Annotated in this window: 66 protein-coding genes and 2 pseudogenes (1 of these 68 running past the window's edge); 6 read left to right on the top strand and 62 right to left on the bottom strand. The window is 44.7% G+C overall.

All coding sequences use genetic code 11. The annotated features are described in order from the left end of the window. The 19 genes and pseudogenes from thyX to AC6RGY_RS00250 form a co-directional block, all read right to left on the bottom strand. Positions 1-560, bottom strand: the 5' portion of a protein-coding gene (thyX, locus tag AC6RGY_RS00340; RefSeq protein ID WP_499861392.1) for an FAD-dependent thymidylate synthase. Its footprint begins 109 nt before the window's first position; only the first 560 of its 669 coding nucleotides appear in the window; it begins with the start codon at positions 558-560; its stop codon lies beyond the left edge, outside the window. 76 nt (positions 561-636) lie between these two features. Further along, positions 637-846, bottom strand: a complete 210-nt coding sequence (locus tag AC6RGY_RS00335; RefSeq protein ID WP_499858731.1) for a hypothetical protein — start codon at positions 844-846, stop codon at positions 637-639. Beyond that, positions 847-1,500, bottom strand: coding sequence for a dUTP diphosphatase (dut, locus tag AC6RGY_RS00330; protein ID WP_499858727.1), 654 nt, complete (start codon positions 1,498-1,500; stop codon positions 847-849). Next, positions 1,493-2,281, bottom strand: coding sequence for an N-acetylglucosaminidase (locus AC6RGY_RS00325; RefSeq protein WP_499858725.1), 789 nt, complete (start codon positions 2,279-2,281; stop codon positions 1,493-1,495). Before AC6RGY_RS00325 ends, dut begins: the two co-directional genes overlap by 8 nt. A 27-nt stretch (positions 2,282-2,308) precedes the next feature. After that, positions 2,309-3,265 (bottom strand): annotated as a pseudogene (locus tag AC6RGY_RS00320) (ribonucleoside-triphosphate reductase, adenosylcobalamin-dependent); the annotation flags it as partial. Between the two features lie 55 nt (positions 3,266-3,320). Then, positions 3,321-3,959: a hypothetical protein gene (locus AC6RGY_RS00315; RefSeq protein ID WP_499858724.1), complete on the bottom strand. Its 639-nt coding sequence runs from the start codon at positions 3,957-3,959 to the stop codon at positions 3,321-3,323. A gap of 183 nt (positions 3,960-4,142) precedes the next feature. Beyond that, positions 4,143-5,450, bottom strand: a pseudogene (locus AC6RGY_RS00310) (glycyl radical enzyme family protein); the annotation flags it as partial. A gap of 1 nt (position 5,451) precedes the next feature. After that, the gene (locus AC6RGY_RS00305) at positions 5,452-5,706 is read right to left on the bottom strand and encodes a hypothetical protein (protein ID WP_499858723.1); all 255 of its coding nucleotides are present in this window, start codon (positions 5,704-5,706) and stop codon (positions 5,452-5,454) included. Beyond that, positions 5,706-5,939 carry a hypothetical protein gene (locus tag AC6RGY_RS00300; RefSeq protein ID WP_499858721.1) on the bottom strand — a complete coding sequence of 78 codons (234 nt, stop codon included), beginning with the start codon at positions 5,937-5,939 and terminating at the stop codon, positions 5,706-5,708. Before AC6RGY_RS00300 ends, AC6RGY_RS00305 begins: the two co-directional genes overlap by 1 nt. Then, positions 5,940-6,260, bottom strand: coding sequence for a hypothetical protein (locus AC6RGY_RS00295; protein WP_499858718.1), 321 nt, complete (start codon positions 6,258-6,260; stop codon positions 5,940-5,942). Positions 6,261-6,474: 214 nt separating this feature from the next. Next, positions 6,475-6,972, bottom strand: a complete 498-nt coding sequence (locus tag AC6RGY_RS00290; RefSeq protein WP_499858716.1) for a crossover junction endodeoxyribonuclease RuvC — start codon at positions 6,970-6,972, stop codon at positions 6,475-6,477. After that, positions 6,969-7,904 carry a hypothetical protein gene (locus AC6RGY_RS00285; RefSeq protein WP_499858714.1) on the bottom strand — a complete coding sequence of 312 codons (936 nt, stop codon included), beginning with the start codon at positions 7,902-7,904 and terminating at the stop codon, positions 6,969-6,971. The genes AC6RGY_RS00290 and AC6RGY_RS00285 overlap by 4 nt, the downstream gene beginning before the upstream one ends. Before the next feature lie 101 nt (positions 7,905-8,005). Continuing rightward, on the bottom strand, positions 8,006-8,929 hold the full coding sequence (locus AC6RGY_RS00280) for a DHH family phosphoesterase (protein WP_499858713.1): 924 nt from the start codon (positions 8,927-8,929) through the stop codon (positions 8,006-8,008). Further along, positions 8,889-11,048, bottom strand: a complete 2,160-nt coding sequence (locus AC6RGY_RS00275; RefSeq protein ID WP_499858710.1) for a DNA polymerase — start codon at positions 11,046-11,048, stop codon at positions 8,889-8,891. The genes AC6RGY_RS00280 and AC6RGY_RS00275 overlap by 41 nt, the downstream gene beginning before the upstream one ends. 187 nt (positions 11,049-11,235) lie before the next feature. Next, entirely contained in the window at positions 11,236-11,577 is a 342-nt protein-coding gene (locus AC6RGY_RS00270) for a PDDEXK-like family protein (protein WP_499858706.1), read from the bottom strand. A 35-nt stretch (positions 11,578-11,612) separates the two neighbouring features. After that, on the bottom strand, positions 11,613-11,834 hold the full coding sequence (locus tag AC6RGY_RS00265; RefSeq protein ID WP_499858703.1) for a hypothetical protein: 222 nt from the start codon (positions 11,832-11,834) through the stop codon (positions 11,613-11,615). A gap of 12 nt (positions 11,835-11,846) precedes the next feature. Next, positions 11,847-12,584: a hypothetical protein gene (locus tag AC6RGY_RS00260; RefSeq protein ID WP_499858700.1), complete on the bottom strand. Its 738-nt coding sequence runs from the start codon at positions 12,582-12,584 to the stop codon at positions 11,847-11,849. A 105-nt stretch (positions 12,585-12,689) separates the two neighbouring features. Beyond that, the gene (locus tag AC6RGY_RS00255) at positions 12,690-13,235 is read right to left on the bottom strand and encodes a hypothetical protein (RefSeq protein ID WP_499858696.1); all 546 of its coding nucleotides are present in this window, start codon (positions 13,233-13,235) and stop codon (positions 12,690-12,692) included. A gap of 235 nt (positions 13,236-13,470) precedes the next feature. Beyond that, positions 13,471-14,049 (bottom strand): hypothetical protein, encoded by a 579-nt coding sequence (locus AC6RGY_RS00250; RefSeq protein ID WP_499858693.1) that lies wholly within the window; start codon positions 14,047-14,049, stop codon positions 13,471-13,473. A gap of 254 nt (positions 14,050-14,303) precedes the next feature. Between AC6RGY_RS00250 and AC6RGY_RS00245 the strand changes: the two genes are divergently transcribed. Then, entirely contained in the window at positions 14,304-14,531 is a 228-nt protein-coding gene (locus tag AC6RGY_RS00245; RefSeq protein ID WP_499858690.1) for a helix-turn-helix domain-containing protein, read from the top strand. Positions 14,532-14,565: 34 nt separating this feature from the next. On the opposite strand, the gene AC6RGY_RS00240 is transcribed toward AC6RGY_RS00245, so the two are convergent. The 14 genes from AC6RGY_RS00240 to AC6RGY_RS00175 form a co-directional block, all read right to left on the bottom strand. Next, entirely contained in the window at positions 14,566-15,528 is a 963-nt protein-coding gene (locus tag AC6RGY_RS00240; protein ID WP_499858686.1) for a toprim domain-containing protein, read from the bottom strand. After that, complete coding sequence (locus AC6RGY_RS00235) at positions 15,518-16,885, bottom strand: AAA family ATPase (RefSeq protein ID WP_499858685.1); 1,368 nt, start codon at positions 16,883-16,885, stop codon at positions 15,518-15,520. The genes AC6RGY_RS00240 and AC6RGY_RS00235 overlap by 11 nt, the downstream gene beginning before the upstream one ends. Positions 16,886-16,895: 10 nt before the next feature. Next, the gene (locus tag AC6RGY_RS00230; protein WP_499858683.1) at positions 16,896-17,702 is read right to left on the bottom strand and encodes a P-loop NTPase family protein; all 807 of its coding nucleotides are present in this window, start codon (positions 17,700-17,702) and stop codon (positions 16,896-16,898) included. 19 nt (positions 17,703-17,721) lie between these two features. Beyond that, entirely contained in the window at positions 17,722-18,462 is a 741-nt protein-coding gene (locus tag AC6RGY_RS00225) for a phage antirepressor KilAC domain-containing protein (RefSeq protein ID WP_499858680.1), read from the bottom strand. Between the two features lie 98 nt (positions 18,463-18,560). After that, positions 18,561-18,740: a hypothetical protein gene (locus AC6RGY_RS00220; protein ID WP_499858678.1), complete on the bottom strand. Its 180-nt coding sequence runs from the start codon at positions 18,738-18,740 to the stop codon at positions 18,561-18,563. Between the two features lie 2 nt (positions 18,741-18,742). Next, complete coding sequence (locus AC6RGY_RS00215; RefSeq protein WP_499858675.1) at positions 18,743-18,910, bottom strand: hypothetical protein; 168 nt, start codon at positions 18,908-18,910, stop codon at positions 18,743-18,745. A 176-nt stretch (positions 18,911-19,086) separates the two neighbouring features. Continuing rightward, entirely contained in the window at positions 19,087-19,632 is a 546-nt protein-coding gene (locus AC6RGY_RS00210; protein ID WP_499858673.1) for a hypothetical protein, read from the bottom strand. 204 nt (positions 19,633-19,836) lie between these two features. Further along, positions 19,837-20,214, bottom strand: coding sequence for a helix-turn-helix domain-containing protein (locus AC6RGY_RS00205; protein WP_499858671.1), 378 nt, complete (start codon positions 20,212-20,214; stop codon positions 19,837-19,839). Positions 20,215-20,702: 488 nt separating this feature from the next. Further along, positions 20,703-20,897 (bottom strand): hypothetical protein, encoded by a 195-nt coding sequence (locus AC6RGY_RS00200; protein WP_499858670.1) that lies wholly within the window; start codon positions 20,895-20,897, stop codon positions 20,703-20,705. 157 nt (positions 20,898-21,054) lie between these two features. Then, positions 21,055-21,282: a hypothetical protein gene (locus AC6RGY_RS00195; protein ID WP_499858669.1), complete on the bottom strand. Its 228-nt coding sequence runs from the start codon at positions 21,280-21,282 to the stop codon at positions 21,055-21,057. Beyond that, positions 21,279-21,848, bottom strand: a complete 570-nt coding sequence (locus AC6RGY_RS00190; RefSeq protein WP_499858667.1) for a replication-relaxation family protein — start codon at positions 21,846-21,848, stop codon at positions 21,279-21,281. The genes AC6RGY_RS00195 and AC6RGY_RS00190 overlap by 4 nt, the downstream gene beginning before the upstream one ends. Further along, positions 21,775-23,034, bottom strand: a complete 1,260-nt coding sequence (locus AC6RGY_RS00185) for an FtsK/SpoIIIE domain-containing protein (protein ID WP_499858665.1) — start codon at positions 23,032-23,034, stop codon at positions 21,775-21,777. The genes AC6RGY_RS00190 and AC6RGY_RS00185 overlap by 74 nt, the downstream gene beginning before the upstream one ends. 227 nt (positions 23,035-23,261) lie before the next feature. Then, positions 23,262-23,492: a hypothetical protein gene (locus tag AC6RGY_RS00180; RefSeq protein WP_499858663.1), complete on the bottom strand. Its 231-nt coding sequence runs from the start codon at positions 23,490-23,492 to the stop codon at positions 23,262-23,264. After that, complete coding sequence (locus AC6RGY_RS00175; protein ID WP_499858662.1) at positions 23,489-24,274, bottom strand: ParM/StbA family protein; 786 nt, start codon at positions 24,272-24,274, stop codon at positions 23,489-23,491. Before AC6RGY_RS00175 ends, AC6RGY_RS00180 begins: the two co-directional genes overlap by 4 nt. Before the next feature lie 274 nt (positions 24,275-24,548). Here AC6RGY_RS00175 and AC6RGY_RS00170 point away from each other — a divergent pair, with 274 nt between their 5' ends. Together AC6RGY_RS00170 and AC6RGY_RS00165 are read left to right on the top strand one after the other, a co-directional pair. Then, the gene (locus AC6RGY_RS00170; RefSeq protein WP_499858660.1) at positions 24,549-24,974 is read left to right on the top strand and encodes a hypothetical protein; all 426 of its coding nucleotides are present in this window, start codon (positions 24,549-24,551) and stop codon (positions 24,972-24,974) included. 228 nt (positions 24,975-25,202) lie between these two features. Further along, complete coding sequence (locus AC6RGY_RS00165) at positions 25,203-26,552, top strand: helix-turn-helix domain-containing protein (RefSeq protein ID WP_499858659.1); 1,350 nt, start codon at positions 25,203-25,205, stop codon at positions 26,550-26,552. 155 nt (positions 26,553-26,707) lie between these two features. On the opposite strand, the gene AC6RGY_RS00160 is transcribed toward AC6RGY_RS00165, so the two are convergent. The 21 genes from AC6RGY_RS00160 to terL form a co-directional block, all read right to left on the bottom strand. Further along, entirely contained in the window at positions 26,708-26,926 is a 219-nt protein-coding gene (locus tag AC6RGY_RS00160) for a phage holin (protein ID WP_499858658.1), read from the bottom strand. Position 26,927: 1 nt separating this feature from the next. Further along, positions 26,928-27,860 (bottom strand): peptidoglycan recognition protein family protein, encoded by a 933-nt coding sequence (locus AC6RGY_RS00155; protein ID WP_499858656.1) that lies wholly within the window; start codon positions 27,858-27,860, stop codon positions 26,928-26,930. Further along, positions 27,860-28,267 carry a phage holin family protein gene (locus tag AC6RGY_RS00150; RefSeq protein WP_499858655.1) on the bottom strand — a complete coding sequence of 136 codons (408 nt, stop codon included), beginning with the start codon at positions 28,265-28,267 and terminating at the stop codon, positions 27,860-27,862. Before AC6RGY_RS00150 ends, AC6RGY_RS00155 begins: the two co-directional genes overlap by 1 nt. Positions 28,268-28,271: 4 nt before the next feature. Continuing rightward, positions 28,272-28,829: a DUF4376 domain-containing protein gene (locus AC6RGY_RS00145; protein ID WP_499858654.1), complete on the bottom strand. Its 558-nt coding sequence runs from the start codon at positions 28,827-28,829 to the stop codon at positions 28,272-28,274. Positions 28,830-28,837: 8 nt separating this feature from the next. Continuing rightward, complete coding sequence (locus tag AC6RGY_RS00140; protein WP_499858653.1) at positions 28,838-31,678, bottom strand: phage tail spike protein; 2,841 nt, start codon at positions 31,676-31,678, stop codon at positions 28,838-28,840. Between the two features lie 13 nt (positions 31,679-31,691). Continuing rightward, the gene (locus AC6RGY_RS00135; RefSeq protein ID WP_499858651.1) at positions 31,692-34,943 is read right to left on the bottom strand and encodes a distal tail protein Dit; all 3,252 of its coding nucleotides are present in this window, start codon (positions 34,941-34,943) and stop codon (positions 31,692-31,694) included. A gap of 15 nt (positions 34,944-34,958) precedes the next feature. Continuing rightward, positions 34,959-37,979 (bottom strand): phage tail tape measure protein, encoded by a 3,021-nt coding sequence (locus tag AC6RGY_RS00130; RefSeq protein WP_499858650.1) that lies wholly within the window; start codon positions 37,977-37,979, stop codon positions 34,959-34,961. A 32-nt stretch (positions 37,980-38,011) separates the two neighbouring features. Further along, on the bottom strand, positions 38,012-38,263 hold the full coding sequence (locus AC6RGY_RS00125; RefSeq protein WP_499858648.1) for a hypothetical protein: 252 nt from the start codon (positions 38,261-38,263) through the stop codon (positions 38,012-38,014). Positions 38,264-38,331: 68 nt separating this feature from the next. Continuing rightward, positions 38,332-38,757, bottom strand: coding sequence for a hypothetical protein (locus AC6RGY_RS00120; RefSeq protein ID WP_499858646.1), 426 nt, complete (start codon positions 38,755-38,757; stop codon positions 38,332-38,334). A gap of 59 nt (positions 38,758-38,816) precedes the next feature. Beyond that, on the bottom strand, positions 38,817-39,353 hold the full coding sequence (locus AC6RGY_RS00115) for a hypothetical protein (protein ID WP_499858645.1): 537 nt from the start codon (positions 39,351-39,353) through the stop codon (positions 38,817-38,819). Between the two features lie 6 nt (positions 39,354-39,359). Further along, positions 39,360-39,758 (bottom strand): minor capsid protein, encoded by a 399-nt coding sequence (locus tag AC6RGY_RS00110; protein ID WP_499858643.1) that lies wholly within the window; start codon positions 39,756-39,758, stop codon positions 39,360-39,362. Positions 39,759-39,767: 9 nt separating this feature from the next. Continuing rightward, positions 39,768-40,184 carry a hypothetical protein gene (locus AC6RGY_RS00105; protein ID WP_499858641.1) on the bottom strand — a complete coding sequence of 139 codons (417 nt, stop codon included), beginning with the start codon at positions 40,182-40,184 and terminating at the stop codon, positions 39,768-39,770. Next, entirely contained in the window at positions 40,184-40,504 is a 321-nt protein-coding gene (locus AC6RGY_RS00100; RefSeq protein WP_499858638.1) for a hypothetical protein, read from the bottom strand. Before AC6RGY_RS00100 ends, AC6RGY_RS00105 begins: the two co-directional genes overlap by 1 nt. Next, positions 40,505-40,894: a hypothetical protein gene (locus tag AC6RGY_RS00095; RefSeq protein WP_499858635.1), complete on the bottom strand. Its 390-nt coding sequence runs from the start codon at positions 40,892-40,894 to the stop codon at positions 40,505-40,507. A 13-nt stretch (positions 40,895-40,907) separates the two neighbouring features. Next, positions 40,908-41,264, bottom strand: coding sequence for a hypothetical protein (locus AC6RGY_RS00090; RefSeq protein ID WP_499858631.1), 357 nt, complete (start codon positions 41,262-41,264; stop codon positions 40,908-40,910). A 10-nt stretch (positions 41,265-41,274) separates the two neighbouring features. Beyond that, positions 41,275-42,384 carry an SU10 major capsid protein gene (locus tag AC6RGY_RS00085; protein WP_499858630.1) on the bottom strand — a complete coding sequence of 370 codons (1,110 nt, stop codon included), beginning with the start codon at positions 42,382-42,384 and terminating at the stop codon, positions 41,275-41,277. Between the two features lie 49 nt (positions 42,385-42,433). Next, positions 42,434-43,159 (bottom strand): phage scaffolding protein, encoded by a 726-nt coding sequence (locus AC6RGY_RS00080; RefSeq protein ID WP_499858627.1) that lies wholly within the window; start codon positions 43,157-43,159, stop codon positions 42,434-42,436. A 420-nt stretch (positions 43,160-43,579) separates the two neighbouring features. Then, a complete protein-coding gene (locus tag AC6RGY_RS00075; protein WP_499858624.1) occupies positions 43,580-43,720 on the bottom strand; it encodes a hypothetical protein in 141 nt (46 codons plus the stop codon). A 92-nt stretch (positions 43,721-43,812) separates the two neighbouring features. Then, positions 43,813-44,703 (bottom strand): phage minor capsid protein, encoded by an 891-nt coding sequence (locus AC6RGY_RS00070; RefSeq protein ID WP_499858622.1) that lies wholly within the window; start codon positions 44,701-44,703, stop codon positions 43,813-43,815. Continuing rightward, a complete protein-coding gene (locus AC6RGY_RS00065) occupies positions 44,703-46,256 on the bottom strand; it encodes a phage portal protein (protein ID WP_499858618.1) in 1,554 nt (517 codons plus the stop codon). The genes AC6RGY_RS00070 and AC6RGY_RS00065 overlap by 1 nt, the downstream gene beginning before the upstream one ends. Positions 46,257-46,273: 17 nt before the next feature. Beyond that, a complete protein-coding gene (gene terL / locus AC6RGY_RS00060; protein WP_499858616.1) occupies positions 46,274-48,034 on the bottom strand; it encodes a phage terminase large subunit in 1,761 nt (586 codons plus the stop codon). A gap of 116 nt (positions 48,035-48,150) precedes the next feature. Between terL and AC6RGY_RS00055 the strand changes: the two genes are divergently transcribed. Then, positions 48,151-48,708, top strand: coding sequence for a site-specific integrase (locus AC6RGY_RS00055; protein ID WP_499858613.1), 558 nt, complete (start codon positions 48,151-48,153; stop codon positions 48,706-48,708). 56 nt (positions 48,709-48,764) lie between these two features. Here AC6RGY_RS00055 and AC6RGY_RS00050 read toward each other — a convergent pair whose 3' ends face one another. The 7 genes from AC6RGY_RS00050 to AC6RGY_RS00020 form a co-directional block, all read right to left on the bottom strand. Beyond that, the gene (locus AC6RGY_RS00050; protein ID WP_499858610.1) at positions 48,765-49,220 is read right to left on the bottom strand and encodes an SMI1/KNR4 family protein; all 456 of its coding nucleotides are present in this window, start codon (positions 49,218-49,220) and stop codon (positions 48,765-48,767) included. 19 nt (positions 49,221-49,239) lie between these two features. Next, complete coding sequence (locus AC6RGY_RS00045) at positions 49,240-49,887, bottom strand: HNH endonuclease (protein WP_499858608.1); 648 nt, start codon at positions 49,885-49,887, stop codon at positions 49,240-49,242. A 195-nt stretch (positions 49,888-50,082) separates the two neighbouring features. Beyond that, a complete protein-coding gene (locus AC6RGY_RS00040) occupies positions 50,083-50,478 on the bottom strand; it encodes a hypothetical protein (RefSeq protein ID WP_499858605.1) in 396 nt (131 codons plus the stop codon). Between the two features lie 167 nt (positions 50,479-50,645). Beyond that, positions 50,646-51,695: a hypothetical protein gene (locus AC6RGY_RS00035; protein ID WP_499858601.1), complete on the bottom strand. Its 1,050-nt coding sequence runs from the start codon at positions 51,693-51,695 to the stop codon at positions 50,646-50,648. A 332-nt stretch (positions 51,696-52,027) separates the two neighbouring features. Beyond that, positions 52,028-52,228, bottom strand: a complete 201-nt coding sequence (locus AC6RGY_RS00030) for a hypothetical protein (protein WP_499858598.1) — start codon at positions 52,226-52,228, stop codon at positions 52,028-52,030. A 65-nt stretch (positions 52,229-52,293) separates the two neighbouring features. Beyond that, entirely contained in the window at positions 52,294-52,584 is a 291-nt protein-coding gene (locus AC6RGY_RS00025; protein WP_499858596.1) for a hypothetical protein, read from the bottom strand. A 309-nt stretch (positions 52,585-52,893) separates the two neighbouring features. Continuing rightward, entirely contained in the window at positions 52,894-55,305 is a 2,412-nt protein-coding gene (locus tag AC6RGY_RS00020) for an ATP-dependent helicase (protein ID WP_499858594.1), read from the bottom strand. A gap of 190 nt (positions 55,306-55,495) precedes the next feature. Here AC6RGY_RS00020 and AC6RGY_RS00015 point away from each other — a divergent pair, with 190 nt between their 5' ends. Next, positions 55,496-55,696 carry a hypothetical protein gene (locus AC6RGY_RS00015; protein ID WP_499858591.1) on the top strand — a complete coding sequence of 67 codons (201 nt, stop codon included), beginning with the start codon at positions 55,496-55,498 and terminating at the stop codon, positions 55,694-55,696. 401 nt (positions 55,697-56,097) lie between these two features. Here AC6RGY_RS00015 and AC6RGY_RS00010 read toward each other — a convergent pair whose 3' ends face one another. Beyond that, positions 56,098-56,625 (bottom strand): phBC6A51 family helix-turn-helix protein, encoded by a 528-nt coding sequence (locus AC6RGY_RS00010; protein WP_499858588.1) that lies wholly within the window; start codon positions 56,623-56,625, stop codon positions 56,098-56,100. 463 nt (positions 56,626-57,088) lie between these two features. On the opposite strand from AC6RGY_RS00010, the gene AC6RGY_RS00005 reads away from it, so the two are divergent. Next, positions 57,089-57,301 carry a DUF6980 family protein gene (locus tag AC6RGY_RS00005; protein WP_499858584.1) on the top strand — a complete coding sequence of 71 codons (213 nt, stop codon included), beginning with the start codon at positions 57,089-57,091 and terminating at the stop codon, positions 57,299-57,301. The last annotated feature ends 370 nt before the right edge of the window (positions 57,302-57,671 follow it).

Genomic DNA, 57,671 nt, shown 5'->3' with positions numbered 1-57,671 from the left:
CTCTTCGAATAGAAGTCGAGAATGGCTCGGAGATTCCCGGTCATGACGAGATTCGTTGCTGTGGCGTTTGGGAGAATGAATCTTGCGTCTTCAGCAAGCACACTTGATCTTCGCAATTCATCGTAAACCGCTTGTGAACGTCTCATCGCGTTATGGTAACTCTCTGACTTACTTAATGAAGGAGGCGCGACGTAATCAAATCCGCCACTTCGGTCGTCACTCCCCATCTTCACATACCGTTGACTCTGAACGCTGAATGAGAAGAATCGATGTCTCGTCAATTGCGCCAATGCTGACCGTGATAATCCTTCGATAGCAAACGTATAGCTCAAATGCTCGATCGTGGACGTATGCTTGGAGCGCATGATGTGCCGAATCAAACGGTCAACTTCCACCCCCTTTTCGCCATCTGTAGCTTCATTGTGGAAATACTTTTTCCCCTCTTTCGCAACGATTTCGCTCGGTTTATTCGCGGAATAACAGGTTCTTATCGCAGTCAAAGCGAGTCCTTGTGACTCCTGTACACCTGGACCGACGTATTGTAGCAATTCAAACGCCATCTTTTCGGATACTTTTGTATGGGCGAGTAATTCTACGTTCAACTCAACTTCGCTCAATCTTCGTCCTCCTTTCGTACTATTTGCATTCCTTTCCATCACAGAACTTCACTGGCGGTTTATATTTGATGTGCGGAAAATTCTTGTTTGTCGGATTGGTTTCCGCTAACAATTCGCCATCCATCGACCAATAGCGGTATATCGTATGAACTGGGGAATCCTCAGTGCCCCGTCCTCCTGTTGACTCCGTTACAATGACGCTAATTTGTCGAGCCATTAATACACTCACCTACTCATCCCCCTCTTTGAATTGACTCTCGTACTCTTCAACGCTCGCGCACATGGACAACGACTTAACACCCGTCGATCCGAAACCTCCGCTCCCTCTAGTAGTTTCGCTTAATTCCTCTGTTACTTCGATATTGGCGTGGACGACTGGCGCAATTACGGCTTGCGCAATACGGTCTCCTTTTCGGATTAGATACGTGTTACTGGGACATTCCTTATCAACCATCGCTCCTGAATCAAATGTCAGCAACGTGCGTGCGATAAACGTATTTGGTTCGTTAATAGCAGCTGTATTTTCAAATAACACCTTAACCTCGCCCCTATAGTCGCTATCTATTGTCCCTACTCCGTTTGGTAACCGTAAGGATGATTTACGCGCAACCCCACTTCTCATTCGAATCTGTATTTCGTATCCTTGAGGGATTTCGAATGCCAACCCTAACGGAATCATCTTCGTCTCTCCGGGTTCAATGATGACGGTATCGGTCGCTACCAAATCGAATCCAGCCGATCCTACCGTCGCATATTGCGGAATCACTGCGTCAGGGTGCAACTTTTTCACCTTGACGTTCAGATCGTATCCGTAAGGTACAATCTGTGAAGTCTTGGCGTTGTACCACGTTTTCTTTTCAGTTCGACCAAGATCGTTAAACATTCGCATCCTCCTCTAATATGAGTTGTGATTTGATCGTCGCTTCCGACGCGTAATTCGGTAAGTCCCAACACGCCTCGATATCTCCGAATGTTCTGTAATGACTAGCGATACGGTTAGCCTGCTTTCTTGACCAACCAATGTCCGTAGCATATTGGTGATCGCCTGGACTAACCGGATTCCACTTCATTTTGTACAGTGTGTTCTGTCCGGCGTGGATGTAGAAATACGAGATCCACTTGATTCCGCCGTAAATAGCCTTCGCTACCGAATTCCACCCTTTCTCCTTCGCATACTGCGCTCCCCTTTCGTTTGGGTTCGCGTCAATCGCTCCGATGCCGAACACGTTGTACCACCCTTCGTATCCTTCGACTGTTCCCGTTGCTAACTTGCTTGTTCCGCGTCCCGACTCTAACGAAGAATGGACAGCAAGGTATATCGGATCAACGTTTTGTATCAGCCCACCTGCGAGGAAAATGACGCCCATTCCTTCCAGTACACCCTGACCGGATAGAAAATCGTCTAAATCCGATACAGAAACGTCTGGTACCTGCGCAAGGTTCAGATGTTGAAGAACTTCGTCTCCTTCGAGTGAGTTCGCAGGATTCAACTCCTCGTCGACTTCTTCCGGAGTCGCTTGTCGCCATCCGCCGTCTTTATAGATGATCGGTGGCCATTGTAGGTTTGCTTGTGTGTCGAGTGCCTCCGTATAAGTCATCGGCGAAGTTGTCGCCTGTATTCCATTCAATCTTCCCGAAATAGCCTCGCTAACAAGTAAACTCATTTTCACATCATCCTTTCAAATTTTTTGTTATCTAATCGGACAAATCCCATTTTCACAGCCATCATCACCGATATCGAATTCCTCTCCGCTCTCGTACTTCGTCAACAACGCAGGATCAAACGGCTTCATACTCGACTTCAACTCCTCATACTTCGCTTCGGATATAGACTCGTAAGGTGCTAACTGATACGTCCCTCCGTCATATGAAAGGAACGAAACTGCCGTAAATTCGTCCCATTTGCTCCACACGATATTTTCGACTTCTTCCCATTCGTCACTCCGCACATGGATCGTATTGGAGGAGTTGTGTTCCGTGTAAGCAGACTGAAATTCAAAATAGGTATCGAATTGATCTCGTGCGTATACGTCATCCTTCGTCTTCTTTGCGCCTGATGACACAGGGAAGTCGATTACTAGCGTTCGTGCGTTTTTCATCCGCTCCTCTTCCGTATCTCCTTTCGTTCCGATTTCGGGATTCACCGTCCACCCGAGTTCTCTCGCGACTATCGCTAACGGATCAGTCGCGTTGATTCGAATACGACGGATGTAGTAAGGCGAGTGAGACCAATGTAATCCGGAGGATACGCCTCCAGCGACTTGTGAAAGGGTGCCTTCCGGCTTGACTGTCGTGACGAGAAGTGGCGTAGAGACTCGGAGTTCCTTCGCATATCGGCTCGCTTCTTCTTCCGCAAACACCCTCAAGATCCGTAATTCTTCTTTAGAAATACCTGCATCCTTGACACCCGTTAACGAAGTGCCGAGAAGTCGATCCCTTTGCTGTATTTCGTTCCAATGTGGCAATTCCAGTTCAGCTAGTGTCATTCGAAGTCCTATGCGTACACTTCTTTCTTGCGCTTCAAGGGCGCCGTACAAATCGAACTTTCCGCTTTCATCTACGAATTGCGTAAGGTTCACCGTCGTTAGGTTGCATACCCCATAAGAATCCAAAAGGATTTCAGCACCAGAAATGTTACGGCGGTACCGAGTCCGCACCGCCTCTGCATGTTTCCATACAGCTCAGACTATATCATCAGTCGGCTCAACTGATTTTCATCCATTTATAACCTAGCTCTTCTATAAACTCATTCGGGCATTCCGGCAAAACGGAAAAGAAATCATGCAATAATCGTTTCGGAATTCTCAACCTTCTTCTATTCCAGTCAATCTGTATTTCCAAGCCTATATCCCGCTCAAAACAGTCCCTTAAAAACATAATTTCATCATCAGTATATCGGTCAGTACAAAACTGTACCCGCACAGGATCTCCTCTTAAATGAACAAGATATCCGTCCCCTATATACCAATGCAGTAAAGATGTCCGCGTAAGTTTTAAATCGTTGGGAACCTTCTTATAGTGAGTCCCGTCATCCCTCATTCTGTACCACTTCTCTTCTAACTCAGAGAATGTCGTGTAAAATAGCGTGGTTACGACAGAAGAATAACGCGAGCCTTTGAATCCTCCTTTCCTTGAGAATAAGCGTACAGAGTTCTTTATATTTTGTTGAGTCAACATATCTGAAACTGTTGTTATATAAGTGGGATTCACGTTAGATAAACAAAACTGTGCGCTGTATTTACTCTTGTTTCGGTTAGAGAGATATCCATCGCCTAACATGAACCCTTTAAAATGCTCACTAAACTCCTCCTTGAAATCTATTTCTTTATAAAATTCCCTCATTAGAACCTCCTTTTTATTATTTAAATGAGCCGACTGCCTCCCGTTTCGAGCGCTCTTGCGCCCTACGGCTTTCGCCTAGTCGTTGAACGTTTCCCTTATTCGGGACTTCGCTGCTGATTGCCCTCGACTTTACGTTAGGGGTTCCCAGCAATTAGAGAGGTTTTATATCCGCTATACCACTAACGGATTCAATCCTTCCGCATTTGGTCGTCGTCTCCGTGCCTCTTCGAGATTCACGAACCCAGGCTCGCCTTCCATCTGCATCATTTCGAATATGAGGTTCAGTAGTCCACGCGACGGCTTCTCCTCGAAAGCAATCGAATTATTCGACATCCGACGATGGTGGAGCGGACGGCCGAAGTTGTACGGCTCCTTTCCATTGACATCTGCGTCATAATTCCGCTTTCCTACGTCATCCCACCATCGAGGTTTCGGAATGCTTAGCGATTTCATCAGATGACCAATCTTCTCGTGTTGCTCAAACTGTGTTTCCGTCCATAATCCATTGATCCCATACTTTGCGAACATACTCTCGTAGTCGTCCGAATCAAACAAGTAGATTTCGGCCGTACGACGCACGCCTCCGACAACTACGTTGTTTCCAATTAAATTTCCGATATCTAAAATGTGAACGGGACGGACTCTCGCATAACCTTTGCCAACCTGTTCAAGCGGATTTAAGTGCGGATCAATCTTGTTTTTCAGCACGCGCTCTATGCCTTCAAACATTTCACTTAGTGGCTCGTATCCACTGGCGCTCCCGCCGAAAGTGTTCAATCGCTCTCCTTTTGGGCGCACGCTATTGTACGAGATTTTAACGGTGTGTATATATTCGTACTCCTTCTTCGTCAACAAGTCGAAGTAAATTCGTAACGACTCAACCCAACCCTCCTTTGAGTCTCCGACGTAAATCTTCGCGTATCCGTTATCTAGCGTTTTAAGTTTCGTATACTCAAGGCGCTTGTTCTTTGGTACGGGATTGTAATCGGAATGTAGTAGCTCCGTATTCACACGGATTGGCGCGAGACCTTTCGCCATCTCCTTCGTACACTTGAATCCAACGCCCGTTCCGACTAACAATAGATAGAACAGGTCGCCAAGATCGTCCCAACTAGTGATATTCAGAAAAGAACAATTGAACTGTGCTAACGGATATTTCTCTCCTACACCGGTATCTGCGCCTCCGACCCATAACGTCCGCCCTGACGGAAATTGGCGTAGGTTGAATATCGAATCAAATAGTTCCTCCGCTTCCCTTCGATGCCCCTCATAGTCAACCTCATATCCAATCTTCGTCAAGTGTTTCACAGCAAGCCCTACGTTGTACTCAACTGCCCGTCGCACAGTCTCTTTCCATGTCTCTCGACGTTTCTTCGACTCGATCCAACGTGAATAGGTTCGATAGTATACGAATGTTCCGAGTTCGTTCATATGCGGGGGAAAGTCGGGATATTTCGATATGAATTCGTCAGTCAGTAATTTCTTTTGCAATTTACCACCCTTTCTTTCGGTTATACTGATATTGAGATACAAACTCCTCACCTATCTTGTCTACTTCCTCATCGATGACACGCAGCTCTCGATCTAATTCGAGTAATTGCTCTTGAGATGCGCCAGCGTTTTTCAACCGCAGATAGTCCGCATACCGCGCTTCCCGATAGTCGGCCCATCGATCCAGCCGTCGTTTCAACTCCGCTACCCTTCCAAGCGACATCCATCGTTCTTCTTCTTCGGAAAGTTCACGCATTATCTCGCCTCCTGTCCTTCCGATTGCTCCGCTTTCAATCGTTTATACTCTTTCACGCAATACATGATTGCGGCTACAACCAAAAGTAAAAACTCCACTGAAAGACCGATCGCCCAAAGCCACACGAGTACGTCGCTCTCAAAAATCATCCCTAATATAGCGAACACCAGAACCATAAGTGACGATACTCCGTAAGCGATCCACCAATACAACACCTTTAAACTTGAGAACATTTATTTAGCCTCCCTATCGTAAAACCCGAACACTGACTGAACAGTCCACTTTGTCGCCTTTACATCTTCCTCGCCACAGTATTCGCAATCCATGAAATGTCCGTATTCCGGTTTCTCTTTTGTTTCAAGTGAGCCAAAGCATTCGGTGCAAAACGTCTCCCAACGTACTCCGAGTCCTTTGTAGCCGACATATGCGAGTTCGAGTAGACGCTTCTCAACGTCTTTTGACGGTAAATCTACTTTCTTCGCGACAGCCGTGTGATAAAACTTGATTAGTCGTCGATGCTTCGAGAATTCATTTACGCAATCCTCGACGGTCATTCGCCTTCCTCCTCTCCCTCGTACCCCAGTAATTCCGTGAGAGTATCTAGTGCCGGGGTCAAAGAAAACGATAGTTCATCGAAGTCCTCTACTATCTGATCTAATATCTTACCTTCGCGTTCAGTCAGTTCCCCAAGACTCCCGTCTAACATTTCGTAGTATTTTTTCGATATTTGTTCGATACTCCTCACAGGCGCTCTCATGTATACACGGTTCAGGTTAATCCACTCCTCTCAATCAATTTTTCACGTAGCAACCACGCCAACACAACAGCAACCGCATCACTCTCGTCATCCGTTTTAAACTCCTCTTCCGGAAACCACCCCCTCACAGCCACTTCCACGTCGTCTTTCCCTGCACGACCGTTCCCAGTCACCTCCTTCTTTACGGTACTGTTCGCTAACTCCTCAATCTCCACATTACGTAGCGCATAATCTACGATCCCTGCAACCTTATATCCGCCTGCTGTTGCGTGAACCCTAGCGTTGTGAAACGCCTTCTCTCGGATCACCTTCACGAATGGGCCGTAATCATATCGGATTGCTTCTACATACGACTTGATATGCGCTAGTCGGTCACCATGCGGCAATTTCGGATTCGTTTTAAGATGCCCACAATAGAGAAGCGTAGGCTTGCGGCTCTTCTTCACCTCCAATACCGCGAAGCCTGGGTAGGATATCGAGAGGTCTAATCCGAAATAGCGGTTTCTCATAGTGATTCACTTCGTATCTTCTTTATCTCGTTAAGCGCCCTTTGGCGATCCCACGATACATAGCTCGGATGTCTCGAACTAAGAACGAACTTCACCTCTTTCTCTAGCTCCTCAACCTCAACTTCGGTTAACGACAATGCACATGCCGTTTTGTAATTGTTGAACGTCCATTTTGCCAGGTTTAATCGCGGAGGAGTGTTCATATCGACAGCTTCAAGTATCCCTGCTAACTCGTTAAGCAACTCCTCCTTATCTTTTTTCTTAACGTTGATATGAAATGCTCTAATATCTGGATTCTTTCTATACTCTTCGTCTGTGAGATTCCATCCTTTCTTCGATAGATTTCCATAAAGCAAAATATAATCGTCCAAATCGTACATAATCGCATAGGTAATACATTGCATAATGTGATTCTCGTCTGGACCCCGCATTGAAAACCTCGAAGTCTTCGTGGCTGATGTCTGCTTCGATTTGACTTCTAACCCTACCCGTCGCCCGTCCTTGTGACGAAGGATTCCGTCAGGCTGACCTTTAAAGTTAATCAGGTATCCGCCATGTTCTTCAGAGTATATCTTCTCCGCGAATTTCTCCCACATTGGGTACTGCCGTCCATCGTGTTCAACACGCTCTACCGTAAAAGACGGCTCCTCTCCGACAACCTTTTCGTAATGCTTTTCGATAAATAATAGATCACGCTGAATCATGTCACCGAATATCGTCCCCATCCGTCGCCATCGACCGCGATACGGCGGATCAACAACTTTATCTTTCTTCGCTCCTTTCAGTTTGACGTAAAGCTCACGTCTGCATGAATTTACGGATGACGGCGAGAAGAATTGCTTCGGCCATTTGAGTTTAACTGGATTACGCAATATTTCGTAATTCATAGCGGCAATCTGTCGGTCCAAATCAGAATCCCAAACTTCCGGCATCGAATGCCACGTATCGATCATGTGCAGGAATTCGGACTCTAGTGTAAATCCGCGGTCAGCTGCGATGGATTCACGCAGTGTATCGACTCCTTTTCGACTGGTTAGTTGGATATCGCATCACCTCCAAGAACATATTCGATAAACGAATCTAACGCATCTTGCTGTAATGGACAGCCTGCCGCTTTCACATGGCCCCCGCCACCAAATTGCTTCGCGAATTCGCCTAGGTGGATATCGTCTTTCACTGTACGGAAGCTGACGGCTTTCGGTGCCACTACCATCGCTACAATATCTATGTCATCGTTGGCTTTCGCAATTTCCTCACCGAGGTTCGAGATATAACGATCCGCGAAGACGATTCCAACCGTGTATCCTTCGATAGTGTGGCGACGGACTTCGGTTTTCTTCTTCTCGATGTAGGCGGACTCTTTTTCCGCCTCGAGTTCAAGGAGTAGTTCTTCTGTATCCGTGAATCTAGCTTGAGACACCGTAGCATCCGAAAAACGCTTAACAAATCGATCACGTCCAATGATATAGAGCAGATCGTTTAGTTTCTTGGGGGACTTATTATCTCTGAACTTCGTCACCCATTCCCAAGTATCGTACCTCCGAACCAACTCGCAAAAGGTGGGTAAGAAACTATCGGTATGCCCAAGCGATTGTAGGTACTCATGAAATAAGCTGGTTCCGCTCTCTTTTCCTTTAATGCCCTCAATAATAACTGTCGCCCAATCATATTTGTTAAGCCAAAGTGCTGTCTGGTGATGATCAATTAGCTTTACTTTATCAGCAATGGTTTCTTCAATTAGAAAGGCGGTCTCTTCATTCACGGATATATCGGTGATGAAAACCAAATCGAACTGCTCTGCCTCGCTAAAAATAAACCCTTCGACCTGCTCATTTATTTCATCATAATCACAGTAATCTACCTCAATCGCATCCGATCCAAACACTTGAGCAGCGACTATCGCACATCCCACGCCATCAAGATCCGTATGCGTAAACAGTTTCACTTTCTTCGCCATTAAACCACTCCTTTATCGTTTTTCCTTCGCCCCATCTCCTGCTGATTTCAATATCAGTCTTATTCGGAACTCGCAACTTCACCGTATCCAGAAACACACTTTCGAATTCCTTTACATCCTCCAAGCTAATCGAATCCGGAGCATATACGCCAATCTCGTCATGCACCGTCAACGCCATCTGCCACCCCTTTCGCTTGCACAGTTTATCCAGTTCAATCATCGTCAACTTCGTTTGGATTGCCGCACTCCCTTGAATGATGGCGTTAGTACATTGACGCTCCGCCCGTAACCTCATCCATCGATCACGCGAATTGATTTCCGGTAGTCTCCGCTTCCGGCCTCCCAGCATCTCAACGTATCTATTCCTCCTTGCAAACCGAATGTTTCCGTAAATCCAACGTTTCACTTTCGGATGCTTCCGGTAGAACGTCTCAATGAAATCTTCGGCTTCTGTCTTCGTAATACTAAGTTGTTCCGCAAGTGTTTTCGGAGAGGTTCCATACATAACCGCGAGAATTCCGATCTTCATCATCTTCCGCCATTTCGATCCGTCCCCACATTCTTCAAGCGGTAAGCCGAATGTTTCTGAAGCCGCTGTGCTGTACAAATCCCTTCCTTCGCGGTAAGCGTTGATAAGAATATCTTCATTCGAAAAGTGGGCTAACAAGCGCGGTTCTTGTTGCGAAAAGTCTCCGGATAATAGTACATTTCCTTTCGGTGCTACGAAGAGTTTCCGTGCGTATTTAGGCTGGTTCTGGAGGTTGGGATTGTTAGATGAGAAACGGCCAGTTGCTGCACCATTTTGATTAAAACTGCCGTGCAACTTTCCATTTAATCTCGCCTGATTAGGCAGTTGTTTAACATAAGTCCCGTATAACTTCGTCTTCTTACGATATTCCAGCAGTAGCTTTACTCCGTTGTGATGCTTTTGAAGAAGTTTTAGCGTATCAACATCTGTGGATTTTTTCTTTCTAGGAGGAAGATGATTTCCTAGCTTTAAATCCTCATACAGAACCTTCATTAACTGCTGCGGGCTGTTAAAATTGATATCTCCAAATTCTTTTTTTAACTCCCTCTCTAGCTCGCTAATCTCCGCTTCCAATTGCAATCCAAGTTTTTTTGCGTAGTTCCGGTCAATAACAAATCCCGTTCTCTCCATATCGACCACGATTTCAATCAAGGGATTCTCGACTTTTTCGTAAGTGTTCAGCACCCTCGGCAACTTCTCCATGTGCTTTCGTTGAAACTCGTATAGCCGCCAAGTCAGGTGGGTATCTTTCGCAGCATAGACTAGCGCTATGTCAAGCGGAATCGTACTGAATAACGCTTTTCCGAATAACTCTCCGAATGTATCCGACGGCTCCTCCAAGTATTTTGTCGCGAGGTTTTTAAGAGCGTTTGACGGTTCGTTCTCATTCAACAACTTCATAGCTTCCTGCGTATCCCAAACTAATCCACGCATCCGTACACCATGCCGTAAAAACATGTGCATATCGAATTTCGCATTATGAAGCACCTTTCCTATTCTCTCGTCTTGCAAGATGCCTCGAATCTCCTCTAGCACATACTCTCTCGTCAACTGCTCGCAGTCCTCATGCCCAACCGGAATGTACACGTGGTAATCAGCGTTTGGCAATGTGAACGAGATCCCCACGATTCGATCCGAATACACATTCAAACCTGTTGTCTCGGTGTCCACCGCGATAATTGGTTCATTGTACAAGTCTTTAATTAATTGGTCTAACTGCGTAACTGTCGTAATCAAGTGGTAGTTATCCGGCGTACTCTCGACTAACTCCTGTAATTTACGCTCTCGCCCCCTCTCCTGTAGCCGTTGCCAAATCCGTAATGCCTCCGCCTTGCTGAACTTCTTCAACCACCCGTTCTTATAGAAAATGTCCTCGGAGGAACGGGCAATTTCACCCGCCTCCATAGCCGATTTAACTTCGCGTAGTTTCTCTGTGTCGCGTTCGTTGTTCTTCATTTCGAAGATCCGGCTCCAATCGTCTGCGCTCGGTATCGTCGCGTTTCGTCGTTCCTCCGCCGCCTTGACGCGTTGTTTGCGAGCTTTCTCCTCTTCGTCCTCCTTCATATCGAGACTTAACGTTAATTGCTCCATATTTCGCCTCCCTTCTACGAACGGTGATCAGCTCTCCCTGCCACCGTCCCTAAAATCCAACTCGACGTTAGTAACAGCAATATATTGCCGATCCCCCCTAAAATTCCGTCAACTTCAAACCCTATTGTTATCAATATCGATGCGCATAGAGTCAGGTGAAGGTTCTTGGCTCTACTAAAATGTGATTTCATTTCCCCATCTCCTTCATGTTCGTTTTCAATTTCGACCACTTTGCAATCGTCGTAGGCATCGCCCAGTATTCACTGAATCCGACATTTTCGATCAAGTACACGTCTTCTCCGCATACTCCTATGAAATAGTCAGCGTCTTCTTTCGTATACCTCCCTCCACTTCTTCGCGCCTCGACGACTATCGCTCCATTGCGATCCTCACGAACTCTACATGTCTTGACTTGATACGTATGCCATCGCTTTGTCTGCGGGTGCTTCGCTACGATGTCATATGATTCCGTTGCCAAAGGACCCGCCACTTCGTAGCCGTTCGCGAGAAGTGCCGTCTGTGCTAACAATTCGCTATGCTTGCCTACGTTTGCTGTTTCCGTCGCTATTCGCCTTCCTCCTCTCCTCCCTCGATTGCCATCAACGCTATTTCATCCGCCAATTCACGCACAAACTCACTCAAATGGCAAATGAATGACGATGCTTTTTCAAACCCCTCAGGTCCAAACTTAGGTAGTTCGCTTTCTAAATAGTCACGAGCCTTTTTCTCCATCTCTTCGTCACGTGGGATCTCGACGACATGATCTGGCGTATGGATTTTGAACAAAATATCTCCTCCTTAGAATGGGTAGTTATCGTCGCCGTCGTCTCCTTGACCTTCGTCTTCAATCGGAGTTACTTCGCCTGTCTCGATACCTAACTTACTCACATCAAATCCGAAAGCACGTAAATCCTCTATCTGCTCCTCTTCTTTGCGGACTTTTAAAACTTTCTCGTATAGCAAGTCATCAAACGACTTCCCTTCTGTACTTTCGAAATGTTTGCGCTCTTGTTCGGATAAATCATCATCGTCAATAACTGGCGTCAACGATACCTGCGTAGCCATCTTCGTTCCTTCCTTTGACAGCTCGAACGCAAATGTACTGATCTTCTTCGTGTACTTATCGATAGCGGATATGACTTGCTTGGCTTGGTTTTTAGTGAGATCCACTATGAGTGGTGACCCGTCTTCAAGGTTAATGAATCCAAATAAATATCGCGGTTTCGCTTTCAGTTGGTACGCTTGATCCAGTAGTTCCTTCTTTTTATCTTTGTCATCCTCTTCGTTGGCTTTCGTATACAGGTAATCTACAGCCTTGTCGTAGTAATCAGGCTGTCCTCCAGGTTTTGTACACGGAGTTGTGTAAAACTTCCCGAAAACACCGTGCGCAAAGTATTCGACGAAATCTTCCGTCGATGGAACACGTACCTTGAAACTTGATCCGCTTTTCAATGGACGTAGAACTTTCGATACATCCGCCTTCTCTTCATTCACTGATTCCGCTGCCTCGCGACCCTTCTTCGCAATATACGACAATATATCGTCCTCCTTCGTATTGTTTTCGAGCTTCTACGCTCGCGAAACGGTATCAAACGATGGTTCGCTTGTAATCGCTTCGCCGACGTAGAAGCGTAATGTCGGCTACATAACGGGGATCATACTAGTGGCTATCTGACGATGTTCGTCTTGCCTCGTTTTAAAGTCTTCTTCGACTTGAACAAGGTACTTTTCAATTCCTCGGATATGCGCTTCAACAGCGTTTATTTTCGCTTCCGACTTCGTTTCATATTGCTGAATACGCATATCTGCTATATATAGATCCCACTCCAACCTTTCTCTTTCGAATTTACGTATATCAGCCTTCAGTCTACGAGCATATTTTCTCTGTTCTTTAGAGACCAGTTCCCTTACCTTCTCCTTCATAGTCGCATGGCCTATTAGCTCTTTTCTATACACTGTTTTTACTACGGATGCATCGGGTGTCGTTATGATCGCAAACCGATCACTCGCAAACAACAAGCTGTCTTCACCCTTATCGCCTTTCACTTCGGAAATAAATTTCGCCTTCGTTATTAGATGCCTAATAAATTTTTTCGCGCCTTGCCTAGACAAGTTACGGTTGTATTTGCTTCGCATACGCCATATTGCGTGATCGCTGATTTTAATATTGGCTTCTAATTGAAACACAGACTATCAGCTCCTTTAAAACTTAAGTGGGATTATCTACCCATGAAATTTTTCACAGATTTATTGTGTTGACCTTCGAGATGAATCCCTTTACAATAAGATTAATGAGTAAATAGAGCTAATTTACGTAATTAGCGGTCAATATGCGCCAATGACAGTGTATATTGCGTAAAAATCGATTATAATAATAATGAGGGAACGGAGCGCCAACTCCGCCCCTCTACGTTCCAATCGTCTAAGCTAAGATCGATTGGCAACGTTTTTTCAGTCGATGGACGAATACTTTTTGTGAGGATACTGAGCCGCCTCGGAGCGCCAACTCTTTCGCGGTTTCTGTATCTGACATTCCGTCCAACCAACACTTTATTACAAGACTGTTTTTTCTGAGATCTCCGCGCGCCAACGTGGAGATCTTTTCTTTTATCTCTGCTTCCGTTTCTCTTTCTATGATTCCGCCCTCAACATCCGCCAAAATGTCGGGAGGTTCGTATCCCTTGATTGCTTCGACATTCGTTATCTTCTCTGTATCGATTGAACGGCTGGGATCTCGAAGGTACTTACTTTTTTTCTGATAGATGCGTTTATCAATGAGATACCGTATACTACCTTTCGATTCGTCATATCTCTCGATGGCGCTTTCAACCTCTTTGAAGCACTCCCATCGAAATGCGCTTTCATCCTTGAGATGGTACCAGATGCTTTCTGCGATATCGTTGATCTTTCGCAAAAAATAATCGATCAACTGACGATTCGCCTCTTCGCAACCATCTCTAGCTCGAAGCGCCAACATATTCAGTTTTTCGTTTGTATTCAACATTACCCTCTCCCTTTTCTGTTTCTACAATAGATAGGGGCGAAGCAGTTACGATTTGATAACATTCTTTCGAAAAAAGTTATTATCAGAAAATTTATTTAATCATCTTTGCACAGCTTTCGTATATCTGTTCTTATTGTACAATCTATAGTGACTTATTGTCAATGATGAATCACAAAAAGTCACCTTAGAGTTATATTATGTTATGATAGAATTTCGAAAATGTGATAAACTGTGTAAAAGGAGGGCAGACAATGATAAAAAATAACCTTCCAGTGACTATGGCTAAACTGGGGTACAGAAAAGCAACTGAAATCGCAGATAAATCCGGTCTACACCGAGTAACTATCGGAAAGCTATTAGACGCGGACTCATTCGATGAAGATAGCCGAATCAACTTTGGTACCATCGAAAAACTTTGCAACACGTTCAACATCCAAGTAACCGACATATTTGAATACGTACCAGACGACGAATCCTAGTCGCTATGTACGCCGGACATCCGCTCCGGCGTTTTTATATGCGCAACGATAGCGTTGGTACCGGTTCCGCTCCTTCGATACACCTTCGTAATTCCTCGCCTGCTCCGAGTTCATTCACGTCCTTAATCCCGTCTGGTAATTTAATAACCGACAACTCAACGTATCCGCTCAATCTCGATATAATCTGTTCCTTTAGCTTCGTGCCTGCAAGGTCGTTATCAGTCGCGATAAGTACTGTTTCCAAAGAACTGTTCGCAACTATCTCGACTTGTCGGTCACTGATCTTTGCACCGCCAACTGCGATTCCAACCAACCCCGACTCCATAACCGTCATCGCGTCTATTTCCGCCTCGACAAGTACCGCCACTTTCGCTTCTCTTCTTTTCACGACATCCATTCCGTACATCATATCGCGAATTGGCATTCCTCCGCGTTGATACCAGAACGATTTACTATCCACACGTCTGTATTTCACGTTTCCTAGTTGCCCATCCGACAAGAACCACGGTATAGTCACGGCCTTCCGCTTTCTGTCGTATCCAACGTTCATTTCACGTTGTACCTTCTCCGAAATCCCCCGCTTTTCCAAATACGGATGCCGAAACTTATACGGTTTCAATATCTTCAAATCCAACGATCGTCTCTTCGCTTTCTCTTCGACGAGCAACGGTTTCAACGTCAATTCATCCGGATCATCTTCCTCGCAACCGTCCACGTATTTCTCTCGTAGATACTCCCTCGTCTCCTCTTCCGTTTCCTCACGAAGGAATGCCAGTAAACGAACCAATCCGCCACGCTGGTATTCGTATCCTCCCGAATCACCCCAATACCCCTTTTTCGCACCCGTAGCGGAATCGTCTCGTAGCCAAACGTAAAATGAAGGCCGTCTGTCGTCACAGCGAAACGGACTGCAAGCGCGGAGGCGGTCCTCGCACCATTCCGCATTGCGCCATTCGAATTCAAGAAGTTCCTCCGCTACATCAACGTCAAAATTCAAATTGATCCGCTCCTCCTGGCTCTCCGCCCGACGGAACTTCACAAACGATGCCGTAATTCGGAAGGTAGATCAGCTCGACTTGCGCTCCCTCTCCGCCATTGCGTCCTTTTCCAAGATCTATGATCCCGCGACCATCGAGCGTATCGATTCCGAAGGTGTTTGTCGCGTCCTCGAGAACAGCTTTCGTCTTCTTGATTTCCGCTCTGTTTGGCGCTTTCAGCAGACGATTTCCATCATCATCTTTGTCATTCCGGATCTCTTCGGATTGAGTAATCGCGTGGATAACGGTTTTCGTTCTTCCGGCAAGTTGGCGAAGTTTTTTCGAAGTATTCGCTGCGTCTCCGCCTGCTGTCCTCGTCGTATTTGCCTCGTAGTCGAGGTAGTAAAAAGGATCGATAACTACTACGTCAGCCTCTGTTTCGATTATGTCCACTTCCAATTGGCGTAGGTCTCTTCGAGTGAAATCCTCGTCGTCTGCTGCGCGGATAATTAAGTTCCCTGGAATCATCTCGTGGACTACGGAGAGGAACGTTTCTAAGCCCTGTTCGAATTCTTCCGTCAATGTCGCCATTAACAAAGCGCGGTTATCGAAGCCGCATTCATAGTCCAGTCCATCGATCTTCCTGTTAAAGACTCCTTCACGAGCCGATATCATCGAATATAATCGCGCCATAATCTCGAAACGAGCCATTTCCATTCCCCAAAACAAAACGTTGGCTCCTTGTAACGCTGAATCAACGGCCTCTGTTTTCGTGATTACGGATTTACCTCGCCCGCTTCTTGCGTACCAAGTATACAAATTGCCGGAGAAGTAACCCCCGATCTCCTTATTGATTGTAGGGAATGCAGACTTCCATATCCGCAGAGATTCACCTAGCTTTCTCTTCTTGTACTCCTCCAAAAATGCCGAGGTATCATATTTTACACTGGTTCCGACACTCAATCGAACATTTGTTTTCATTTTAATCTTCTCTGATTCGGAAATCAACCATTCTATAAATTTTTCGCCATCTAATTCTGAGAATTTCTTCACCGCTTCGTCTTGAAGCATTTTTTGAGCAAATTGTTTGGCTGAATGTGACTTGATCTCTCGCACAAGGTATTCGTAGTCATCACCAACATTTGGGTGGTACTCGAAACCCTGGACTTCCTCCGCCACTGTCCGAAAGTCTGGCGCTGTCCCTCGGTTCTTCTCTGCGTAATCTTGGACAAATCGATACGCTTTCTTTTCCGACTCGGTAGCAAGATGGTATTCTTCGACTCCAAACCGAACGAGCGCTTTCGGATCATTCGAGTCAATCACTTTAGAAAACAATTTCATTCCTGCGTTAGGCACATATCCATCCCCTTTCTTCAAGTTAGTCCTCTTACCTTTTTGTAAAATTAGCCAACTCAGTCACCATGCGTTCATGTTTCTTTTTCCGGTAGCTTTCTCCTTCGAACTCAATTGGTAAGCATAAATCCCGAACCCTGTCCATGATTCGTGTATCGTACACTCTCTCCAGCCCTTCAATATTTAGATTAGAGGTATACACAGTCGGCATTCTATTCGCAGATCTGTAGTTGATAAGCTCTTCTACATCTCCCCGAAACGCATCAGTACACCCCCTAACTCCAATATCGTCAATAATAAGGAACGGCACCTTCTTCGCAATGTCAAACCACCCGTAATACCTTCTCGATGCTTCCTTCGCTTGATCCTCGTCAACATGCTTCCTATTAGAGGCACTGTATCTCGACTGCCACTGATTAAAATCGAGAAAGAAAACAGGGCGGTCTAACGGTTTCCGCCCTAGTTTGAGTGAACCGATATAGTGTCTGACGAGGTATTCGTTTGCTATAACGCTGGCTGTTGTTGTCTTTCCGGTTCCAGTCGCAGAACTAAATAGATACAATGACTTGATACGTTCGCCACCCTTTTCAAATTGGCGAGAAAAAGTTCCGATATACTGTTCAATTATTCCGTATACTTTTCGCTGGTTTGGTCGGACTGGAGACGTTTTGATAGTAAAATTACGATAGTCTTTCGGTATATTCGCGTTGGCGATACGTCCTCCACCACCGCTTGCGCCGTGTATCGCTATGAAATGCGGGCATATGCGTGTGCACTCCGCCGTTCCCGCTTTCGTACATACACCGTTTAAAGTGCAGTTGTTTTCGTTAGTCGCTGTCATGGTGTTCCTCCCCTCTCTCTCAATTTTTGATTAACTGCGTTTCCGAAACGACCAAACCCAATCTCTTTACGATGAAATCGACTCCCTTCGGCGTGACATGCGTCGTGGCAACGTTCACCACTTGACCACCCATTTGTATCGAACTTTCCTTCACTGTGAAAAATCCTGCATCAATATATCGCTGATACGGTATATTCCGTCGACTGCCATCCATCAGTATCTTTTCGTCACGCAGCCTTGCAAATAGCTTGTTGGGACCGAATCCAATTGCCTTTGCCACTACACCGACAGTCTGCGAATTTTCACCGTTCATGAAGATGTCGTAGGATTTCGCCTTAGGAAGCATTACTTTGTTTTCGGCTTCTAATTTCTCGCGTAGTTCCATTTCGTCCGCCCAACCACGTAGAGCTTCTATATGAGTCGGCATGTTACTAGCTCCATACTGACCCGTTTTTCGGATTTCCGGCAATACCTCGTGAGTAACCCAACGTTGAAATGGCTTTGCTTCTGATTTATTGCTTCGCATGATTAACATATACAGTCCTGGCTCATTCACCAGAGACATCTCCTGCATTCCACCAAGGGTATAAACTTTTCTTACTCCCTTTTCGTCTTGTGCTAATCTCTTGACTGCGACACTTGAGTTGCTGTGTCCTAGTATGTTACAAGCGTCTTTTGCAACAAACCACGGCTCACCGTCTATTATCAGAGTCCGAACATCATTTCCTTTATAGTCGAATACACGTTGTAGCTGATCCATCTGCCATCACACTCCCTTTAGTTTGGTGTTGTATGACTCCTCGTTTCTCAGGATTGTGAGACGAACTTAACGTTCACCCGTTTTGATGAGCGTTACTTTTACCTCCACCCGCTCAATACGCTACTCAGACGATTCACATATTCTTCAATCTCTTCGCTAAGTTCCTCGAAGGATTCGTCTTCTTTATGCGTCTCTATTCGATCATAAATCACTTTCGTTTTAGTATATTCGTACTCTTCCAACAACTTTATGAATAGATCCGACAATTCGCGTTGCAACCTTACGATCTCCGTCTCCGCAGTAACCGCTCGCTCGATTGCTTCCGGCCATCCTTCCCGCGATTCAGCGATGAATTCTGCGTCCTCTTCGTCTGTGTACTGACAAATGTACTTCCAGCCTTTTTCAAGTTTCCTATCGACTTACGTAAATCGTTTATCAAGTTTCGCATATATGCCCTCCTTTACTGACTTGTTTCCGTCAGCTTTTTAATTTTGTAGTAGTCGTCCTTCGTATCAAGCGTCATTGGTTTTGTTAACCTCTTTCCGCAGCTACAGATGACTACTTCGACCGGAACATATGCCGCTATACCATTCGCACACTTAGGACAGACGTAAACATACGCAATCATCGTATAATAGCCTTGTCTAAAGGCTTGTAATCGGAAACCTCAGTAGGAGGCTCTACATCCCGCACCTCGCAGAAAACATCTATTTCCTCATCAACGACATTAAACACTTCATCTTCACTGAAATATAGCCAGTAATTCGAAACACGACCACTTGGTTTCATGCGGACCCACATCTCGTCGATTATCTTGACGAGGTAATCATGCCATTCTCCAGTTCTCCCTGCCGCACCGTACGCACCATACCCGTGAGAAACAACTTCTATTTTTGATCGATCATCTGAATCTACCCCAGCGTATCCATAGGTTCCGCGAACATAATGTCCCTCCGTATTCAATCGAGCTAACCATCCTTTAGAACTATTAGACGGCGTGATCTTCGGTTTTCCTGTCCGACTTTCTCCTACATCTACAAATTCGCTGTCTCCTGCTTGATACGGAATTATAGCTTGAAATCTTCCGCGGCCACGTTCTCCAAGGGATATTACTTCCATCTCTCCCCAGTTGAACTCCATCTTTCTTGGATCTAGATTGTACTTTTTCATCTTACATCTCCCCTTTTTATTAATTGACTGCGCGAACAAGGTACTTATCCATATCAATTGCACTTGACACTAATATCTTTTATCTTGTTAATTAGTTCTCGTTTAATATTAGTTCTTGTTAGTGTCAAGTTGATCCGTACACGGTTCTTTACTCGTCTTTTTCCTCCTACGCTTTACACGGAATACTCCTGACTTGACATGGCTCTACAAGCACATCAGCTTCGCTTTCATGTCTTCTCTCTTTTTTGCGCTTCCATCGACCGAAATCGAAAACGGGTTCACCTCCTTAAATCGATAAACCGTATTCGCGAATCTCTGCCCTTCAGTTCTCCTCTGCTCCTTCTCAACTAACGCCTTTCCGCGCCAACGATAGTCGCATAACTCCTTAATCCGTTTGTTTGTCGCTTGTCGCGAAATCCCTAATCGTTGGGCAATGGTGTCTTGCGATGGATAACACTCTCCTTTCCGATTGACAAACGCGGCAAGTACGCAAAGTGTCTGCCACCTTTCCGCTCCCATGTCTCCGATCATTCCATTGTGATTAGCCGAAATTCGCATCTTGACGAAAACTTCGTTTTTCATTTCCACGACCTCCATGACTTTTTCACTTCTTCGCGATTTTTTCTTGCTTACTGTTACTAGGGGCAAGGTGAGCCTCTTTTGATAACACTTTCGTGAAAACAATTTTTCTTTTTTCCTGCTTACTTGTATACACTCACTCCTGATCTCAATTTAGGACACTTTCTCCGAAAAAACTTTTCTTTTTGTCCCTCTATAATGTCTAGAGTCATCCTGAAACCACTTCGCACACTTTTGGCGAAAATAATTTCTCTTTTTTTCTCTTCACTATTTATAGGGGATGACTAACATTACTTTGATAACACTTTCGAAAAACTTTTTCAGAAATCACCTAATTAAATCCGTTCTAAACGCCATCAATCGCCACACATACGAAAACATCCGATCACTATTTACGCCTTTCTGTGCTATCCGTCATTCCACGACATCGCTATGTATCAATTACGAAAACAAAAAAAATAACGCCCGTTAAGGCGCTACTAAATCGGTTTCTATCGAAACAACGAACTGATCCGCGAAACCTCTCCCATGTAAAAATCCAACGTATACCATCCCGCTACTGCCCATGAAATCAAACTGACAAACGGTACCAGCGAACCGTGACCCATCTTTTCAAGCGTCTTCTCCACGAAAGACGAACCAATCGCTACTCCGACAACGACGAACATCGGCTCCATACCTAGCATGACACTCGCTCCTTTCGTTTTTCATCGAAGTATTTCCGCACCTTCGAATTCCGGACCAACCAAACAGCCGATTTCGTTGCGTATACACCCTGAACACCAACTATCGAAAGCAATACGATACTGCCTATCGGAGACATACGTTTTCCTCCCTTTTTGGCTATTCCCATCCGATGATCAAATCGCCATATTCTCCACGTGCCTTACAAATGTACTGGTCGCTTTCGGCCCAGTGAGTTGATACGGAATGGATTTCGAGATCCGGATGTGCATCGCGAAGTTCACGTACAAACTCCGTCATTCCGAACTGATCCACGAACCATTTGGCTTCCTCTCGATCCAGCCGATAATCAGAAGGACCGTTTTCCCGTTCACGCCCCCACATCATCGCAAATCCACCTCCGTCAAGATAACGTGTTTCAAGCCATCCAATTCTGTGTCCAACGCCTTCCTTCGATACTCCGTCGTCGTCACGAACATCACAATCGGGAATTCGCCTTTCCATGTTCCTGACTCATTCAGTTCGCGGTATAGTCGTATCTTCTCGCGGTTATCCGCCATTGACCGAGTGATGTCGACTTCAAGGAAATACTTTCGATCTTTTTTCGTGAACACAGCGTCAGGACGTAATGTTTCTTGTAGAAATTCGATCTTCGGTTCACTTCGCCATGTTTCTGGTAAAACCGATAAATACAGTTGATTGCGTAATAAATAGTGGCCGATATACACCGTCTTTTTCCGAACAATCCTCGATCCTACTTCATCGCGTCCCTTTTTCGAGAGATAATACACTTTCACTCTCTCGGTTAAAAAGCTCTTCACGAATCCCTCACGCTCCAACTCCGACATGAAGATTCGTGTGTTTCGGTTCCCTCCGAGATCACTGTGGAGGGCGCGTAGTTGATCCGCAGTCAAATAGTCCAAGTTCCTTAGCGAAGTCAATACCGCTCTCATCCGTAGGTACTTTCTTTGGCGTAGCGCAGCGTTCAACTTCGATCACCTCCGTTTTTTCGTTCTCTTCCGGTTCCTCTTGGCGCTTCGGAACGTCTTTCAGAAGCCGTTTAGCATCGGCATACGACAAGTGAAACGTTTGAACCTTTAGATCGTCCGTCTGCTGGTATATACATCTGCCAGGGATTCCAGGCAATTCGGAGGCACGGCCGTGATCCAAGATGATTCGCGATTGAATGTTGTCTCTCGTCCGGAAGCAGACGGAGGTCGAGATGTTCGTCTTGATCAACCCATCGACGATATCTGCGCTCGGTCTTTGCGTACATAAGACGAGAATGACGCCAGCCGCTCTTCCTTTCGCGCTGATCCGAGCCAGTGACGACTTGATTGCGTGCTTGGCGGCTTTGTCTTGCTTCGGCTCCCCACCTCTCTCCTTCAAGTCCGCCAACTCATCCATGACGAAAATCACGCGCTTCCCCTTCCATTGCTGCGACTCGTTCTTACGCAATATCTCGTATCTCCGTTCCATCTCACGTTCAACTTTACCGAGGAGTTTCGCTGTTTCACTTAATGTCGTCGAGAAGCCTTTTGTATGTTCGATGGTACGGAACAAACCTAATTCGACTCCGCCTTTGAGATCCGTCAAATACAAGTCCGCCTTCGTTTTCAGCGCGAGAGACGTGAGAATCGAACGCAATAATACTGATTTTCCTCCGCCCGCAATCCCACCGATGAGTAAATGCGGATACGAACCTTCGAAATCGTAGTAAATCGTCTCATTCAAATAATCCACGCCAATCGGAACTTGGTAATCATTGCGCAGAAAATCTGTTTTGTACTCGACTTCTTCCGGAAGGTCCACGTCATAGATGTCAATGTACACGCCTTCCGTCTTTTCGTATTTGACTTCGATGTCTTTCCGCAAAGTTTCACTTATGGCCGACTCACATTTCTCGATGTCCTCCGATGAAATCCCTTCCGGCAATTTCAGGTACAAACGACTTCCGTATTTCGTTTTGATGATCCGCGTTACCTTTGGCCGTCTTTTCTTATTGCCGTTTTCCGATACTTCGACTCCATTATTTCGGAGTACCGCCTGAACCTTTCTCGATTCCTTCGTTAGATGGAACAGTCGAACGGAACTATACGCAATCATTCCGCCGAAAACCGTGTAGCCAATGATCGGCACTCGTCTCGCTCCTTTCCGTTTGATTTCTTTTACGGTTCTTTTTCGTCTCTGATCCGGAAATTTGCGTTGTTTTCGATTTTCTTTTATACCGTGCTATATACCCGTATACGTCTTTCCTTTACGTTGGAACACCTCCTTCGGTGGCAGCTTCAGGGTGCTATTAGTTGTCGTCGTGTAGCCACCTCAGTCGGTGCGGCGCTGGCATCTGAATTGCGTGAATATGCCGATCAGATCAAACCTCGCATCAATTCCACATCTTGATCGTCTTCTGTGTGGTCGATTGATTTCGTAACCTGCGCTATCTGCATCGGAGTTCCTTGACCTAGACGGTAGTAATCAAGTGCTTTCTTTACGAACCCCGACTTGTTTGGACGCTTTATCACCATGTCGTAAAGGAATTTTTGATCCGGATCACTGATGTTGAAGACGATTGCGATCTGACGATACCGATTCGTCATAATAACCGCTTCCCTATTTCGAAGAAGCCTTTCGCGTTGGCGTACTTCGGGTCAACAGGAGCGGATACATTGGGAAAATGTCGTTGGATATACGGAATCAATTCGACGGCCATCGCTCCTGCTACAATGACGACATCCTCCGCGCTCCACTTCTTCCCGACTTCTCCGCAGATCCGCTCTGTAAGGTGTTTTGGACTCTTCGTTTTCGTCGTATCTCCGCCGAACCCAAGCGTTCCTGATTCACGGTCAATGTACCCTTTATCCCTGAGTGTCAAGAAGTTTACTGTCTTCGCACCGACATCGATTATTCGAACTAGACCATGTTGAGGATTCGCCCAGAATGCGCCTCCTCCTTCGATACAGACGACAACTTCTTCTATCTGTATTAGGCGCGAAATACCGTTCACTTCGATCCTGTGTTTTCCAGTGAGCAACTTTTTCATGGCCGTCTTCTCTTCTTCACTATGCAATTCGACAGGAAGCCCCGTAACTACGCTGACCTTTCCCATGCTGTTCGCGAGATAGACGGCAACGAGCGTCAAAATTAGCGTCTGCTCATGTGCTTTCGTATCCGTCATCATACTCCGATGAAATTCGGATTCGCGGACGGCTAGATCTCCGATAAACAGCTTTTCACCCTCGTAGATAACTTCGATCTCCTTGTCACGCTTCTTTCCAATATTGAGCCGTCTCCACTCGCCAATCACAGCTGGAAACGCAAACTTTCCGTGACGATGGACGACTTTGACTTCACTGCGTCCACAATCAACCGCGACTAACACATCATCTCGCCTCCTTCGATACACTCGATCTACACTAAAGGTACATCGAGTGTATACGGGCTGTATCGGAACTACACTGTGGGTAGATCGAGTGTACACTAGATGTATATCGATCAAGACATTTTTTATTCGCATTAATTTCTATGGACAAGGTGAATTTTTCGATTTGTTATTCGATCAAAAGAAGTTGTTTCGCATAAAACAAAATAAAATTCGTAATATTGAATCATAAACGAAAACAAGATAGACTAAAGGTAAAATTAGGAGGACGAGTATGAATAAAAAATGGTTGATTTCGCTTGTCGTAGGGGTTTTCGTGATTGTGGCGGGAGGAATCGGGATTGGGGTTTACGTTCTCGCGGATTCGGGGATGAACGATGAGGAATACGTGAAGGCGGTTAGAGATGCTACAAGAGCTTTCGAAAGTAAAACTTCATCTGCCATAGAGTCGGTTAGAGAGGAAGGAGGAACAGCAGCGGAAACTGCTTCCGCTATGTTAGTTAGTTTAGAAGGCGAGGAAATGCAAAATACTCTTGTTGAATTGGAACCCTCGGATCAATATAGAGAATCGCACGACAAAATTCTATCACTCTCGAAAGCAACAATCGATTCTTGCCGGGATTTCGCACAGAAAGAGTCCGATAAAACACGATGTACGAGTTATTACGATGCACTGCTAATGCAGGCAAAGAACGATTGAGAAAATAACATAACGAAGCGGCGTATTCCGAATTGGAACCACCGCTTCTTTTTATGTTTTGGTCTCGATTTTTCGCTTATATCTATTTTCTACTCGTATACTAATACTCCCTCTTTGTGTTTTTTTAAATAGGCAAAAATATGATGAAAAGAATATTATCTTATTGCATTAAAATAGTCGGAACTGTATAATATGGGCAAGTTGTAGTAATTCAGGGGGTGCAGAGAATTGGAACTTTTTCAGAGAATGAAATTGGGTGAATTGATTCGTAAAATTCGCAAGTCCAGAAACCTTCGCCTTGAAGATTTAGCCGACAATAACTGCTCACCAGCGACGATTTCGAACGTAGAGCGAGGCGCGCCTCATGTTTCAGCCGAAAAGATTTACTATTTGCTCGAAGAAAAGCTAGGACTCAATCGTGATGAATTACCTGAATTAATGCTTGACCAACAAGAAGAATTAGCGCACTTGCGAGATGAAATGTTCTACGTAGAAAGCCTTCTTCAATTACGGGACAACGAACATGCATTTATGCGCCTCGAACAAATCCCTATTAATTCCGAAACACACCCTTTTGCACCTAGATACCAACGACTAAAAGGAAATTATTTTAAATCAGTCGGTCAGTTTAAAAAAGCAAAACGTCATTATTCCGAAGCAATACGGTTATCCCAGCAGAGTAAATACGGTAAAGAAAGCAATGATGAATCTATTGCACTTTTTTCGCTTGCCTATTGTGAGCATCACCTAAATGAGCTTCAAAAAGCGCTAGATTATATCGAAAAAGCAATAAGTACTTTCAGCCGTTCAGGCGAGCGTCAGGACTACTATTATGTAATGATTCATGATAAGGCTGTTTTTCTTGAAAGACTCGGACTCAGTGTACAAGCATTGAAACTAGCCGAAGGTATTAAAGACGAAATCACAACGATTACGCGTTTTGATGTTGCAATTAGTTTTCAAAATCTACTTGCAGAATTGTGCCTTACAAACAAACTGTACGATGATGCAATCGAATATGCCCGTAAAGGCATATCACTTGCACAACCCATCCGCAATTACGACTTTTTACTCGGTCTCTGGACAACCTTGGGAACAATATATTTAACTATTAATGACTATAAACAGGCGGAACAGTCATTTGAAATGGCATTAAAAGCAGTAGACAAGATAGAGAACCGTCAAGCTTTACCTACCACCTACTCTAGATTAAGCGCTCTGTACATACAGCAAAAGCGTTGGGATGAAGCTTTAGATATGGCTTCGAAATCAGTTGAAGTCGCTAAACAGTTCAACGATATCCCGAAACTAGTAGAGTCATTAATCGTCACAGGTGATGCATATCGCTTACAAGGAAAAGCCACAGAGTCCACATCGTACTACGAAGAAGCACTCAATTACTCCCGTGATCGATATTTAGTATTTAAAGAGATACAAATCCTCCGGAAGCTCGCTGATGCATGGGAAGGGATCGATCAGCAGGAATTTACTCGTTGCCTTCACAATATGTATAGTGTACAAAAGAATAATAGGGAGTTACTTTCCGAAGGAGCTGATTATCTTGAAAAGTTGGGCTAAGGCATTATTTTTAATTGCTATTTTACTTACGATTTCTCTTCCACTATCAAATCAAGTTTCTGCCGAAGAGTCTAACCCAGTATATGTCGAACCACTTGGTCCATAATTATTTTAGAGCCAGAGCAAAGTCGCTCCGGCTCTTCTTTTTCTATCGCCTACTTCTCGTCCTCTCCGTCACCAATCCCCGGCGTTTTCGGATCAATCAAAATCCCGATACCTACTAGAAGCGCCATCAACATATCAATATAAATCTCATAACGATCCGCGATAACCTGCGAAAGAATCCCCTCTCCCACTAGAAAATATAGTACAAACGAAGACACCGAAGCCCAGAACCATCCATTACGAAGTCTCGCTTTCCAATCGATACCCATACTACTTCAACTCCCTTTCGATTTTAAATTCGATATTTTCTTGATTCTTCTTCATCGCCTTTTTCGCTTCTTCCAGTATCACATCGCGAGCGTTTTCGTCTATATCGAAGTACCCGATTTGCTCTCCATCCCTTAAAACACGCCAATATTCCTTCCGCTTCTTCGGCTTGTGTACCTCTTTCTTCCCAAACATCCGCATCCAATTATAATCGCCGACTTCACCGGATTTCTTGATTCCTTTTTTCTTTTGCCAAGTAATTAGACATGCCTTCGTTTTCGGACCAAAATACCCATCTATTTTAGCCCCTACAATCTTTTGCACGGCTTCTACATCTTTCCCATATTGCATTGGATTCGTATATTTCAATATACGAGAAAACCTAGCTCCATTGGGTGCTTTGTTTAGTTCATCTGCTTTAAATTGGTCAAATGGATTCGGTTCTTTCGCCTTTTCTTTAATCACTGCTGTATAGTCAAAAACCGGACATTGCTTCCATTCGTATCCTGACAATTCGTTGTGCCCTATGGTTTTCTTGTACTTTGGAAGCACCCCCATAAGGTATGCATGGAGTCGGCGTAAACTCTCCTTCTGTGAATGTGTCGGTTCTTCATATCGGAAATCTCCGCTCAAACAAATACCTACGCAATAGCGATTGTGGTTTCCAACATGGTAGGACATCACACCAAGGTTATGACAGTACTTAATTCTTCCATCAGCTTCGATTACAAAGTGATATCCTATTCCTGGCCATCCCAAACCAACGTGGTATCTCGCATATGATTCAGCATTAGATCCTGCCAAATTGCGTTTTGTCAGCGAGTGATGGATTATAATGTGGGTTTTAGAATTGACACCATAATCACGATAGCTCCCTCTTCTTTTTAATGTTTTGCGAACATCCTTAACCGGAACTCCTAAGTCAAATAGTCCCATTACTCATCGTCCTTTCCTCGTAATATCTCGATAGCCTCACGAACTTTCGGAGGTATCGGAAGTCCCATTCGCCCAAAGTTCTCAACAATTGATAAGCTTTCGTTTGCAATATAAAAAGCCACCGCTCCATCACGAAGCAAGTGACTTTCGCCTAAGAACTGATCTAAGAGATGTGCAACCGCTACAAACGCGAAAATTAGAAGTTTCCTCGGTATACCCTTCATTCCCCTTCGGCTGGATAAACGCCCCTCCTTCCCCGCTGCCACGAATCCTGTGAGGAAGTCAACAGTTACGAAAACCGCTAGTATCGTCAATGCCTCCGACCACCCTCCCCACATAAACGATGCGACCGCACCTCCAAACCCGACTAAAAGTTTGACGTAAACTAACTGATCAATACTAGCCATACTACTAACTCTCCTCTACGGTTTCTCCGTCCCACGAAATCGACCTCACCTCCTCTCGTGTGGTACTCGCTTGTACTTGTGCTTTCAATCGCCAATACTTTTCGATATTTCCACGTTTGTGCGCCTCTGCTTCTTGGGCTACCGATTTAAATTCTTCTCTCGAATGCGAAACAACCCCGCTATCTTCCGTCTTCCAATCGACGGTCGATATATCGGAGTTGCCGATCAAAATAGTATATTGTTGCGTCATGTTGATTTGGTCCGTTTGCGAAAAATCATAGATATGCCCCGTTGTTTCTGACGTAAATCCAGAAAGAATAGCTGATTCACAGCATTCGTTCAACCACAATATTTTTCGTTTTTTCTCCGGTTCAAGGAGATTAGCTTCGAGGATCGCGTCTTCGGGAGACACATCGTTATCCACTACGGCGTAATCACATTTGACGCCACACAACTCTCCGGAGTCAAAACGAATGCAATTTTCTTCGTCGTCTATTTCAACGTTTTCAATTCCTTCAAGTACATCTACAATTTCGCCACCTTCGAACAACACAATTTTCATTCTATCGCCTACTCACAAGTAATTTTGAGAGTACAGTCTTTCGCCATGTGAAGATAGTTCGACTGACTCGTGCTACTGGTGTACACCCCGATTCCTTTCGCTGTACCATCCCGGAGCTTTTCGCCAAATGAAATCGGAAGCGTGACCCATTTCGATGTCCCCCACGCAAAGCTCCCTCCGTTTGTCGATCCCGACATAGACGGCGTACCTGACGCAGACGAACGGTCGTGCGTACAGAAGTAGACTGGTCGTGACGCAGAATAACCGCCGGAACTAAGTCGCGAAGTGTAAAGTTTTACGGAGGTTATCGTTTTTCCTGCGAGTTTCGAACGAATGTCGGAATAATCGAAAAACCAACACCCTCTATGAAGACCCGCGTCTCCCCACGAGCCAGGATCGCCTTGAGTAACCTGATCGTATCGATCCCAAGTATTCCAATCCCATTTCGAATCCCACGATTGACTTCCCGTCTCGTTCCACATGTACGACTCCGGTTGAGGATCATATGTACCTCCTCCAGAGCCATCCGATGCAGAACCAGTCAACGAGACTCTAGCTCCGCTTGTCGCATTGATATCCGCAGTTGTTCCGGACGGGTATGTCCCCCATCCAGCGATTACTCCTGTGTTTGTCGCCCTCACTCCGTACTTACCTTTCCCGATATTATTTGCACTTGCGATATGCCCACCCACGGTTGCGTGAAGGCATCCGCTATCCACATCGTATATCTCGCAGTAATTAGCAACGACATTCGAACCCTCTGAGGATATTCCGTAATTACATTTGTTGTCGCCTTGAATCCGCACACTATTGATCGAAACCCAGTTCGACATGAGTGTACGGATTACTGCGTATGGGTTCGAATCGTTCCTGTGCGTCGCACCGCTATGGGTAAAGGTACCATTAAAAATATAAATACGGTTCAGACAAGAAGCCACACGGAAATACCCATAAAGATTCGTTGATTCATCTTGGAACTCGAAATATAGTTTTCCTGGGCCGATGATATTGTCCAACACTATTTCCTCATCAACCGTTGTACCTGATTTAATCATAAAAGTTATATCGCCGATATTGACCTCTTTTACATTCTCATCGATTGCTTGCTGTAACGATTGATACGCTTGATCCCACGAAGAACCGTCGTTTTCGTTAGACCCGCCGTCTGGATCTACATAAATCGTCTTATCTTCATTCCCTTTTACAACTACGTTATCTCCCGACAATTCACCCACATAGAGCTTCGAGAATCCCTGTTGTTCTGCGCTTAGTGTCGTAACTATATCGTTTTCATCATTCAACAAATACAGTACTCCGTTCTGCCCAATCCCATCGACAGTCCCACCGACATAAAACGTTCCCCCACGAATTCGGTCGGATAACATCGTACCTGATCTAATTACGCTTGCTACGATGCCATCGCCGGTAATAGCGTCTTCATACACAAAATCTCCGTTAACTTTCTGATTCGATACAGCGACAATCCCGTTATTCATCAGGATGGATTTCGTTGGATTGTGACTCAACGGCTTATCTAGAATGTTGATCCCGTCATTCGTGGTTAGAATTGTTCCGCCACCAGCGTAAATCTCGGTGTTCACCGTATCAATAGCTCCTTGAAGCCAAGAAGTCCGTATCGGATCAGTCACGCCGATCTTCTCGCCAACTCTACGCTCCACATCTCTTAGTTTCGTAGAGTCATCCGCCATTTTAGGTAGGAAATTTCCGATCGTCACAACGGTATCTTGTGGTCTATCGAGGTGACGCTCCACTCCTATAACTCTCGCTTCTGCCCGAAGTTCGGGAGAGAATTCGCGATCAATGACGAAAACCGTATCGCCGAGACGTATCGCTTCGTGGCTGTAGTCTTCGCCATACGCACGTTCAAGGTCGACCACTGTCGCCGTGTACTCGACAAGTGGCTCTTTCCGTTTCTGCAATTCATCCCATGTCGCCTGCAATAGTTCTTCCTGATCTTCGATATCGCTATCCATAAACTCACCGAATATGCGTCGGTAGGTTCCGTCTCCATTCGGCATTCCCCAAGCATCCCGCGCATCTGAATCGCCTATCCACGACTGTCCGGCAGGTTTGTCGGCTGGATCTCCGTTGTCAACAGACCACTCGGCACTCTCGAAGGTGACGTAGGTTTCGTTGTCGTTTTCGTCTCTATCGGATTTTCCATACCCATAGAGCGCGGTCACTAGGGACTTGGAATCGACTTTCTTCCCTATCGATTGAACGTCTTTTCCATATTCAAACCTCTTCCGAACGCTGTTTCCTAGTTGTTGGACGATATCGATATAGCGACCTGTAATTCGGTTATTTGGGGCGGTGATTCTAAAACGAACCTCACCGCCCCAAACTTCCAAGATTCGGTTAATCCAGCGAATAACGTTTCCACGATAGAAGCGCTCATCATGCGTTCCAAAGTCAGCGACAGTTCCAACTTGCCAACGAGTACCCGACAGAAGCCGTTCAAGTGCGTGTTCCGCAGTTCCGGCTGTAAACGAAATGTCTTCGACGGGTTCTCCAAGGAGTTCAGATGCCGCTGATTCGCAAATGACTTTTTTCGTCTTGATGGAGTCATGCGTTTCTTGTATGTCCTGAATGATGAAGAGTCGGTATAATCCATCAAGATCTCGAAAACAAACGAAGTTCTTTTCGATGACGTATTCCGAGTCTTCGTGAGTAGCGTCAATACTGAATTCCAGTTGCTCAAATTCGTTTATAGTTTCTCTATGAATAGCGTCGAAAAAGGTACACGCCTTGTTCGACTGATTCGTCAAAACAGCGAGTACCTTTTCGTCAGAACGATCAATTATCCACAATTTATTTAACTTATCCACAGTTTCACCTCCTCTATTTCCAACGTTCGGTAAACATCGCCTCAATTCTCGCGACACCGCTTGGCTCTACGATGAATTCGGTTTCTCCCTTCGGTATCGTGAAGAAATCCGAGTCAAGATCCGGCATGTTTAGCGTGCCGTTGTGGGTAACCTTTGCTCTTTCGTTATCGATCACTATTACGTCCCCAACCAAAAACTCTTCGCCTACTTCCGGCGTGACATAAACATAATGGATTCCGTCACTCACTTTCAAATACGATGCAGATTTTACTATCGACACGGTGAATATCGGTTGAACAGGCGCAGTCCCTTCGACAATCATTGAAGCATCGTCATCCGTAGCAAGCGAGTCATCTAAAGCGATCTTGTATGTCGTATGTTTGTCAACGTCCAGTGGTTCGCCTGAATCATACCCATCCGCTATTTCCGTGTCAGTACGGGCAATACTCGAGATACGAAGATCATCGATCAGCCCATTCCAATGGTTCCCGCGGTACTGATTACATCCGATGTAAAGCCGAGTTGCACCATCAAGCGAGATACTCTCCGTCAACTCCGTTGAATCTACTTCTACCCCATCAATGAACAGAGAAACATTGGTTGAACTCCAACGCACAACTACGTAATGCCAACCGATAGACGGCGAAGGGGTCGACATCACTTCAACCCCGTTGAAAACCACCGCATAATTCCCATCAGATTTCCGATACAGCGACATTTGAGAATTCCCGTCCAAATCCAAAATATATCTATCTGTTGAGCTATGGCTTTCTTCGTAAACCCAAGATTCAATCGTTCCCTCCGCTTCATTCAACACTTCTTCCGTCCAAATATACATGGATTCATCGTTTCGAGTCGAACCGTAAGGATGCCATCCGGTCGGATATGGTTTCTTTTCGAGTTGCCATCGAGATACATTAGTCGGTGTTAGAAGGATTTTTGAAGTCGCGGGTACTATTTTCGTCTTCTCTTCTTGCGCAATCCTCCACGACAGGTTGTTTAGCGTTGGCGTAATGGAAGTATCCGAAGTTACGAGAGTATAGCGTACATATAGCGATTTTCTGCTCAAATCCTCGCTAGAAACTAAAAAAGACGACCCGTTGGTCGCTTCGTTGTAATTAGTTCCGTCGAGACTGATTTCGATTTTGATATTCGTATCGGGTGGTACGTCCTCTGACCACTCCATGTACGATTCTTCGACTTCCTCAATAGACCCGACATCTACTGTTTCAATATTAATTGTCTGCGAAGGTTTGTATCCTGTGAAAAGATCGTAATCCATTCGATCAATAGACGGGGTTTCGGATATGTCGGTTGTCGTGAGTGTCCACTTGTAACGGAGATAAGCGTTGGAAAGGTCGGTATCCTGATTTATGCCGGGCAGCGGATCTCCACTACTAGATACCTCTTCGTATTCGCTCCAACTATTGCCGCCGTCTAATGAAAACTGTGTTTCTAGTTTCACCGAACTATCTGTAGGCTCATCATAAACAAACCATGTTAATTCAGTTCTAGATGCCTTTCCGACCTGCGAAATATCTATCGGAACAGATTCTCTTTGACCGAAGGTCTCGTAGCCAGAATATAGTGTGTACTCCGCTCTATATATTTGCGGAGAAAAACAGGAGTCACGGCTTTTCAGAGTGATTCGGAAACAGACTTCAACATTTGAAACGTCATCTCCCTTGGACAACCCGACTATATTGTCCTTGTCAAAGTCTTTCCAACCCTGTTCAGCCCCTCCGATTTTGAGCTGAGACTCCCATGTGATCGTATAATCGTCTGCCGAAAACGGAGCCGGATACGCAGCACCCCAACCCACTCCTACAGATTCGTACGTATCAACTGAACTCAGAGAAAGGTAGTCGGTCGTCCACGCTCCCTCGTATTCGTGATTTGTCGGAGGCGCACCAAGATCTTCGCCAAACGCTATATACGTTGGTCCAATATCGAAATCGCCGTAACCATCGGGACCATCGATATAAAACTGAATCTGATTTACGGTAGAGTCTCCGTACCACCAACCTCCGCTATCCTCAACTCCATCTACATACTTTGTCATAGATGTAGAGCTGTGGCACACAATCCGCTGCCATACCCATTCTCCAGAAGTACTTGGTAGCTTTACTTTTATATAGTCGACGTCATCCTCAATAACAACGTACGCATCCACATTGTTTCGACACCTAACTCGGAAATCCATCGTCACTGGAAAAACAGTTTGATCTAACAGCTCCATTCCAAAGTTCCCCGAAACCCCTGACCCTCCATCAGTGATCTCAACATAATTCGTTTTTTGCGTCACGGTACCTCCGTATCCCGAACCCGCAATTTCCCACGTGTCAGTATAGTCTCCCATATTCTCTACTAAATCCCATGATGGAAGATTCGATAGGACTAGATTTCCACTCTCCGCAGTAGTTCCATCCAACGTATTCGAATCGGAAGTCCACTCAGAATCTAAATCATAGACTAGGCGCAAATCTTCACCAGTCTTCGCAAGCTCCAAAAAGTCACCGTCAACTTCTTCGGTATTCACATGAGTTCCCGTATCCCACCCCTGATCTACGTATCCTTCGAAGTCCTCTCCTTCTTTTTCGAGACTCACGTCAATATCGTATTCTTTCTTGTGTTCTATTTTCGCATCTCCACCGATGATGGATAGCGAATACTCTTCGCCAACATCCACAGCCACTTCTTCGTTACTCGGCGAACTGGCTGACAGTAATAGGTTCTCCGCTCCCTCTTCGATGAGTACCGCCTTTCCGAACTTCCCATCACGATATACCGGATAGTGTTCAGTGAATTCCGTTCCGTCATCGCGGTACCGGATTCCTTCTCGCACGAAAACAGCGTACGGGTTCGCTATTCGCTGCGTTTTCACCTCTCCATAAGCGTACGGATCAGGGCAGAAGAACTGAATCGAAAACTGTCCGAAGGTTCCTATTCGTTCCGGCGTCGGAGTGTCGTTTACCACGGCGTAGTACGTTTTGTCTGGTTCGGTGTCAAAAATCAACGGGGCAGGCTCATCTTCATCCAGCCATTTCGCAATCAGTCGAATTCTGTTCTCGAAATCCGTTTCGCCTATGATGGCACAATGAAGCGTGAATATCCTAGCACCTTTTTCGGCTCCGTAATAAAGAACACCTGCACGCGCAGGGACTTCCGTAGTCTGGAGTTGCCGTGATGGAAGTAACTGCGGATCGATTTTAGTGACCGTTAAATTATGCTCATCCGAATGAACGCCATTAAAAGAAAAACTCAAGCTATCGCCTCCTCCCTACGTCAAATAACCTTTAGAGCGTAACGTACTGGTTCTTTGATTGAATAAGAAGCTATGGGACGTTTTACCAATTTGCCTGCCGTCGAGGATCACCGGAAGATTTATCGTTATTTCTTGATCCCCTCCGCTCGACACTTCACCGATATCAACATTTCCGAAACTCGCTTCCATATCGTTGATCCATCGAAACAATTTCGCCTGGTCTTGTTGCGTCAGCACCATTTCCCCACCCAACAAAGTTGCGTTGACTTCGCCAATTCCAGGGACAACCGACGAAGGAGTTCCGGTATGGTATCTCGGAACCGTTCCGCCTTGATGCCTTACGATGTTTTCGTATATCGAGCGAACGACAGACACAGCTTTTTTCGCTGGTTTTGTGAGCCAACCGTGGAGGTCTTTCGCAACTCCTATAGCACTATAAATCGAGTAAGTCGAAACGTTTTTCGTCACACTTCTCGAGATATCTCGATTCAAATCGCTCGTCTTTCTTTGACCGGATTCAATATCGCTACTACTCATCTTCTTAAATGTAGATCGATTGAGCAGTTCGTTTAATCTACCCGCCCTTGTCTGACCAAAGTCGATATCGCTACTATCCATCGGTTTCTTCGTGTTCTGGTTGGCTTTCGAGTTCAAAACGTCTACTTTTTGATTTCCTTCATCAATATCCGTAGTGTCGACTGGTTTTTTCGTAGGGCTGTGAAGTTCATCGTTCATCTCAATAGCGGATTTAGTTCCTTCGTCTATTTCGCTATTCACTTCTGATTGCGCGCCAGCGGTTTCGTTTACAGTCGACTTAATATCTTCGAGAACTGCATTTTCTTTTTCTAGCGAATTAATGTTTTCGAGAGTGGCTTTATCAATTTCGTAGGTTCCAGTCAACTGCTCTTTTAGGGAAGAGATCAGACTTTGATTCGCCTTAATCTTCTTATCAATACCCGCTAATTCCTTACCCGCCTCAATATTAATGCCATTTTGAGCAAGCAATAAATTAGCCATCTGTTGTTTTGCTACTTCGTGTTTTGCTATTTTCTCGTTGAGCGAGCCAATCTCGCCTTGCGCAGCTTCTGCTTTTTCAAACGTTGCATCCCGCTCTCGCTCCGCCTGTTCAATCAGCGTATCGTAATGTTCTATCCTCTGCTTTGCCCACCAGTCATTCGATTTTTCCCCGTCTACCAGCTTATTTTGCCACATGGTTCTCGTTGCGTATAATTCATTGATACGTGAACTTTGTTCGTTGTGTTGCTGGCGAAGCGTACTTAGTTCGCTCTCTTTCTGCTTAATTCGATCCATCCACTCCGCATACTTGTTAGCTCCTTCCGAGAGCTTCTGCATGAGTTCCATCTTCAACATTTCTTGTTGTTGATAGTTCATCTCACGCATTTTCTCGGTTGTCTCGACCACTTCGTTCCCTAATTCCGAAACCGCAGTCTCCGTCATCGGAAACGCCTCAATCAGCTCGCCATTTAACCGAACCATCGTATTCAGCTCGTCATTCGACAATCCCGATTTTTCACGAAGACCTTCCATTTCTTCTTTAATCTTCGCTACTTTTTCCTCGCTATTTGTTTGCGCCAGTTCCTCTTGAAGATCGATGTACCGTCCAAATTCCTCCGTAGTCAAACGACTTTTCGATTTCAGTTCCTCGAAGGAACCGATGAGTTGATCATTCGCCTCGGTCTGCTTGATTCCGGCTTGAACTTGCTCCATCGAAACCTCTACATGTCGCTCCTGTTGCATGATATATCCCGTCATAACGGCAGCAATAGCTGAAATCCCCGCAATAATCCATCCGGCGGGACCCATGCTTGCGTATAGCGCCGCTACAGCGACACGCAGTCGAAGGAAAGCCGTAGAGACGAGAGCAACTGTACTCGCTACGCCAGCCATCGCGAGACCCATCGCCACTGAACTTGAATCGAGTTTCCCAAACAACCGAACAACATCCGTAGCTGCATCGACGATGTCGGTGAAATACGGCAAGAATTCGTTCCCTATCGATATTCCGAGACCTTCCAATGCAGACTGGAACTTCTTGAACGACCCCAACATATTGTCGCCCATGGTATCCGCCATTCGTTTCGCAGCACCATCGCTGTTCTCCAGTCCTTCGGCGTATTCGGCGAGAGCATCCGGCCCCTTGTTGATGACGTTTATAAAACCCGATGCCGCTTCTGTGCCTACGAGTTGCGCGAGTGTTGACGTTTTCTGTTTCTCCGTCATGCCGTCGAGGCGTTCTGCAATGAAACCGATTAACTCTGGCATCGGTTTCATTTCGCCATTGGTTCCGGTGATCGATATTTCGAGTTCGTCCATCAAATCCTTTGCTTCCTGAGATGGATTCACTAGTGAAAGCAACGATTGGCGGAGCGATGTCCCCGCCTGGGACCCCTGAATTCCAGCATCTGACATTGAAGCAATCGCAGAAGCAGTCTCTTCGACACTCCAACCTAACTGACTTGCGATTGGAGCAACGTATTTCATCGCATCCCCAAGCTGATCGATATTCGTATTCGATGACGAAACCGTCGAAGCCATGACGTCTACGAGATGCCCCGTTTGATCCGCCGACATTCCGAATCCAGTGAGAATATTCGAAGTAATATCCGCAGCAGAACCAAGATCAATGGCGCCTGCTTTCGCCAAGTTCAAAACGCCAGGCATTGCGGCGATAATTTCAGTTGTATTGAAACCCGCCATCGCCAAGTACTCCATGCCACTCGCCGCTTCGGAAGCGCTAAATGAAGTCGTTTCACCTAGCTGACGTGCCACCGCCTCGAGTTCCTTGAATTGCGTTTCATTTGCGCCACTGATTGCTTTGACACGAGACATCGCCTGCTCGAATGTCGCCGCGACTGCCGTTGATCCGCCTATGCCGACAGCGACCGCGCCACCGACCGCCAAGGCGCCTTTCTCAATTAGTCCGAATGATTTCGTCATCTTTCTTCCGTAGTATGTGGTGTCATTCATGTTTTGCTTGGCGCGATTCAATTCTGTATTAAATTGATCCGCTTCCAACAACATTTTCGCCTTGATCGTACCTGCATTCGCTATTTCCTCTCACCTCGCTTTCCCCGAAGCTGACCGTATAGAACGTGAAGAGCGTCCATCTTCTCTCTATTGAATCGACTATTCGCTGTATCGATCTCCTTTTTCAATCCGGACTGTCGTTCCATCTCCGTTATAAATCGCTTCCGATCCTCGTTCTTCAAGTGAGGAAGCATCCCCAACATCGCAACTTCCATAGCCGTTCTTGCCTTCTGCCTGCGCTTGGCTTCCAAGACTTTTGGCAAATCGATCATATAGAACTCCGTCTCGATGACGTGCTGGCTAACACCAAGCTCTACCGCAATCTCGATGAGCCAATCGTCTACTGTTCGCTTTTCTTCGGAGCTGCTTTCGGCAGAAGGCTCATTACGTTTTTTACTGTGCGGGAAAGATTGTTGCGGTTTTCCACGGCAATAAAGTAGTTAATTAGTTCGTCTAATCCGGCATTTTCAGTTAAGTAGTCCTCATCTACACCGCTTAAAATCGAACTCACCGCGATTACTTCATCGAGCGCAAGTTCAATAGCAGCCACTAGGTGCGCATGTATCTCGTGTTCCGGCGCTCGGATGACTTGCATTAATAACCCAGGAAGGCGTTCAACAACACGGATAATCTCTTTGAACTTCTTCGCTGTGACCTTCGTTACTCGGACTTCCTTTTCGCCTAACACGCAGACATCCGATAGTGTCATAGCACTTTTCGCTCTATCAACCTCACGCTCTTTCAGCTTCGCAAATAAATCGAACATCCAATCACCTCTCCGTTCAAATTAAAAGGCGAGCTTTCGCCCGCCGATCGTTAAATTCTTTATGCTGTCGCTGACTCATCACCAAGTATAAAAAGTTGATTATCGTTATCTTTGTCTACGTAGGCCTTAAAAGTCACGTTGTAAATCCGAACATTATCACTGTCGAATGTCGCTTCAATATCCGCCATAGGAGCGGCTAATGGAATCGTAATGTAGTCGTTCGGTGTAGAACTCGGATCAGTCGGTTTAATCACGAGTTTATCCGCCAATTCCATCATATTGAAGCCAGCGTTCGCTTTCACGATAAGCTTTTTCTTTTCTGTATCCGTTGCATCCGTCACCAACTCAGAATCCGGCATGACCTGTGCTAGACGACTTAAATCATATTCCGCAAACGGAACCTTCACCTGCGCGGCACGTCCTTTTGAAATGGACTTAACTGGGGTATCTCCGTATTGATCGACGGTGATGTCATGCACACTCGTCTCAACCGAAAATACAATGCCACCCTTCGTAATATCATAGACGGTAGGTGTCATGGAGCCATATTCAACAATAGCTGGACCCACCGGAACATCAATCGTGTTTACAGACATTCATTTTCACTCCCTCACTAATTTCGGTTTCACTATCGCTCGAAAGTTCATTGAGTAAATTGGTCTACTGTTCTCATCCACGCCAATGAAAAAAGGAACCGAACCCATCGCGATGATTTGTACGATGTGATCGCTCCCTATATCGACATGCTTTTGATTGACGAGAGATTCGAATATCTCGTAAGCCTTTGCTTCTACGCCTCCTGCGTCCGTCTCCGCCCCTCTGACTAGTATCTGAAAATGTGGAACTCGTTTCCCCGTCCATTCGTCTGTACCTTCGCCTGGGTAAATCCGGACTATCACGCAATCGTCTATCGAATTCTCCGGAAAGCGATTCGGATAGTATACGTAGGAGACTCGACTACGAATCCAAGTGATTAATTCGAGTGTACGTATCTCCGTCACCTCCCTTCGTTATAGACTCAATGCGCGTTCCATCGCTTCCTTCCACCACTTTGCGTATTTGTTTTGCTCTCCGTAAAGCGGGCGCGAAAGGTATTTATTTCCCGCAGAGTATCCGTCAGTACCACCTGCGGAAGACGATTGTGGGCCGAGATTATAATCGTATTCATGCGTCCAAAGAGCGTAGTTAAATCCTCGCTCTGACGCCGAAAACGACACCTCGCCCGAAATTACATCTCCTTTCGACTCGACCTTTTTCTGCGAACTACGTCTCAACTGACCCGTATCGATCGGTGCGATGTTAACAGAGATCCGTTCCAAGTCGTCGACTGACGCTTGAACTGCCGTCTTTCCCGCTACTTCAATCTTCGCTGGAATAAGCGCAGTCTTCGCAAAGAAATCCGATGCATCGAATTCTACCTTCGCCATTATAGCCTCACCCTCGTAAACAAAGGCTTCCCACCGAAATCCCGAATGATATCGATTCGCTTCGGCGATCCTTCAGTCGCTATTCCGAGTTCATTCTCGTATGAAATATCGTCACCATACCGGACATCAACGAGTCCATTCAAAAGTACCGTCAGCGAGGCGACAACTTCGTCTCCCCGCGAATCAGTGACGACTTCTGAACCTTCCTTGACGCGACAGGCATACTCGATGGGATCGGCAGGTATCGGATTTCCCCATTCGTCAAGTTCTCCAGAACTTTTCGTGATGGTGACGGTTTGTTTGAGCGGAACCAGTGGCATTTATATCACCGTCCAAGTGGCACGGTGTGAAGCTCCAGAATCATGTGCGATAATCTTCTTGGCTTCTGGCGCGATATCGTCAGTGCCTGCGCCTTTCGTCAAAACGGAGACGCCTTCAACCGATACTTGAAGAACACCTAGTTCCGCCTTTTGAATGGCATCATCTTTCCGGAGCATCCATAGTGCCTGCTCGTAGACAGCTTCGACAGGCATTCGGTTGTCTTCGTCATCGATGTCGTATGAAGACGAGTAGTAGCGATAGAGAACGCGTTCGGCGTTGTTGAGCGCCTTCTGACGTTTCTCGTCCGAAACTTCGTCCCACGCATCAGAGTGCAGAACTTCTTCGTTGAAATACATTTTCGCATCCGTCAGGCTTACTGTTGTCGCCATTTAGCGCACCTCCCTACTTAGCGGAGGAACGCTTTGAAGTTTTCTTTTTCGTGGACTTCGATTTCTCTTCTTTCTTTTCTTCCGGTTTCTCTTCGTTTTCTTTCGGCGTTTCCGACGGCTCGGAATCTCCGATTGGTTCTACCGTTTCCTGTTCCGTTTGATTTGGCGCTGATTCGGATGGTTCTGCTTTTTCGATGGGTTCCGTTTGTGATTTAGGAACATCAATGCGCTTCATCCACGTAGGACAAAGCGCATCGAGTAATTCTACTTCTTCTTTCTTTTCCGTTTCATAGTCACCGAGATAATCAAATTGAATGCGTTCCTTATTGCCAAGGACGCTGTAATTTGGGTGTGCTTTATATTTCGCCATACGATCCCTCCTACGATACCGTCGTGCTAATGTTCTCGATAATCGCGATCTTCTCGTTTGCATTCTTCACTTTGATGCCATACTCCCCGCGAATCTGACGAGAAACGTAGTCAGCGCCTGGAGTCGTAGCATCTTCATCGTACATTGGGCGAAGTGGGTGCATAGACAATATATTTCGGTCAAATAGCGCCACTTTATTTTTTGGGAAGTTCGGATCTACGACCACCGTCGCTACGTTCCCGCCGACAATGTCGGAGACAAACGTAGAAATTCGATGCCCTGTCGCTGTGTCTTGGCGTTCTGTCCGAATGCTATCGCCTGCTAATTTAGAAATTTGACGCGCTCCTGCCGTATTGGTAAGAATCGTATTTACACTACCTCCTCGTTGGTAAACGGCTTCCATGACGCCATTCAATAAAGACGCAGACAACTCTCCGCCACTCGCATTTTCTTTTTTCGCGCCATTGGCATTCGCGAAATAGAGTAAACCGCCAGTTGTACGCGGAATGCCTGACGTATTCATGCGACGTCCATAAATCAACCAATCGTTAAACTCACGCGTTGCTTCCTGTAATCGAAGCTCAACTTGATAGTTCAATTCATTAGAAACGTTATGCGTCCGCACGGCTTGTTGTGTCTTAGAAACAGCGGCATAACGCTCAATAATCTGTGCGTAATTATAGTCGACATAACGGTCGTGACTTTCGTCAGTGCCAGGATTTTCGCCTTCATATTGTGGACGAGATACGATCCGCAATTCCGCCCCATCTGCTAAGTCTGCCGCCGTCGTACCATCGAATCCACGTGCTACCGTAATTTGATCGCCGTTCACCGCAGTCACCCGCATATATTCCTCGCCAGCGACGATTATCGCGTTCACACGGAATTTTTCACCGTCTGTCGCAGGCAAATCGATGGTCGTATCGCTTGCCGTCTTGGCTCCGTTTACACTCGATAGATTCGAGTTCAAACGGTCGCTCATCCATTCGTACTTCGTATTGTGAATCGCCTCGCCGTTCATCCCTACTAGTCCTAATAACGTCGGAGCGTCATTGATGATCATTTCGATACCAGCGTCTAGCTGACGTACCTGATCTTGAAAGTCATACGATTTTTGCATTTACCTTACCTCCGTTTTTGAAATTAAAAATAGCCGCCTTTTCGGTCGACTACTTAAGTAATCCTTTAATTTTGTTGGATATCTCGATAACCTTCGTAAAGTTCCCTTCCTTCTTCGCTTCGTCCAGTTGTGCTTTCAGTGTCTTTGCATCTCCATTTGAAGGCGGATTCGATGGACTGCCAATTTCCTTCGGTTGCTTTTTCTCTCCGACTAGGTACGGTTTGTTTTCGACTAGTGATTTGATTACATCCTCTACACCGCTTACACCCTCATCACCTATTTCCACGTTAGAAAGGTCAGCGAGCTTATATGCGTCTTCGATGTAGGCAACGTTATGCTTTTGAGCCGTTTTGATGAATTCGTTTTGAATCCGTTGCTGACGATTAGATTCGGTCAACTCCGCTAGTTGCTTTTCGAACTGCTCTTTTTCTTTTTGAGCGTCTGAAAGATCCTTCTGCAATCGCTCCTGTTCCGAAAGTTTTTCGCGCTCTAGCTTTTGCTTCTCCTTCGATAGTTTGTCATGTTCACCCAAAATTCCTTTCAGTTTCCCAACGTCATCTATTCCTAGCTCCTTAAAAACGCTCTTAAATTCCTTAAGGCTATCGTTCACCTCCTTGAATCGATCATAGGGAATCGTCTTCTCCTCTTTCTTTCCTTCCGACGGCGGATTGTCTTCGGTATTTGGCGCCTCCGCAGGCGAGGTTTTCGCCGGAGAATGTCCTTCTGGCTCCGCAAACATCTGTAGGTTCATCGGTAATTTTCGTGTATTCTTCATATCAATTAACCTCCATTTTTATGTTCGAGTTTTACGCGCAACGCCGCGATATATTGCGGCTTTTACCGTCTTCCGCCAGGACAAAATAAAAAGACGCCCTTCTTAAGGACGCCATACAGCTCTTTTAAAACGCAGACAAGATCAATGGAATAGCTAACAGTAAATAGATTCCTGAAAATATTATCCGATACCCTCTATCTTTCTGCGTATTTTTCTTCAATTTCACTAGATACACAAACATATAAATAGCTGTAACAGCAAAAATCAGTATAGATTCAATAAGGAGTAGCAACGGATTCACATTCAACACCAACTTTTCAAAATGGAATAACCGCTATGGATTCCTCCAAAATTCACTATTACTCCTTTCTAATTTTATCATAGTCAATTTATCCATTTCAATTCTCCGTCCTTCTCACTTTAAATATTTCCCGGGTTTCTCTTACCCGTCGCTACCGCCTTATTTCCTCGTTCCGCTTGTCTTTCCGCCTTCTGCTTCACCTCTTTCGGCAAGTAATCCGTACTCATCAGAGTTGTAACCGTGTGCTTACAGTTCGGCATGTTATCCAACGGTTTCCCGCGGCACGGACTATCCCATGACCTTCGAGAGGTCCCGCTATTATAGTCTCTGCACGTCCCCGCCTTCTTTGTGATTACGCATAGCGTGAACGGGTTTCGCTCAGGGTTGCCGTATCCTTCGACGTAGGTTTCCCTGAATTTAAGCGGTTTTCGATGTGTGTCGCCACACAAAGCCACCACTGATGGAATATCTGACCTGTAGCACGCAACTCTTCGACAGTCGGATAAGTGCCTGGCGCTGATGAGGATAACTTCACGATCCTAGATTCGTGCCATCGACAGGCGTCCTTGGCCGCATGGCTCGAAATAATTCCAAGATAGGCTCCTCGACCTAACGCCTCATTCGTCTTGCCTTCGTTATGCAGATTCATCATCTTGGTTCGTGCAAGAACTTCAACGTATGTCTCCGGTTTCCATCTCCGTCCTGCTGCATCGATGATCCCCGTATCAACTGCCTCGCCAATTCGCTTCCTCATCTTTTTGAGGATTTCCCGCTTTATCGTCTTCGTTCCGGTAATGTCTTGCGCGGTATTCGATTTAATAACCATTGACGTGATTTTTCGGACATTGAATTGTACTCTGTGACTGATGTTTTCAGAAACCGCGAGTACATCTTTTTGCGTATCTGCCACCGCCACTTTTATTAGCTCTTTGTTTGCGCGATTAAACTCAACGATATTCTCTGCATCTCTTAGATTATCCGCTGCGCCAAGCTCGTATATGGCGTATGCTACTCCGTCTTTTACGGCTTTAGGTATCCGCTTCTCAACCCATGCTTTCGCTTGACTATCCAGCTCCGTAAGGGTGTCGGATATACTCTTTAACATCGCTAGTCGATTGGCACGTTGATATTTCGTCCCTATGAAATTCTCCAGCTCATCAACGATTTCTCCGATTGCCCATCTGTACAGCGACATCAACTCTTCGACGTCATGTTCGTAGTCGGGTGGCGGTATCTGGCGCATTAGGCATCGCCATCCTCGTCACCTTCGACTGGGTTCTCTTCTTGATGGAACACTGACGAATCCACTGTACCAAACGCGTTCTTCTCATCTTCTTTAATCCTTCGCAAAATCTCTTTCGCCTTCATGTCGTCCACTTCGTCCTGAACCTTAATTGCCGTCTGCTGATCCCATGTCGGCTTCTCTCCTGTTCTTATCTGCGCAATTTCAGCAAGCTCTTTCTTATTCTCCGGAATACCGTCTTTCCAGTTAATCGAAGGGTAAATCGGTTCATACGACTCAAATCCGTCCACACCTTCATTCGCCACGTTTTCGAGTTCCATCGAAGTCCATAGTGCATCACGGATTGCTTCGTCAATATGCATTCTGATACGCTTCACTTTGGACAGAATCGGCATGAATCTCGCATGGATTGCCGCCCCATCGGTATGCGAAGTCCCTGTTCCGCCGTCCGTCCCGCGATCCGCGATAACCGTACCAAACAACCATTGCGGAGTCTCCGCCATCTGATAGACGATGCCTAGAAGGTAATCGAGTTCCTTGAATGCGCCTTCTAGCTGCGAATCCCACGTAATTACGCCTGGCGTTGCTTCCTCTTTACCAACTTGGATATATCGCCCACCTGTCGGGCTTGTTGTCGCGTTATCTTCGAGATCTGGGCCGTACATCGTCGGATCAGAGTGTTTCCAAAGAATCCAATCGATTTGAACAAGTCGTTCGTTTATCGCTTGTAAAACGGATTCCACCTTCTCGACCCCGCTAATCCCATCCCAACGGTCATCCGTCGTTTTGTAAGGGACGTGGAAAACTAACATTCGTGGTACTCCTGTTTCGGTTACTTCGGTTTCGCCAATCTGCTCTTCAATATCGAACACCTGAATTGGTACATCGTCGACGATATCCACTCGTTTATTAGCTAATCGGAACCTTTCGTTGAAGATATAGCCTGGAACGTGGCGTTCAACGACTAGATACGGCTCCTCTTCCTTACCGTTATCGATCCACTCTACGAACGCAATATTTATCGCCTTGAACTTCAACCGATTGTTCTCCGATATCTCCGGAAAGGTATATGCCGGATCAGTTGGTTCGATAATCGGTTCCTTGACTGCTCCATCCGGCGGCTTTCCGCTAGGTGTTTCGCTATAGTCCTCGCGGTAACCGTATCGAACCTTTAAGAATCCATCTCCTCGATATCCCATGCCTACACCTAGTCCGTGAATCATCTTGTTGGTTCCGTTATCCTCGACAATCCGCGCTAACGCTTTCTGTTCTGTAGAATCATCCGGTTTCCCTGTCTCGTATGACGGTGGTTCACCAACCATCAAGTCCATTGGTTTCGTCAACAAGATATCCGGAAGATTCACCGCAATCATGAGCTTCGTAAGTTGGTCGAATTGCTCCGCTCGATCCTTCGTATTGTATATTTCCAATGCCCTTTCGCGGATCTCTTCGAGCTTCCCTTCGAATATTTTTTGTCCCCGTTTGTATTTCGCTAGACGAGGTAGGGACGCTGGATCGGGAAACTGGTTGCCAACGTCAAATAACTTCGCCATTCTTTCGCCTCCTCTCTTTACATCCACGCAGGTTTGTTTACGATCTGTGCCTTCGATGCCTTCCCTAGATCCCATGCCATTGCCAAAGCATCTGGGAGATCATCGTGGTCTTGGGGAAATGCTTCGAATTGCCATAATAGCATTCGATGACCGCGGTTAAACTGCAAACGGCCACTCTCGATATCCGGAAGCATCGCTTCAATCCGCAATTCCTTCCGTGTTCGCTGTTTAATCTCCTTGACTCGTGTATTTGCCGGATACCCTTCTTTACGTAGTGCTTCCTTGAGCTTGTGCGTAAAGAACTCTTGTGCCGCCTGCGCCTCTGCTGCGATTTTATGTGGTTGATACTTCATCACCTTGTCTACGATGATCTTCATAAACACGTCAGGATGGACCTTATCGCCCCATGCGTCTACGACTCGAACAGTCTTCGTCTTTCGGTCTTTGGCTATCGTCACAATGGCGCTATAGTCGCCTCTCTGTTTTCCCATCGCAAAGTCAATCCCCATGAAGATGTCGTATTGTTTCGCAGGAAACTCCGTATTCGGATCAATATCGTCCCAATACGTGAACTTCTCTGGATTAAAGATCATGGATTCCTCGTCCAACGGATTGTTCATCAACTCCGTATTGAACGCTTTCGACCCTTCGTCCCACTTGAATCGAAACAACTCGAATAGCGGTTTGACTTCCGGCCATACGACTCTTGCGCGCTTGTTCATTTCGTCTTCATGCGCAAAATAAAAAGCCTTAGCGTTTTCCAAGGCTTCCGTATCCTCTGCGTCGGGATTTTGGTAAATGTCTTGGCACTTCTCCCACAAGTCCATTCGCTCCGGCCAATCGATAACGGCACTATATATTTTCTTTTTGAAGTCCTTCCGGTTTTTCAATACGTGAACTAACAGCGAATCGTGATGCACCGTCGTCCCCATGTAAACGTAAGCAGTTCGTTTTCCTCCTGGATCGCCGAGCGGGATCACGACTTGCGAAAACCAGTCTTTCATCTTCCGACGTAGCTCCTCCGTATTCGTATTCTCTCGCGACTCAAGGTCATCGCAGATAATGAGGTCCGGACGTGTCCCGTTCCAGTTACGTCCCCGCAATGCCTGCCCCGTTGATGTTGACTCCACTTTCGCAATCAGGTTCTGCCTATCGTTCTCTTCCGGTGTCCATGCGACGAAGGTTTCGTTATTATCCCTTGGATTCTCTTGCTTTTTCGGCGAAAGAAGTGGACCGAAGTCATCCCGCAGTTTCTTGTTGTGTTTGAGTTGTAGCGCCAACCACTCCATATTCCCCATCGCAACCGTCGGCGTTTCCGAAATAATGATGATGTACTTGCGTTTTCGGAACACAATTTCGTGAAGCGGAAAAGCTTTCGATAGGAAGGATGACTTTGCGTGTCCACGAGGTGCCGCAACGCAAGTTTTAGCGTTAATTTCTTCATTTGACACGTGGTTCATAATGTCGCAAATTTCTTCATGGAACCATGGCGCATCCTCATGCGACTCCAGTTCAAATCCGTCCCAGTTGCCTGGATTATCCTCGTTCCCAACCTGCGAAAAATACTCCCACGCAAAGCGGTACAGGTTGACTTCGCAATCATGAATCCGCTCTAACCGCTCCAACTCCGTCATATGTTGGTCCAACTCTTCGTATTCACTTGGCGATAGATCGTCGATGTTCTCCGCCATGGCTTCGATCAATTCTGTTAGAGTGTCTATGACTTCTTGCCTTTCCTCGCGAATTAACCAGCGTTTCTCTGACTCAATCCACGCCAATGACTTTTCCTCCTTCCTTTTCGATAAAATTATCGATCATATTTCGTAAATGATCGTTGTTATTTCCGATCTATTCGCATATAATAAATGCAGCAAAACCTGAATGGAGTGATATTATGGAAATCGTTCACCCCATTAAATCAAAGAAGAAGATTAACGCCATGAAGCGCCAATTAAACGACCGTGACCGCCTTCTCTTTGTCATCGGAATCAACTCGGCACTTCGTATTAGCGATATTCTCCGTCTCAAAGTCGGAGATATACGAAACAAAGACGGCTCCCTCTCCGAATATATTTTCGTCCGTGAAGAGAAGACGAAAAAGTCGAAAAGATTCTTAGTGAATGGCGCAATTAAACGCGAACTCTCCCTTTATTTAATTTCCGATATGAGCGGTAACGCCTACCTCTTTCCTTCACGAAAAGGCGTAAACAAACCCATATCCCGTTTCCAAGCACTCCGCATCCTTAAACAAGCGGCTGAACACGTTGGCATCAAAGAGAACGTCGGTACGCATACGTTAAGAAAGACGTTCGCTTATCATCGATTCAAATCCGGAGTTGATTTAACTTACATCACAAAAGCGCTGAACCATTCGAGTCAGCGCGAGACGATGCGGTATATCGGTATTGAACAAAGCGATATGGACGAAATTTACGCCGGAATCGAGTTATAGACGGCGTTTTTCTTTTGCGTAGAAAAAGCGACTCCAAGAAGGGAGTCGCTTAATATTCAATTTTCGGGGTCATACATCATTGAAAGGAATTCTGATAAAGAATTAGCAACTTTGCGTAGGCTATCCTTTTCGTTTTCAGAATCATATTCGCGTTCATGATCGTAGAGCACGATTATAGGCTCACCGTTTTCCAAGGACCTGTAATCAAAACAGAAAAAGTCACCAGAGGGATCATCTGCAAACGGCACTAACTCGGTCGGAAGTTCGTGTTCATCACATGTTGTTTCGTAAGCCTCATAAACAGAAAAATTACCACCTGAATCATTAATGTCGAATAAATTTCCAAATACTTTTCCTTTTACAGCCCCTAAATCAAAAACATGGGGGGTTGGTCTTCCACCATTAAATTTTTTCACACATTCGATGTAATCCTGAGGTAGCTTAAACCCAATCTTTTTTTCGACTTCATAAATTGCTTCTACATCTACAGGCTTTGTGTATTTCCATTTCATAACGTCTCACTCCTCAAATCTATCTATATTCTCTACCTCCGCCCCAAACATCTCTTCCGCCAGTATGATTAGTTTTACCATGTACTTTTGCGTCAACTAGTTGAAGCTTACCTGATTCTTGATGATGATGCCACGTTAAATCAGGTATCCGGTCTTCATGTTCTGCTATCGCATCTAGTTGATCCTTAGTAAATAAGTCTTTCATTTCTGGATTTTTCTTTATTTGTTCATCTAGTATTTTAGTAGCCTCTTTAAACTGTATATAGTCGCTTTTTAAGTAAGACCCCTCGTTCAAATGAATGTCCGGTCCTTTTTTCCAGTCATTAAAATCAGGGAAACCGTTTTTATCAAATGGAACTCCAGTTTTAGGATGTGTCTGTCCAGCTAAATGACCGTTCCTTAGCTTGATCTCACGCCCATCTGTCGATTTCATGTACCGCCTTGTCTTACCGTTTTCTGTTTTGGTGTAAGTCTCGATCTTTGGCTTTGCCGTTGCTACGGTAGCTTCATCCGCTTCCTTCGCCAATTTCTGCCCCGCCATCGGTCCAAACTCGTCAACAGCTCCTAATAACTGACTCCCACCAAATGCTCCGAGAAGTACTCCACCGGCAGTCGCTCCCTTTTGGCTCAATAGAGTACGTTGAAACCTGCGTAAGTATTTCCCCAATAACCGATTCCCTCCCTTTCCTTTTCTAACCTTAAACACTAGTATTGTAGCATTTGTTGGTAGAGTAGGAAAGAGAGTTTCAAGTGTTTTTCAGAAAACGGCTAATTAAATCGATTTTAAGAGCGTTTGGTATTCGTTTGATATGATTTGTGCCTATTCTTATTTTTCTTTCGTTAGAGGCGGTGTAGATCTCGCCTAGGAATGTGTTTCTCTATCCACCATAACCCGTCTTGCTCCACTCCCGTCGATAAACGTCCATTCAATCGGTAATTTAAGCGCATGAGCCTCTTCACCCGTAAAAACATTATTATTAATTGATTTCGCATGCTTAACGGCTTCTTCATATGAGTAGTACAACGCAATATTTAACGAATCCTTACCACAGAGCTGTATGACGCCTCCTACGTAATCCTCTTCGTCTTCATCGTCGTAGTCATCCTCGCAACAACCGGCCAACGGTTCCAGCAATGCCATCACTCTTCCCGCTAACTCCGCCGTTTTCTTCATTTCATAACCAAATTCCGCGAGTTTCGCCCTGGCTCCGTCAGTTTCGAGATTAACCTTGATTTCGATTTCGTTTAGCTTACTCATTACCCGTCATCACCTTATTAGTATTTAGAACCGAGTATTCTTACTTTCCAAACTTAAGTTCATCCACAGATCACATTATAAATTCACTTTTTATCTTGAGTAAACGTCAAGAAATACAACAATAAAAAAAGACCAGCGAGCGCTGGTCAAAGTCAATAACTCAATTCCTATTGATATAGCTCTATACTAGGAACTTTAAAATCATTTTCGTAAGCATAATTAAAGTAGTTCAGAGTTTCAAAAGAGGTACCCATTCTGCTCTCTACTTCAAATGTAAGAGATAGAGTAGAGCCTTCTTCATACTGATCTGTTAAATCACCTTTAAACGGCCATTTAATGACGTCTCCATCATTATCTAAAAACCCGATGTACGTAGTATTTTCACTTTTTTCATAGTGAATTATCTGTATTACGTCAGAAAAATGTACATCATCACCAATACTGAAATCTTTAAAATCACTAACATACATTTTTTTCTCTTGATCAAAACTCTGGTTTTCTAAATCCGCAAAACTTAGCTCTTTAATAGTTCTCTCCTTGCTAGTAAACTCTCTGGATTTCAATTTCTCTTGACTCTCTACTTCTTTATGACTAATTGAGGGTTTTACAAACATAAAGCTTCCTATTTCATTTTCCACAATTTCAATGTCTTCTTCTTTTGGGAGAGCAGGTCTTTCCTGATTAAATATATCCTCTTTTTGCGAAGACCTTTCCAATGGTTGTTTTACATATGGATGCTCTAGCGATATGTAGCAATCCCATTTTTCCTCTGAATTCTCAACAAATCTTACTTCATACTCACCCTTCGGTCCCGAATCTAGTTGAACGAGTTGATTAGCTGTTATCGTTTTAGAAATCACATCTTTACCTCCAGGATCCGTAACAATTACAGATATTTTTCCTGGCCAATTCACGAAAGAAGTACTTGCCACCATATTCATTTTATAATACTTCAAGTTATACTCTACATCCACAGTATGTTTTAGATGAGCTCCATAGTTTCCGTGATTAAAGTAAATAGATCCTGAATTAACCTGGTCTACCCATCCACTATAAGAAGTATTCGGATCTACTTCATACCAATGATTACCTGCTTTTTTCACGATATAGAAAGCTGCTTCAGCCCATGGTACTTTAGCTGCTTCGGCTTTAGATTGAATAGTTGTTGAGGCTACAAGTACAGCAATAACTGCGAACACTGCAATTTTTTTTATCATTTACAACACCCTTCTGATTTAACTTCGATTTTTTAGAATAATCGATGTAAGGATAAAAGAAATCATTGTTATTAACAATAAACCAACGATTGATAGTATATTATCGACTTGAAGGGACCAAGGAGAATGGTTAATTAGGACTTTCGTCAACTTAAAGAGAACGAACCAAAAGAATATAAAAACAATTCCATATAGCACCTTATATATCATTTATCCACTCCTTATAAAAAATTATGTTTAATTTATTACATAATAGTAACTTTAACATCTTATACTACTATAAGTCAAATGTAATTCCATAGTTTATCTATACATCAGTTTAAGTTCTTTTGCTAATTCTTTTTCAATTGCTCATACCGCCTCCTCGCCTTCTCCATTCGCTTCAAATTCCTAAGCGAAGCCTCTTCGTTATACTTCTCGATTGCCTTTCGGTAATGATTGCGCAACTCCCTACCCTTAGCGCCTACCAAACGTAGGCGTTTCGTTTCTGTTTCGGAGAAATGAGAGGTTGTCGGCTCAGCTGCGTTATCCATTTGACGCCTCCTTTTCGCAATAAATGAACAAAGAAAAAAGCATCCGCTATGAGATGCCTCCTAACTCATGAACGAAAAAGCATATTCACAATGCAATAAACAAAAACACTTGCGACAAAAGCGATTGTAAATAAGCCACTCATTATTTTTAACTTTCCGCTCTCTTTTCTGGTCTCTATGAAATCCATAACGCTCAATATCGTTGCCACCCCAGTAATATACGCAAACATAGCCATCATCCATATATCATTATCAGTCTTAACCGTCATAATGAGCGCAATAAAGGCTACAATGGGTGTCGATATTTTGTAAAACTTTTCTATCATCTTCTTTTTCTCCGTTATAGGCTTCTCCAATGTTAAACCCCCTTATGATATCTGCTTACCAGCTATATTACCAAATATGAATTACTTGCGGAGATGCGTGTTTTCTGAAAACCGCATCAGATGAGCCACAAATGATGTTTTACGGTTTGATTGCGGTTGTTATCGGATTAGCGATTATCGCATTCGTCTTCTGGCGGAAACGTAAGGCTTCGTAGAGGAAGCGTAGGATAGCGATTGGTTCGCGATATGAATACGGATTAGAGGCGGATGCGTTCCGTCTCTTTTTCGTTTTGTACAAAAGAAAAGGCACCCTCTAAGGGGATGCCAAGTATCGCTTATTCAACTTCTCCATTCGCTCGCTTTTTTCATCGGGAACCGAATTTCCTTTAGAAAAGGAGATCTTGGACACGGCTTATCAGACTGCGTTGCCGGAGCTGTGACATAGACATTTTTTCTCGCTCTTGTTACAGCTACATACATGAGTCTCCGCTCCTCTTCGATAGTAGAAGAAGGCGCTGCTTTTTCTCTGCATTCAACTAGATTAATTTGATCAAGCGGCACAGCCTGCCCCGCAGGTAGCCCTCCATCGTAGCAACCAACCACGAAGACATTATCGAAGGCTAATCCCTTTGCCCTATGGATCGTTAGTAGATATATTCCATTATACTCACACGGTTTCTTATAGTACAATTCTAAGTTCTTTTTCATATCCTCTTTCTTTTTTCTTAATTCAGTGTAGTAAGCAATCAAAGTAGCCCAAGAAGGATGTTCTTTACATTCTACTTCAATACAATCAAGATCCTCTAGTGGTAACTCTTTTTTTACTTTTGGAAACTGTTTTAGCTGGTTAAATAAATCAGGTATAGAGATCTTTTTTCCCTGATATGCTTTGTGAATAAGATTTAAGTAATTCCTTACCGGATCTATATTATTGCTCTTAAAGGTATTGCCCTCTAAAAACCGAAGGAAGTTTTTAATCATTACGGCCGGTTCCGCTCCATCATTACTAGCATTAAACTCCCTAATTCTATTATTTTTCACATAATACTTCATTGCAGTGTACTGTAGAATACCCAACCATGCATTGTTTTCATCTTCTTCTTTCTCAAAAAGTTTTCTCCAAGAAGCAAAAGCATACTTAAATTCCGCGATATTAAATACACCCAGAACGTCGTCGTTCTTTTCGACTACAAACGGTACCTTTCTTCGAGTTAAAACCTGATATATTCTTTGTAGCTGCCCTACAGAGCGGTAAATAATAACACTATTTGTATAGTTAGGTTTCTCCACAATATCTGCAAATTTAAACGCCTCTCTTCCCCCCAGACGCTCAATTTGATCAACTACCCAATTAGCTTCCTCGATAGAATTATCCGCAATCACAGTATAAGCCTGACCATTTTTTTTGTGGAAAGGCTTCATCGATTTTTCAATCCTATCGTGTTTGTTATACGCAATACCACGATTACCACCTTTCACGATATTCGGAGAAGAACGGTAATTTATCATCAGTTCCACCGTATGGGTATCGCGGGTTCGATCAAATTCCTTGATAAAACCAGGATCTGACCCTCTGAATGCATATATACTTTGATCATCGTCTCCAACAATAATCAATTTTGCACCTTCGTTTGATTCAGGCGGTGTTATGAGGTTTACTATTTGCACCTGTAATGGATTCGTATCTTGGAATTCATCTATAAAAATGTAATCGAACCTTCTTCTAACGTAATCTCGTACTGATTCAAACTGGTTTAATGCTTCATAAAGATTGACCATATAATCATCGTAAATAACAATGCCCTCATCTTTACGCGTTTTATTAAACTCCTCCATCATCAGTTTAAATCGCTCGCTAATCGGCTCTTGCCCTTTACTATCCTCTAGTAGATTATCGAAGTGCTTCTTTATCGCACCAACCATGTCTTCCAAAGAATAACCCATATTAACCCAGTAAGAAATACGGTCTTTTATCTTCTTATCCCCGTGCTTATTGAATTCATGTAGTTTATATTTGGTGATTAGTCTGCCTAATATTCTTCCGTAATTACTATCTCCCTCGTCAGGATCACCGCCCTGTACCCCAATAGATCTCACTGCCGGAAATTGGTTTTTTAGCTCATGGAATAGTTTGATGAACACGCTATGAAACGTACCTATACGTAGTTGTGTTTGATCCGTCCCTAAGAATTGATGTACGCGGTGCTCCATCTCATCGCTAGCCTTACGCGTGAAAGTAATCATACATATCCGCGATTCTTCCACTCGTTCCATCGTTGCCAGATAAACCGCCTTAGAGCAAATTGTTTCCGTCTTGCCGCTTCCCGCCCCTGCAATAATACGTAAATTCTTGTCCATGTTATATCGGATTGCTTCGACTTGATCCGCATTAAACGGATTGCCTTTTATCTTCTCAAGATGATCGAAGAAACTTTTGTCTCTATCGTATTCATCAATAATGAAAGACTTCGGTTGTTTCGGTAACTTCCCGAAATGACTGCTGTACTGCTCGATGTCTTCTTTGTACTTCGATTCTTTACTCTGCAAATCGTTAACCTCGTGACCTAATTCGTTATTTAACTTGTTCTGGTTATTCAAATCACGAGTTATCGCCTCCAGTTTCTCCTCCAATCGACTGTTATCTTTCTTTAACATCGAATTATCGTTTGATACACGTTCTATCTCCGACTCTAATTGAGAAACGGTTTCCTTATACTTCGCAACACCTGTGACTTTATCTAAGATACTCACAAAATATCCCTCCCGAAATACGTATTTCTACGAGAAGGATACTTTCCCCTTTATTTATTGGTGATTACCGTAGCCCCACCGACTCCCTAGCGGATACCAACGATTCCCTCCGAACATTATTTTTATTACGCGGATTCTACTTACGCCAGACGCCACCTCTTCGCTACCCCCGCCTGGGGGGTCATAACGTATGCGAATTGTCACCTCTTCCTCTCTCTGCATCAACGTATCGTTATTCATATCGACTCATATCGAATGTAACAGAAAAGAGTTTTGTTACATTGAACGAAACCGTAAATCGCTTGCTACGACTACACTCGTGTATACCAATAAGAAGTATAATGACGTCATCATCAGTATGCACTTCGTAGCCATGCGTATATATACGTAGTGCATAACGTCTGTAACCGTTGGTACGTATGGCACTACGCCTCCTCTCCACACCGTATGTCCTACGCAATATACCCCCATGTCCCAATACTAGATAGGACCTCCGTAATGAATGAAATGGCGTATAGTAAATGTAAATATACGGTAGGTATTCGAATGGGATACGGAAAATTTCGAGGAGGACGTCCATAAAAGGCGTACAGCGGGTGTATACGATAGTCCAACGTTACATGCGTTACCTCTTCATACCGCGATACCCCACGCAATCAACCGTATCCCTACTTATTTATATGTCACCCCCGAAATGAAAAGCGTAACGCCTGTCGTAATTTCAACGTCCTCCCCCGTTATTAAAAGCGCTATCTCTACGAAATGAATACGATACTTCTCGACATTACTCCGTTACGCCCATTCTCCGTCTTCGAAATCATCGATATCAATGTCTTTATCCTGAATATATCTATCTTCTTCGCTTTCTTCCGTCTCCTCCTCGCCTACTTCCGTTTCTGTTTCACTTTCTTCTGCATCGTCATCCCCTTCGTCTCCCTTACGCTTCTTATACCGTTCCAACCGCGCCTTAATATCATCTACGTTATGAGACACGTTGCTATTTACGTTTTGGTTTACCTCGACTTCATCCGTAAGGATACCGCCTATCGATTTCAGCATTAATTCGAGATGCTTTCCGCTACCCGATAATGCTTGCATAATTCCGGCTTCCAGTAATTCAGGCGCCCTGTCTCCGACTAACCTTCGCATCTGTTTCTTAAATTCGCGATCAAACGTATCATCATTCCGCCATTCCCATAACGTCTTTCTCGTTACTCCGCATTCTTCCGCAATCTCCGAGAGCGACAAACCGCCATTATCCGGTTGAATGAGATAACTTAACGCTTTGTAATGCTTCGCTTCTAAACGTTTTAACGCCATGGTTTCGCCTCCTTTCGTTTGTTATGCGTTGGATATCTTCGCTAGCTAACGCAGTGGACGTATCAGCGCGACTAAACGACTTGAATACGCCTGTGGCGTTAATAGGAACGTCATAACTGTATACTTGGCGCAATGGACTTCGCAATAAAATTACCAAAGGATACTCCTCCTTATCCGTTTTCCTTTCGGTCTTATTTACTCGCAGTCAAGGACAGGTAAGGACTTGACAGTAATAACGTTATTTATGGCTCTATGATTAGCGTTATGGAGACATTACTGGCACTCCTTATCTCGCGAATAAGGATATAGGTATAGTAACTGTAAATAAATAGTATTTAATAGTAATAGATGTTTATTGCGTTGTTCATTTCGATATCTATGCGCTATGAACTGTGCTATCTTTAAACCTATATCAATAAGGTGTGTTATAAATAGTAGTAGAGATTTAATCTAGGAGGTATACATGAGTAAATCACATTGTTGCAAATCCATGACTTATCATGCTAATTACGTTTGTGACCAACACGAAAGTCCTTTCGATTGTCCAGATAACTTGATTTATTACGATCTAAATTCCGATGAATACGGCATTATCATTCATGACGGCGGTCCTTCATACGTAATTATTTATTTCTGCCCTTGGTGCGGAACAAAACTCCCTGAATCAAAATCATAAATAGAACGAGTTTCCGTCTCCTCTTCGTCAACTCACTTTGTTTGCGATGGCCCTCCCGTTTTCTTCGTTTCATAACGACTATAAAGAAAAGAACAAATCTGGACTTTTTAGCGATAATATCGGCTGTATCCTTTACTATGACTACGATACAGCTTTTTATTCAACGCGCAAAAAAGGTAAAACAATCGAGGGTAAATCGGCAAAAAAGGTAAAACAATTAATTTTGATTGGTAAAAATAAGTTTATATTTGCAAAAATTAAACCCTTTTCTCTAATCTCAAGGAAACCCATGTGAGAATTATGTGTGATATCCTATCTCTAATGCTCTTTCAGCCGCATCATATAAATAACCCTTCGCTAAAAATTTGCG

It is taken from the genome of Mechercharimyces mesophilus (assembly GCF_059818345.1).
The sequence above is the reverse complement of the archived record's forward strand: the minus strand, read 5'-3'. Positions and strand labels throughout refer to the sequence as shown.

Coding starts and splice junctions, on each gene's coding strand:
- AC6RGY_RS00300 (WP_499858721.1), bottom strand. CDS start 5,939: ATGTTCTCAAGTTTAAAGGTGTTGTATTGGTGGATCGCTTACGGAGTA.
- AC6RGY_RS00280 (WP_499858713.1), bottom strand. CDS start 8,929: ATGGCGAAGAAAGTGAAACTGTTTACGCATACGGATCTTGATGGCGTG.
- AC6RGY_RS00245 (WP_499858690.1), top strand. CDS start 14,304: ATGATAAAAAATAACCTTCCAGTGACTATGGCTAAACTGGGGTACAGA.
- AC6RGY_RS00035 (WP_499858601.1), bottom strand. CDS start 51,695: ATGATAAAAAAAATTGCAGTGTTCGCAGTTATTGCTGTACTTGTAGCC.
- AC6RGY_RS00195 (WP_499858669.1), bottom strand. CDS start 21,282: ATGATGTGGGGGCGTGAACGGGAAAACGGTCCTTCTGATTATCGGCTG.
- AC6RGY_RS00100 (WP_499858638.1), bottom strand. CDS start 40,504: ATGCCACTGGTTCCGCTCAAACAAACCGTCACCATCACGAAAAGTTCT.
- AC6RGY_RS00095 (WP_499858635.1), bottom strand. CDS start 40,894: ATGGCGACAACAGTAAGCCTGACGGATGCGAAAATGTATTTCAACGAA.
- AC6RGY_RS00290 (WP_499858716.1), bottom strand. CDS start 6,972: ATGAGAAACCGCTATTTCGGATTAGACCTCTCGATATCCTACCCAGGC.
- AC6RGY_RS00120 (WP_499858646.1), bottom strand. CDS start 38,757: ATGTTCGATTTATTTGCGAAGCTGAAAGAGCGTGAGGTTGATAGAGCG.
- AC6RGY_RS00075 (WP_499858624.1), bottom strand. CDS start 43,720: ATGCCGAACTGTAAGCACACGGTTACAACTCTGATGAGTACGGATTAC.
- AC6RGY_RS00105 (WP_499858641.1), bottom strand. CDS start 40,184: ATGGCGAAGGTAGAATTCGATGCATCGGATTTCTTTGCGAAGACTGCG.
- AC6RGY_RS00190 (WP_499858667.1), bottom strand. CDS start 21,848: ATGAGAGCGGTATTGACTTCGCTAAGGAACTTGGACTATTTGACTGCG.
- AC6RGY_RS00030 (WP_499858598.1), bottom strand. CDS start 52,228: ATGGATAACGCAGCTGAGCCGACAACCTCTCATTTCTCCGAAACAGAA.
- AC6RGY_RS00010 (WP_499858588.1), bottom strand. CDS start 56,625: ATGGCGTTAAAACGTTTAGAAGCGAAGCATTACAAAGCGTTAAGTTAT.
- AC6RGY_RS00090 (WP_499858631.1), bottom strand. CDS start 41,264: ATGGCGAAATATAAAGCACACCCAAATTACAGCGTCCTTGGCAATAAG.
- AC6RGY_RS00125 (WP_499858648.1), bottom strand. CDS start 38,263: ATGATCGATTTGCCAAAAGTCTTGGAAGCCAAGCGCAGGCAGAAGGCA.
- AC6RGY_RS00085 (WP_499858630.1), bottom strand. CDS start 42,384: ATGCAAAAATCGTATGACTTTCAAGATCAGGTACGTCAGCTAGACGCT.
- AC6RGY_RS00305 (WP_499858723.1), bottom strand. CDS start 5,706: ATGCGTGAACTTTCCGAAGAAGAAGAACGATGGATGTCGCTTGGAAGG.
- AC6RGY_RS00115 (WP_499858645.1), bottom strand. CDS start 39,353: ATGTCTGTAAACACGATTGATGTTCCGGTGGGTCCAGCTATTGTTGAA.
- AC6RGY_RS00170 (WP_499858660.1), top strand. CDS start 24,549: ATGAATAAAAAATGGTTGATTTCGCTTGTCGTAGGGGTTTTCGTGATT.
- dut (WP_499858727.1), bottom strand. CDS start 1,500: ATGTTTAACGATCTTGGTCGAACTGAAAAGAAAACGTGGTACAACGCC.
- AC6RGY_RS00160 (WP_499858658.1), bottom strand. CDS start 26,926: ATGGGTATCGATTGGAAAGCGAGACTTCGTAATGGATGGTTCTGGGCT.
- AC6RGY_RS00050 (WP_499858610.1), bottom strand. CDS start 49,220: ATGAAATGGAAATACACAAAGCCTGTAGATGTAGAAGCAATTTATGAA.
- AC6RGY_RS00285 (WP_499858714.1), bottom strand. CDS start 7,904: ATGCCGGAAGTTTGGGATTCTGATTTGGACCGACAGATTGCCGCTATG.
- AC6RGY_RS00065 (WP_499858618.1), bottom strand. CDS start 46,256: ATGGCGAAGTTATTTGACGTTGGCAACCAGTTTCCCGATCCAGCGTCC.
- AC6RGY_RS00080 (WP_499858627.1), bottom strand. CDS start 43,159: ATGAAGAATACACGAAAATTACCGATGAACCTACAGATGTTTGCGGAG.
- AC6RGY_RS00295 (WP_499858718.1), bottom strand. CDS start 6,260: ATGACCGTCGAGGATTGCGTAAATGAATTCTCGAAGCATCGACGACTA.
- AC6RGY_RS00225 (WP_499858680.1), bottom strand. CDS start 18,462: ATGGATCAGCTACAACGTGTATTCGACTATAAAGGAAATGATGTTCGG.
- AC6RGY_RS00180 (WP_499858663.1), bottom strand. CDS start 23,492: ATGACGAATCGGTATCGTCAGATCGCAATCGTCTTCAACATCAGTGAT.
- AC6RGY_RS00055 (WP_499858613.1), top strand. CDS start 48,151: ATGGAAATCGTTCACCCCATTAAATCAAAGAAGAAGATTAACGCCATG.
- AC6RGY_RS00315 (WP_499858724.1), bottom strand. CDS start 3,959: ATGAGGGAATTTTATAAAGAAATAGATTTCAAGGAGGAGTTTAGTGAG.
- AC6RGY_RS00205 (WP_499858671.1), bottom strand. CDS start 20,214: ATGAAAAACGAAGTTTTCGTCAAGATGCGAATTTCGGCTAATCACAAT.
- AC6RGY_RS00275 (WP_499858710.1), bottom strand. CDS start 11,048: ATGGAGCAATTAACGTTAAGTCTCGATATGAAGGAGGACGAAGAGGAG.
- AC6RGY_RS00325 (WP_499858725.1), bottom strand. CDS start 2,281: ATGAGTTTACTTGTTAGCGAGGCTATTTCGGGAAGATTGAATGGAATA.
- AC6RGY_RS00145 (WP_499858654.1), bottom strand. CDS start 28,829: ATGAAAATTGTGTTGTTCGAAGGTGGCGAAATTGTAGATGTACTTGAA.
- AC6RGY_RS00230 (WP_499858683.1), bottom strand. CDS start 17,702: ATGACAGCGACTAACGAAAACAACTGCACTTTAAACGGTGTATGTACG.
- AC6RGY_RS00070 (WP_499858622.1), bottom strand. CDS start 44,703: ATGCGCCAGATACCGCCACCCGACTACGAACATGACGTCGAAGAGTTG.
- AC6RGY_RS00200 (WP_499858670.1), bottom strand. CDS start 20,897: ATGCTAGGTATGGAGCCGATGTTCGTCGTTGTCGGAGTAGCGATTGGT.
- AC6RGY_RS00155 (WP_499858656.1), bottom strand. CDS start 27,860: ATGGGACTATTTGACTTAGGAGTTCCGGTTAAGGATGTTCGCAAAACA.
- AC6RGY_RS00015 (WP_499858591.1), top strand. CDS start 55,496: ATGCGAATTGTCACCTCTTCCTCTCTCTGCATCAACGTATCGTTATTC.
- AC6RGY_RS00150 (WP_499858655.1), bottom strand. CDS start 28,267: ATGGCTAGTATTGATCAGTTAGTTTACGTCAAACTTTTAGTCGGGTTT.
- AC6RGY_RS00005 (WP_499858584.1), top strand. CDS start 57,089: ATGAGTAAATCACATTGTTGCAAATCCATGACTTATCATGCTAATTAC.
- AC6RGY_RS00040 (WP_499858605.1), bottom strand. CDS start 50,478: ATGAGTAAGCTAAACGAAATCGAAATCAAGGTTAATCTCGAAACTGAC.
- AC6RGY_RS00215 (WP_499858675.1), bottom strand. CDS start 18,910: ATGCGAAACTTGATAAACGATTTACGTAAGTCGATAGGAAACTTGAAA.
- AC6RGY_RS00210 (WP_499858673.1), bottom strand. CDS start 19,632: ATGAAAAAGTACAATCTAGATCCAAGAAAGATGGAGTTCAACTGGGGA.